Source organism: Pantoea sp. B9002 (assembly GCF_013385945.1).
In the GTDB taxonomy this organism is placed as follows: domain Bacteria; phylum Pseudomonadota; class Gammaproteobacteria; order Enterobacterales; family Enterobacteriaceae; genus Pantoea.
Genome location: NZ_JACAPA010000026.1, coordinates 1 through 48,393 on the forward strand (window position 1 = coordinate 1; position 48,393 = coordinate 48,393).

The 48,393-nt window shown below is 54.8% G+C and carries 49 protein-coding genes; 19 read left to right on the top strand and 30 right to left on the bottom strand.

Going from position 1 to position 48,393, the window contains the following annotated elements; translation table 11 throughout:
• Positions 1–23: 23 nt before the first annotated feature.
• The 3 genes from HX773_RS14020 to glsB all read right to left on the bottom strand — a co-directional run bounded on the left by HX773_RS14020 (position 24) and on the right by glsB (position 3,575).
• Positions 24–1,760 (bottom strand): DUF2534 family protein, encoded by a 1,737-nt coding sequence (locus tag HX773_RS14020; protein WP_176972023.1) that lies wholly within the window; start codon positions 1,758–1,760, stop codon positions 24–26.
• Between the two features lie 72 nt (positions 1,761–1,832).
• Positions 1,833–2,249, bottom strand: coding sequence for a DUF2946 domain-containing protein (locus HX773_RS14025; protein WP_176972024.1), 417 nt, complete (start codon positions 2,247–2,249; stop codon positions 1,833–1,835).
• Between the two features lie 378 nt (positions 2,250–2,627).
• Entirely contained in the window at positions 2,628–3,575 is a 948-nt protein-coding gene (gene glsB / locus HX773_RS14030) for a glutaminase B (protein WP_218168253.1), read from the bottom strand.
• A 210-nt stretch (positions 3,576–3,785) separates the two neighbouring features.
• Here glsB and HX773_RS14035 point away from each other — a divergent pair, with 210 nt between their 5' ends.
• Together HX773_RS14035 and HX773_RS14040 are read left to right on the top strand one after the other, a co-directional pair.
• A complete protein-coding gene (locus HX773_RS14035) occupies positions 3,786–4,136 on the top strand; it encodes a cupin domain-containing protein (protein WP_176972026.1) in 351 nt (116 codons plus the stop codon).
• An 82-nt stretch (positions 4,137–4,218) separates the two neighbouring features.
• On the top strand, positions 4,219–4,683 hold the full coding sequence (locus tag HX773_RS14040; protein ID WP_176972027.1) for a heme-degrading domain-containing protein: 465 nt from the start codon (positions 4,219–4,221) through the stop codon (positions 4,681–4,683).
• A gap of 55 nt (positions 4,684–4,738) precedes the next feature.
• On the opposite strand, the gene HX773_RS14045 is transcribed toward HX773_RS14040, so the two are convergent.
• The 7 genes from HX773_RS14045 to HX773_RS14075 all read right to left on the bottom strand — a co-directional run bounded on the left by HX773_RS14045 (position 4,739) and on the right by HX773_RS14075 (position 11,395).
• Positions 4,739–5,017, bottom strand: coding sequence for a helix-turn-helix transcriptional regulator (locus HX773_RS14045; RefSeq protein ID WP_176972028.1), 279 nt, complete (start codon positions 5,015–5,017; stop codon positions 4,739–4,741).
• A complete protein-coding gene (locus tag HX773_RS14050) occupies positions 5,007–5,327 on the bottom strand; it encodes a type II toxin-antitoxin system RelE/ParE family toxin (protein WP_176972029.1) in 321 nt (106 codons plus the stop codon). Before HX773_RS14050 ends, HX773_RS14045 begins: the two co-directional genes overlap by 11 nt.
• 170 nt (positions 5,328–5,497) lie before the next feature.
• Complete coding sequence (locus HX773_RS14055) at positions 5,498–6,811, bottom strand: cytochrome c (protein WP_176972030.1); 1,314 nt, start codon at positions 6,809–6,811, stop codon at positions 5,498–5,500.
• Positions 6,812–6,813: 2 nt separating this feature from the next.
• On the bottom strand, positions 6,814–8,583 hold the full coding sequence (locus tag HX773_RS14060) for a GMC family oxidoreductase (protein WP_176972031.1): 1,770 nt from the start codon (positions 8,581–8,583) through the stop codon (positions 6,814–6,816).
• Between the two features lie 18 nt (positions 8,584–8,601).
• On the bottom strand, positions 8,602–9,330 hold the full coding sequence (locus HX773_RS14065) for a gluconate 2-dehydrogenase subunit 3 family protein (RefSeq protein ID WP_176972032.1): 729 nt from the start codon (positions 9,328–9,330) through the stop codon (positions 8,602–8,604).
• 209 nt (positions 9,331–9,539) lie between these two features.
• Positions 9,540–10,364, bottom strand: a complete 825-nt coding sequence (locus tag HX773_RS14070; RefSeq protein WP_176972033.1) for a sugar phosphate isomerase/epimerase — start codon at positions 10,362–10,364, stop codon at positions 9,540–9,542.
• A 17-nt stretch (positions 10,365–10,381) separates the two neighbouring features.
• Entirely contained in the window at positions 10,382–11,395 is a 1,014-nt protein-coding gene (locus HX773_RS14075; protein WP_176972034.1) for a LacI family DNA-binding transcriptional regulator, read from the bottom strand.
• Positions 11,396–11,799: 404 nt separating this feature from the next.
• Here HX773_RS14075 and HX773_RS14080 point away from each other — a divergent pair, with 404 nt between their 5' ends.
• The 3 genes from HX773_RS14080 to HX773_RS14090 all read left to right on the top strand — a co-directional run bounded on the left by HX773_RS14080 (position 11,800) and on the right by HX773_RS14090 (position 14,369).
• A complete protein-coding gene (locus tag HX773_RS14080; RefSeq protein WP_176972035.1) occupies positions 11,800–12,978 on the top strand; it encodes a Gfo/Idh/MocA family protein in 1,179 nt (392 codons plus the stop codon).
• Positions 12,979–12,986: 8 nt separating this feature from the next.
• Positions 12,987–13,928, top strand: coding sequence for a sugar phosphate isomerase/epimerase (locus HX773_RS14085; protein ID WP_176972036.1), 942 nt, complete (start codon positions 12,987–12,989; stop codon positions 13,926–13,928).
• 96 nt (positions 13,929–14,024) lie between these two features.
• Positions 14,025–14,369, top strand: a complete 345-nt coding sequence (locus HX773_RS14090) for a helix-turn-helix transcriptional regulator (RefSeq protein WP_176972037.1) — start codon at positions 14,025–14,027, stop codon at positions 14,367–14,369.
• On the opposite strand, the gene HX773_RS14095 is transcribed toward HX773_RS14090, so the two are convergent.
• On the bottom strand, positions 14,362–15,552 hold the full coding sequence (locus HX773_RS14095; protein ID WP_176972038.1) for an MFS transporter: 1,191 nt from the start codon (positions 15,550–15,552) through the stop codon (positions 14,362–14,364). The two genes, HX773_RS14090 and HX773_RS14095, sit on opposite strands and share 8 nt — an antisense overlap.
• Positions 15,553–15,685: 133 nt before the next feature.
• Positions 15,686–15,889, bottom strand: coding sequence for a hypothetical protein (locus HX773_RS14100; RefSeq protein ID WP_176972039.1), 204 nt, complete (start codon positions 15,887–15,889; stop codon positions 15,686–15,688).
• Positions 15,890–16,048: 159 nt separating this feature from the next.
• Here HX773_RS14100 and HX773_RS14105 point away from each other — a divergent pair, with 159 nt between their 5' ends.
• From HX773_RS14105 to HX773_RS14115, 3 genes are all read left to right on the top strand, one after another.
• Positions 16,049–16,288 carry a type II toxin-antitoxin system RelB/DinJ family antitoxin gene (locus tag HX773_RS14105; protein ID WP_176972062.1) on the top strand — a complete coding sequence of 80 codons (240 nt, stop codon included), beginning with the start codon at positions 16,049–16,051 and terminating at the stop codon, positions 16,286–16,288.
• Positions 16,288–16,578 carry a type II toxin-antitoxin system RelE/ParE family toxin gene (locus tag HX773_RS14110; RefSeq protein WP_176972040.1) on the top strand — a complete coding sequence of 97 codons (291 nt, stop codon included), beginning with the start codon at positions 16,288–16,290 and terminating at the stop codon, positions 16,576–16,578. Before HX773_RS14105 ends, HX773_RS14110 begins: the two co-directional genes overlap by 1 nt.
• Before the next feature lie 63 nt (positions 16,579–16,641).
• Entirely contained in the window at positions 16,642–17,175 is a 534-nt protein-coding gene (locus tag HX773_RS14115; protein ID WP_176972041.1) for a sterol desaturase family protein, read from the top strand.
• Here HX773_RS14115 and crtB read toward each other — a convergent pair.
• Genes crtB through HX773_RS14140 form a run of 5 tightly spaced genes read right to left on the bottom strand, consistent with a single transcriptional unit; the run spans position 17,114 to position 22,881 of the window.
• Positions 17,114–18,043 carry a 15-cis-phytoene synthase CrtB gene (crtB, locus tag HX773_RS14120; protein WP_176972042.1) on the bottom strand — a complete coding sequence of 310 codons (930 nt, stop codon included), beginning with the start codon at positions 18,041–18,043 and terminating at the stop codon, positions 17,114–17,116. The two genes, HX773_RS14115 and crtB, sit on opposite strands and share 62 nt — an antisense overlap.
• Positions 18,040–19,521 (bottom strand): phytoene desaturase, encoded by a 1,482-nt coding sequence (locus HX773_RS14125; RefSeq protein ID WP_176972043.1) that lies wholly within the window; start codon positions 19,519–19,521, stop codon positions 18,040–18,042. The genes crtB and HX773_RS14125 overlap by 4 nt, the downstream gene beginning before the upstream one ends.
• On the bottom strand, positions 19,518–20,684 hold the full coding sequence (crtY, locus tag HX773_RS14130) for a lycopene beta-cyclase CrtY (RefSeq protein ID WP_176972044.1): 1,167 nt from the start codon (positions 20,682–20,684) through the stop codon (positions 19,518–19,520). The genes HX773_RS14125 and crtY overlap by 4 nt, the downstream gene beginning before the upstream one ends.
• Positions 20,684–21,961 carry a glycosyltransferase gene (locus HX773_RS14135; RefSeq protein WP_176972045.1) on the bottom strand — a complete coding sequence of 426 codons (1,278 nt, stop codon included), beginning with the start codon at positions 21,959–21,961 and terminating at the stop codon, positions 20,684–20,686. The genes crtY and HX773_RS14135 overlap by 1 nt, the downstream gene beginning before the upstream one ends.
• A gap of 14 nt (positions 21,962–21,975) precedes the next feature.
• Positions 21,976–22,881, bottom strand: a complete 906-nt coding sequence (locus HX773_RS14140; RefSeq protein ID WP_176972046.1) for a polyprenyl synthetase family protein — start codon at positions 22,879–22,881, stop codon at positions 21,976–21,978.
• A 259-nt stretch (positions 22,882–23,140) separates the two neighbouring features.
• Between HX773_RS14140 and HX773_RS14145 the strand changes: the two genes are divergently transcribed.
• From HX773_RS14145 to HX773_RS14160, 4 genes are all read left to right on the top strand, one after another.
• Positions 23,141–23,602: a helix-turn-helix domain-containing protein gene (locus HX773_RS14145; protein WP_176972047.1), complete on the top strand. Its 462-nt coding sequence runs from the start codon at positions 23,141–23,143 to the stop codon at positions 23,600–23,602.
• Positions 23,602–24,177 carry a PIN domain-containing protein gene (locus HX773_RS14150; RefSeq protein ID WP_176972048.1) on the top strand — a complete coding sequence of 192 codons (576 nt, stop codon included), beginning with the start codon at positions 23,602–23,604 and terminating at the stop codon, positions 24,175–24,177. The genes HX773_RS14145 and HX773_RS14150 overlap by 1 nt, the downstream gene beginning before the upstream one ends.
• 141 nt (positions 24,178–24,318) lie before the next feature.
• Entirely contained in the window at positions 24,319–25,260 is a 942-nt protein-coding gene (locus HX773_RS14155) for a 2-hydroxyacid dehydrogenase (protein WP_176972049.1), read from the top strand.
• A gap of 118 nt (positions 25,261–25,378) precedes the next feature.
• Positions 25,379–26,560: an FAD-binding oxidoreductase gene (locus HX773_RS14160; protein WP_176972050.1), complete on the top strand. Its 1,182-nt coding sequence runs from the start codon at positions 25,379–25,381 to the stop codon at positions 26,558–26,560.
• Between the two features lie 18 nt (positions 26,561–26,578).
• On the opposite strand, the gene HX773_RS14165 is transcribed toward HX773_RS14160, so the two are convergent.
• Entirely contained in the window at positions 26,579–27,913 is a 1,335-nt protein-coding gene (locus HX773_RS14165) for a PLP-dependent aminotransferase family protein (RefSeq protein ID WP_176972051.1), read from the bottom strand.
• Positions 27,914–28,032: 119 nt separating this feature from the next.
• On the opposite strand from HX773_RS14165, the gene HX773_RS14170 reads away from it, so the two are divergent.
• Positions 28,033–28,908: a DMT family transporter gene (locus HX773_RS14170; RefSeq protein ID WP_176972063.1), complete on the top strand. Its 876-nt coding sequence runs from the start codon at positions 28,033–28,035 to the stop codon at positions 28,906–28,908.
• A 46-nt stretch (positions 28,909–28,954) separates the two neighbouring features.
• On the opposite strand, the gene HX773_RS14175 is transcribed toward HX773_RS14170, so the two are convergent.
• Positions 28,955–30,382 carry a trehalose-6-phosphate synthase gene (locus HX773_RS14175; RefSeq protein ID WP_255433231.1) on the bottom strand — a complete coding sequence of 476 codons (1,428 nt, stop codon included), beginning with the start codon at positions 30,380–30,382 and terminating at the stop codon, positions 28,955–28,957.
• Between the two features lie 108 nt (positions 30,383–30,490).
• Complete coding sequence (locus HX773_RS14180; protein ID WP_176972052.1) at positions 30,491–31,030, bottom strand: GNAT family N-acetyltransferase; 540 nt, start codon at positions 31,028–31,030, stop codon at positions 30,491–30,493.
• Positions 31,031–31,291: 261 nt separating this feature from the next.
• Between HX773_RS14180 and HX773_RS14185 the strand changes: the two genes are divergently transcribed.
• The gene (locus HX773_RS14185) at positions 31,292–31,783 is read left to right on the top strand and encodes an N-acetyltransferase (RefSeq protein ID WP_176972053.1); all 492 of its coding nucleotides are present in this window, start codon (positions 31,292–31,294) and stop codon (positions 31,781–31,783) included.
• A 102-nt stretch (positions 31,784–31,885) separates the two neighbouring features.
• On the opposite strand, the gene HX773_RS14190 is transcribed toward HX773_RS14185, so the two are convergent.
• The gene (locus tag HX773_RS14190; RefSeq protein WP_176972054.1) at positions 31,886–32,593 is read right to left on the bottom strand and encodes a phage antirepressor KilAC domain-containing protein; all 708 of its coding nucleotides are present in this window, start codon (positions 32,591–32,593) and stop codon (positions 31,886–31,888) included.
• 336 nt (positions 32,594–32,929) lie between these two features.
• On the opposite strand from HX773_RS14190, the gene HX773_RS14195 reads away from it, so the two are divergent.
• A complete protein-coding gene (locus HX773_RS14195) occupies positions 32,930–33,922 on the top strand; it encodes a glycosyltransferase family 32 protein (protein WP_176972055.1) in 993 nt (330 codons plus the stop codon).
• Between the two features lie 4 nt (positions 33,923–33,926).
• Here the strand turns inward: HX773_RS14195 and HX773_RS14200 are convergent, their stop codons facing one another.
• Positions 33,927–34,781: a helix-turn-helix transcriptional regulator gene (locus HX773_RS14200; protein ID WP_176972056.1), complete on the bottom strand. Its 855-nt coding sequence runs from the start codon at positions 34,779–34,781 to the stop codon at positions 33,927–33,929.
• A gap of 115 nt (positions 34,782–34,896) precedes the next feature.
• Between HX773_RS14200 and HX773_RS14205 the strand changes: the two genes are divergently transcribed.
• Positions 34,897–36,306 carry an MFS transporter gene (locus HX773_RS14205; protein ID WP_008108065.1) on the top strand — a complete coding sequence of 470 codons (1,410 nt, stop codon included), beginning with the start codon at positions 34,897–34,899 and terminating at the stop codon, positions 36,304–36,306.
• A 43-nt stretch (positions 36,307–36,349) separates the two neighbouring features.
• Here HX773_RS14205 and HX773_RS14210 read toward each other — a convergent pair whose 3' ends face one another.
• Positions 36,350–37,330, bottom strand: coding sequence for an MBL fold metallo-hydrolase (locus tag HX773_RS14210; protein ID WP_370463609.1), 981 nt, complete (start codon positions 37,328–37,330; stop codon positions 36,350–36,352).
• A gap of 133 nt (positions 37,331–37,463) precedes the next feature.
• On the opposite strand from HX773_RS14210, the gene HX773_RS14215 reads away from it, so the two are divergent.
• Complete coding sequence (locus HX773_RS14215) at positions 37,464–37,997, top strand: helix-turn-helix domain-containing protein (RefSeq protein WP_176972057.1); 534 nt, start codon at positions 37,464–37,466, stop codon at positions 37,995–37,997.
• Positions 37,998–38,240: 243 nt separating this feature from the next.
• Entirely contained in the window at positions 38,241–40,673 is a 2,433-nt protein-coding gene (gene bamA, locus HX773_RS14220) for an outer membrane protein assembly factor BamA (protein WP_176972058.1), read from the top strand.
• A 352-nt stretch (positions 40,674–41,025) separates the two neighbouring features.
• Here the strand turns inward: bamA and HX773_RS14225 are convergent, their stop codons facing one another.
• From HX773_RS14225 to HX773_RS14245, 5 genes are read right to left on the bottom strand one after another with little or no spacing between them, the layout of a single operon-like run.
• Positions 41,026–42,111, bottom strand: coding sequence for an ABC transporter ATP-binding protein (locus tag HX773_RS14225; protein WP_176972059.1), 1,086 nt, complete (start codon positions 42,109–42,111; stop codon positions 41,026–41,028).
• 3 nt (positions 42,112–42,114) lie between these two features.
• On the bottom strand, positions 42,115–43,059 hold the full coding sequence (locus tag HX773_RS14230; RefSeq protein ID WP_176972066.1) for a carbohydrate kinase family protein: 945 nt from the start codon (positions 43,057–43,059) through the stop codon (positions 42,115–42,117).
• Positions 43,059–43,898 (bottom strand): carbohydrate ABC transporter permease, encoded by an 840-nt coding sequence (locus HX773_RS14235; RefSeq protein WP_176972060.1) that lies wholly within the window; start codon positions 43,896–43,898, stop codon positions 43,059–43,061. The genes HX773_RS14230 and HX773_RS14235 overlap by 1 nt, the downstream gene beginning before the upstream one ends.
• Positions 43,888–44,796: a carbohydrate ABC transporter permease gene (locus HX773_RS14240; RefSeq protein ID WP_064739811.1), complete on the bottom strand. Its 909-nt coding sequence runs from the start codon at positions 44,794–44,796 to the stop codon at positions 43,888–43,890. The genes HX773_RS14235 and HX773_RS14240 overlap by 11 nt, the downstream gene beginning before the upstream one ends.
• Before the next feature lie 9 nt (positions 44,797–44,805).
• Positions 44,806–46,053 carry an extracellular solute-binding protein gene (locus HX773_RS14245; RefSeq protein WP_176972061.1) on the bottom strand — a complete coding sequence of 416 codons (1,248 nt, stop codon included), beginning with the start codon at positions 46,051–46,053 and terminating at the stop codon, positions 44,806–44,808.
• A 627-nt stretch (positions 46,054–46,680) separates the two neighbouring features.
• Here HX773_RS14245 and HX773_RS14250 point away from each other — a divergent pair.
• On the top strand, positions 46,681–47,229 hold the full coding sequence (locus HX773_RS14250) for an AAA family ATPase (protein WP_056780964.1): 549 nt from the start codon (positions 46,681–46,683) through the stop codon (positions 47,227–47,229).
• 274 nt (positions 47,230–47,503) lie between these two features.
• Here the strand turns inward: HX773_RS14250 and HX773_RS14255 are convergent, their stop codons facing one another.
• Together HX773_RS14255 and HX773_RS14260 are read right to left on the bottom strand one after the other, a co-directional pair.
• Positions 47,504–47,974: a GNAT family N-acetyltransferase gene (locus HX773_RS14255; RefSeq protein ID WP_045896579.1), complete on the bottom strand. Its 471-nt coding sequence runs from the start codon at positions 47,972–47,974 to the stop codon at positions 47,504–47,506.
• A gap of 174 nt (positions 47,975–48,148) precedes the next feature.
• On the bottom strand, positions 48,149–48,393 hold a 245-nt coding region (locus HX773_RS14260; protein ID WP_218168255.1), incomplete at its 5' end, for a hypothetical protein.

A 48,393-nucleotide genomic window follows, 5' to 3' on the forward strand; every position in this document is an offset into this window, starting at 1 on the left:
CTGGCAAGACGGTATCTACGAAATTAGCCCCGATCATCCTTTTCGCCGAGGAAGAAGTACCACAGCGGAATCGACGTCAGCGCGGTAAATACCGTGGTATACAACGCAATCATAAAGCCCTGCGTGATGTACATGGTCAGCGACCAATGGCTGAACGGAATGCCATATTGATCGATAACGCCGCCGATAATCGCATTGCTCATCACCGTGCCGACAATCAGCGCCAGGATAAACAAACCGCGCAGGAAGTAGCGCATCTCTTTACGCTTCACGGCAAATCGCGCGCGAATGATGCCCAGCGGAGATTGCTGCGAGGCCAGCAGCGCGGCTTCATCCAGCGGTGCGCGTTGCTGTTTGCGCCAGCGCAGGATGTCCAGCAGCAGGAACGCCAGCAAACTCGCACCCATCACCGGCAGCGCATAACCCAGCGCCAGCGCCACCATTAACCAGGCACCTTTGGCGTAATGCGGCAGCGCCATCCAGGTTTCGGTCAGGGTTTGTGCCGGATTCGCTTCGACATCTTTTGGCCGACGAATCCACCACATGCGATAACCGAACACGATCATGCTGCATAAACCGAGGCCAAAGAACGCCAGCAGCAGCTGATTAGCCAAACCAAACAGCACGCCCATATGCGCATCCACGCCCCAGCGCGTCAGCTTCGCCACCAGCGGGAAACTGGCAAAGTAAACGTGATCCACCACGCTAAAGTCCTGCGGATTCACCGACACCGCATCGACTCGCGTTGGCCAGCTGCGATCGATCTCCGTCACCGCCCACGCTTTTTCTGCGCTTTTTGGCTGACGCAGTTCGAGCTTCGCCGCGCTCAATCCATCCTGACGCGCCGCATTCAGCACGCGATCCCAGTCGGCATCAGCGGCGTTATTGCGCGCTGGTTTAGCGGGCGCCGCCGTTGGTTTGGTCATCGACGACATCGGCATACTCATGCCCGACATATCCATATCCGCCTTGTGCTCGGCGTGCGGATCGGCCGGTGCAGCAGGCGCATCGCTGTTGAGCGAGGTATTCACCTGTGGCGTCAGCCAGTTCAGTTCGGTACGCATGCGATCGATATTGCCGCCCGCCCACTGCGACCACGTCAGGCCGGTCACCGAGAAGAACACCAAACCGATTGCCAACGTCAGACCGAGCGTAATGTGCCAGTGGCGGCTGAAGGCGAAACCGCTGCGCGGCTGTTTCAGCTTACGTTTCGGACGCGTTCCCAGCCACAGCACCACGCCGCCGAGAGCGGCCACCCACAGCCAGGACGCCGCCAGTTCACTGTAGTTACGACCGAAATCGCCGAGCAGCAGGCTGCTGTGCAGTAAGTCGATGGTGGTGCGCAGCGGCAACACGCCGCTGGTGCCGTAAACCGGCATATCGCCTTTCACTTTCAGGCTGTAGGGATCGATAAACACCGCACGCGACAGTGACGCACCGAGCGTGGCGTCGCTGAACTGCACGCGCGTGGTATCCGTTGCGCCCGGCGCAGGACGCACCGCGTAGATGTGCTGATTTTGGCCCGCATAGGCGCGTGCCGCGCTGATTTGTGCGGACAGCGGCTGCGCGTTGCCTTGTGGTTCGGCGGTTAGCGCATCGGCATAAATCAGGTTTTCCAGCTGGGGCGTCAACACATAAAGCGTGCCGCTGAGCGCCGCAACAAAGATGAACGGGGCGACAAACAGACCAATATAAAAATGTAAGCGACGTAGCAAATTAAGCACCGCGCCGCGCGGTGCTGCAGAGTGAGCAGCAGACAAAGCCGTCTTCCTTCCAAAAAGAAATTGTCTTAGCACAGCGCTCAAGCTGAGCGTGCGCTGCAATAAATGAGGTCAGCAGGAAAGCGGTGCAGGCGGGGCGCGCGGACGATGAATGCTGCTAATGCGACGCACAATCGGCGCAACCACGTGGGGCAGCGGCGGGGCGCGCGAGATCACCATGATCAGCCAGATGAACGGAATAAACACCCACATCAGGAGCGGGACATGCACCAGCAGATCACAGTAGCCGCAGGCAAACTCGCCGTCGTCCATCATGTGATGGCTCATGCCGGGCATCGGCATATCCGCCATCATCATTTCATGATGGCTCATTGAGCTATCCATCATGCTGTGCTGCGGCATCGCCTGTAGCTGGCTTTGACGCTCCATCAACGTTTTCGACACAATCGGCGCGACGAACAGCAGCAGCACCGCCACAATGGCGACGCAGGCAGTCAAACGCTGGCGGAAGTGATGTGTAAACGTCATGGTTGCTAGTGGATGATTCCGTAATTGAGGCGGAAGTGTAACGCGATTGACGTTGATGGGTTAAAAAAATAGAGGCTATTTTAGAAAAAATTCGCACCTTTTGAAAATAGTCACTTAAAGAGATGCGGCTGTTAACGTTAATGCAACCTGATAAAAACAGAGAGGAAACATAAGGGCAAGGATGGAGAAGTGAATGGCGTTTATTGCGTAATGCAGGTTAATGCGGGGCGGTCGCCATGAATGGCGACCCTATGGGTATTTTGCGGGTTTTTCGTAGGGTGCGCATTCATGCGCACCTGGATACAGCGGCAATCTATTGCGCGTAAATCGCGCCGCTACGGCTTGTGCGGTGATGCAAAACTGTATTTGCAGGGCGCTTTAGAATATCGATCTTCCCAATCGCTCGGTGAGTTTCTCCAGCAGCGCGGTGCCCGCTAAGGAGTTTCCCGAATGATCCAGCGCGGGCGACCAGACGGCGATACTCATGTCGCCGGGGATCACCGCAACAATGCCGCCGCCGACGCCCGACTTCGCTGGCATGCCAACGCGCCAGGCGAATTCGCCGGCACCATCGTACATGCCGCTGGTCATCATCAACGCGTTCACCTGACGTGCCTGGCGCGGTGAGATCACCGCCGATTCATCATCCTGAGTGCGGCCATGATTGGCGAGATAGAGGAAGGTGCGCGCCAGTTCTTCGCAACTCATCGCCAGCGAGCAGTAATGAAAATAGGTTTCCATCACTTTGCTGACATCGTTATGGAAATTGCCGAAGGATTTCATCAACCAGGCGATTGCAGCGTTACGTGCCGAATGTTCGTATTCGGAGCGCGCGACGACGCGGTCGTAATTGATGTCATGTTGCTGCGCCAGACGACGCACAATTTCCAGCATGCGCTGGCGCGGCGCGGTCAGGCGGCTTTCCAGCAGATCGCACATCACCAGCGCACCGGCATTGATAAACGGATTGCGCGGTTTACCCTGTTCGAGCTCCAACTGCACCAGCGAGTTGAATGCCTGACCGGACGGCTCCTTGCCAACGCGCTGCCAGATTTCGTCCTCTTCATACAAAGTGAGCGCCACGCTGAGCGACAGCACTTTGGAGATCGACTGAATAGAGAAGCGCGTCGCGGCATCGCCCGCCTGAAAACAGCGTCCGTCGGGCGTGCAAATGGCGATGCCGAGCTGATCGGCATCCACGTCGGCCAGCGCCGGAATATAATCCGCCACTTTTCCCTGTTGGGTGAGCGGGCGAACTTCGCTGACAATCTCTTCTAGCAATGCATTACTGATTTCCGACACCTTTACGCTCCTGCTGCTGCGCATAAATGCGCACCCTACGAAAATCTCGCCTGACTGTAGGGTCGCCATTCATGGCGACCTGCCCGCACGTCTCTGACAACTCTGGACATTGGTGGCCAGGATGATGGTGATTTGCGTGCAGCGCGTCAATCGGCGACGCGAAATTCTGTGAGCCTTCTGGGTGAAGCCTGCGTTACAGTGCGGGCTGATTTCATTAAATGTCGAGCCCGCGCGATGATAACTAACCTTTTTCGCGATTTCCCCGCCGCCGCACAGATCGGCAACGCAGAGACGTTTGAAGCGCTGCTGACGCAGCCCAATCTGCATATCGAACGCATCGTTTCAACTGGACAAGCCAGTCCACCCGATTTCTGGTACTGCCAGACGCAAGGGGAATGGGTGATCGTTTTACAAGGATCGGCAGGATTTCAGCTGGAAGGGGAAGCACAGGAACGTCACTTGCAGGTCGGTGATTTTGTCGAGATTCCCGCTGGCTGCCGCCATCGCGTCAACTGGACGGACAGCCGCGGCCCAACGGTGTGGCTCGCGGTGCATTACGGCGCGCTTCCGGTTAGCGAAATCTGAAGTGAGAACCTCATCACATGCGAAAAATATATTCCATGATATAAAATATGGAAAATTTATTTCAAATTGAGAGGATTCTATCATGTCATCGTTGCCGTCCCTTGAAACCCTGTTGCAGCAGGAAGCCGAGCATCGTTTACCGCAGTTTGATTTCGATTTAGCGTGGCAAATCGGCCAAAGCATTCAGCAGCGCGCGCGGGAAGACAATGCGCCTGTGGCTATCGAAGTCTATGCGTTTGGGCAGGTGCTGTTTCTGGCGGCGTTGCCAGGATCAGCCCCAGAAAATCTGGAATGGATGCGTCGCAAGCGCAATACCGTGCTGCTGACCGGCCATTCTTCAATGTATGTGGGGCTTTTCAATGAGCAGAAGGGCGAGCGGATGGCGCAGCAGGGTTATACCCGCCAGGAAGATTACACCGATCACGGTGGCTCTTTCCCGCTGCTCACTTCTCAAGGCGCGATCATCGGCGCAGTGACTATCAGCGGTTTACCGTCTGAAGACGATCATGCGTTAGCGCTGTGGGGGATTGCCCAGCTGCTGCGATGAGTTTGTTAGAAGAAAGAATGCCGGAGATTGAAAATGGCCTCCGGCGTTTTAATTCTCAAAATAACAGCGTTGCTGAACCAACGCCGCAGGCTTTGGCGTATCGCGCGATAGTATCCAGGCTGGCAGAGGTAATATTTTTTTCCATACGCGAAACGGTGGGCGGTTTTACTCCCATTCGCTCTGCAACCTGAGCGCTGGTTAAACCCGCATTCTGGCGCCACTCTTTGAGTAGCGATTGCATTCGCGATTTACGCTCCTCAGCTTCCCATGCTGCACGGTATTCGGGGTCTTGCAGCATCTCTTCATGAATTTGATTGTGAGTTTTATATTTCATTCTGCATTTCCTCCAGCCTTCGCAGGGCTTTCTCTATTTCTGATGATGGTATTTTTTGACTCTTCTTAATAAAAATACGCAGCATGTAAATTTTCTGTCCTCGCAGGTACACCCAAAGTCCGCGTGAGATATCGGTACCAGAGGTTCTAATCTCATACAGCCCATTTCCCAGCGGTTTGGTATGAGGCTCACGGAGACTACAAGGATCGGTTTGTAAACGATTGACCAGTTTTACAAATTTCACGCGAATGATAGGTGGTAATGATCTAAGTTCATCCTCAGCGGCGTCATGGTAGATAACCTCGAACACTGGCTGGCCTCCGTGCGATAATTCTAACGATGATTTTGTATTAGCTCAACAGCTAATATTAGCCTGTGGGCTAATGCTCAATACTTAACCGAACGGAAGTTTAAAAGTATTCAAAAAACAAAAACGCCCGATGTGATCAACACACCGGGCGTTTTATTGCACAACAAACGCTATTTCATTGCCGGGACTTTCAGCTTATCCCCTGCGCCGGTGGTTTTGCGCAGATCGGCGACCTGGCTAGCTTTCACCTCGGCAGCCTGATTACCCCACGAATTCCTCACGTAGTTCAGCACATCGGCCATCTGCTGATCGTTAAGCTTCCAGGAGAATGCTGGCATGCCTGCGGACGTTGGGCGGTCTGCGGTGTGCGGCGCGCGAGCACCGTCCAGCAGCGCGTGGATCATGTTGGTGGGATCGTTCTGCATCGCGCCATTGCCGGCAAAGGCGGGCACCATGCCGGTGATACCTTCACCTGACAAACCGTGACACGCCGAGCAATCCACTTCATAGCGCAGTGCAGCCTGATCGTGACGCGTTTTATCCATCACAAATCCGGCGGTTTGCGGCGTGGAAGAGGCCGGTAAGCTGCGCAGATAAGTGGCGATAGCGTGCAGATCGCGATCGTTGAAATACTGCGTCGAATGCTCAACCGCTTCCGCCATTGGACCCGCCGCCACGCTTGCACCGTTCGAGCCGGTTTTCAGATAGTCAGCGATCTGCTCATCGCTCCATTTGCCAATGCCAGCGTGAGGATTCGGCGTGATATCCGGCGCGTACCAGCTTCCCAGATTGCCACCTTGCAGATATTGGCTGCTGATTTCGCCGCCCAGCGCGTTGCGAGCGGTGTGGCAGACGCTACAGTGCGCCGGACCATCAACGATGTACTTACCGCGATTCCACTCATCATTCTGCGCGGTTTGCGGCTTGAATGCGTTGTTATCGAAGAACAACAGGTTCCAGCCAGCCATCGCCAGACGAATGTTGTAGGGGAAATTCATGCCCGCATTTTCATCGATGGCGTTGTGCACCGGTTTTTGCGCCGAGAAGTAGGCCCAAAGATCGTGCATATCACCATCGCTCATCTGGGTGTAAGCGGTGTACGGCATCGCCGGATAGAGGAAGCCGTGTTCACCGCGTCCCTGACGCACCGCGTTGAAGAAATCGCGCTCGGTCATATTGCCGATGCCGGTTTCACGATCCGGCGAAATGTTCGAGGTCTGCAGCGCGCCAAATGGCGTATCAATTTTGTAGCCGCCGGAGAAGTCCGCATTGTGACAGGCGGCGCAGTCGGCGAGGCGCATCACGTATTCACCGCGTTTGATGGCGGCATCGTCGTTGCTGTGGAAATCGGCCAACTGCACTTTATCGTCAGCAACGTTGGAGCGCGCGCTGTCTAACACCACCCACAAACGGCCTGACGCCACGATGCCCGCCATCACCGCCAGTGCGGCGAGCGTGTAGGTAATTTTCTTTGCTTTCGCCATGATTACGCCCCCACCAGCGGTGCCGGATTATTGATGTACTTCTGGTGGATCGCCTGCGCAGCACGCACCGCCAGCGCACCAATGGTAATGGTCGGGTTATAACCGCCGTTGTTGGGGAAGGCGGATGCGCCGACCACAAACAGGTTGTGCGCATCCCAGCTTTGCAGATAGGGATTGAGTGCGGAGGTGCTGGGATCGGCGCCCATCACCGCGCCACCAATGGTGTGCGAGCTGTGCTGCTGGTACGGATTCCAGCTCTTCTCCGCCTGGTTATCCACCACGATGTGCTGGCCGCCGGTCTCTTTCATGATGTTGATGGCGCGATCGGTGACATATTTCGCCATGCGTAAATCGTTCTGGTTCCAGTCGAACGTGGTGCGGATCAGCGGCTGGCCGTGACGATCTTTGTAGTTGGGATCGAGATCGAGATAGGCTTCGCGCATCGGCATCGAGGTGCCCTGGCAGAAGATGGTACCGGCGGTTTGGTAATCACGCTTGTAGCCCGTTTTCCACTCGCTGCCCCAGCGTTTAGTGCCCGGACGCAGGCCGTTCATGTTCTGAATCGGACGACCGTTGGTGGAGAAGCCCATGATGCCCGCACCGCCGATGAAATCGAGATCGCTGTGGTCGAAGTTATCGCCGTTGAAGTCATCAATCTGCACCGCCAATGCGCCGCCGCCGATGAACGGGTTCATGTATTCGTTATCGAAGAAGCCGGTGACGCTGGAGCAGGTTTGAAAGTTGTAGTTACGGCCAATGGTGCCGCGACCAGTCAGCGGATTGTATTGCTCGCCCACGCCGGAGAGCAGCATCAGGCGCACGTTATCCATCTGATAAGCGGTGATACAGACGATATCCGCCGGCTGGAAGCCTTCCACGCCATCCTGGGTGATGAATTTCACGCCTTTCACCGTTTTACCGTCGTCATGCTTCACGGCGTGCAGCACTTCGGTTTCGGTCAGCAGCGTGAAGTTTGGACGGCGCATCAGCACCGGCAGAATGCACGCTTGCGGCGATGACTTGGAGAAGTTGCCGCAGCCGTGGAAGTCGCAGAAGCCGCAATAGGTGCACGGACCCATGCTGACGCCGAGCGGATTGACATAAGCTTGCGACAGGTTACCGGCAGGCACCGTGAACGGGTGATATCCCATGCTTTCGGTGGTTTTGCGGTACTTGCTCATCCAGTGCGTATCTTTCAGCGGCGGGGTGGGATAGTCACGCGATCGCGGGCCTTCAAAGATATTGCCGCCTTTTTGCGGCTGGCCATTGAGATTGCCCGCGATACCGGAAGTGCCCGCAATACGCTCGAAGCGATCGTAGAACGGTGCCATTTCGTCGTAGGTCACGCCCCAATCCTGCAGCTGCAAACCCTGCATCTTCTTCGCGCCGTAGCGTTCACGGGTTTGCTTCGCCACTTCAAAATCCCACGGCGTAAAGCGCCATGACATGCCGGCCCAGTGCGTGCCTGCACCGCCGACGTTCCAGCCAAATTGAAACGCCGACCAGTTACGCACCGGCGCCGCCAGCTGATCGCTGCGGTTGCGGAAGGTGGTGGTTTCCACGCTCATGGGTTGCAGGATTTTGCGACGCGTGTGGAAACGCAGTTCATCGGCATCAATGGCGACCGGGAAATCGGTCGAGGTATCGCGCCAGGCTCCGCGCTCAATGGCGACCACGTTGAGTCCCGCGCGGGTAAGCTCTTCCGCCATCACCGAACCGGCCCAACCTAAGCCGACGATCACCACGTCAGCTTTATTTCTTACTAATGACATTGACTCAGCTCCGGCTATTTAATCGTTAGGAATTAGGCTGACGGGAATAAGCGCCAGATTTTCGTTGCGGCGTTCGATATAAGGGCGATAGTCATAGCGTGCGCCAGGAAAACCGATCATTTTCCAGCCCGCCATATTTTTATTTCCGCCATAAATCGGATCCGCTAAATAGCTTTCGCGCGCGTTTTGCAGCATTAATTCAAACAGCGCCTGGCTATTTACGTCTTTTCCTAAATCGATCTTGCCGTCTTCCATTGCCGTCAGGAATGTATCGATCTGTTCAGCTGATAAGGTATGCAATGAAGCCTGATGCTGTTGCTGCGCCCACTTTTCCAGCGCGGCTAAGCCGGTTAAATAGCGTGCTTTTGGCGGGGTGAGAAATTGCGGGCTGCCCATCAACGCCGCTTCATTTTCCGGATGCAGCGGCGCCTGCAAATAGAGCGCCGCGCCGGAGCCATAATCACCGGCTAACTGGTTATCGAGGAACTCAATCGCGCCCGCTTCACTGGCGGATGGGCCAAGGTCATCGGCGGGGATCAGGCGATCAAAAATGGCGGCAAGGTTCTGGCGATCCAGCGGGTTAGTGAGCACCTGATAACCGCCTTGCCATGCCGGTTGCGGCAGGTGATCGGTGCTGAGTTTCGTTTCCAGCGGGACACTATGCAGCTCTTTCGCCCGCAGCTGCGGCGCGACGGCGAGGGATGCCACAATTCCACTGAGCGAAAAGAGCGCTTCTCTTCGGTTCATACTTTTTATCCCTTAAACTTCAACAGATGAATATTGACAGAGCACGACGTTCAGATATTTCAGACGCAATGACCGCGCGCTGAATAGCGCGCAGGCGCTAGCGACGAATCTGCGTTCGTTATTATTTTTTTCAGAGGTAGGGTAAATATACGGTCGCCATTTATGGTGACCGTATTCGCGGGAAACCCGTTTATCGGGCTCCCTTTATGTTAATGAATATATTTATTCATATCTTCATAGCAGTGACGGGAAATATCCCACAAATCGTCTTCCCAGTTTTGCGGGCTTAAGAGTTCCGGTGACCAAACGCCGTCGTAGCCGGTGGCTTTAACCGCCGCCACCCAGGCGGCAATATCCACGTCGCCTTCGCCTGGTGCATAGTCGCGCTGTACCCACTCATCCCAGGCTTCGCCCGGTTTGGCCGCACGGCCATCGCAGAAATGGACGCCGTAAATCAGCTCTTTATCCATGCGCGCCACTTCATCAGGCGTGGTGCCACCGCCAGCATGCAGGTGCCAGAAATCCACCACCACGCCGAGATTGTCTTTGCCGCTCTGTTTAATCAGATCCAGCGCGTGTTGCAGCGAATTGAACGCGGTGAAGGCGACGACTTCTATCTGGAATTTGATGCCGTGCGGCGCGCCGATATCGGCGATGGCGGAGATATTCTCCAGCAGGATGGCATCGCGCTCGGCGGCGGAAAGGTGATCGAGTTCGGTCAGCGCCATGATTTGCACCACCGGACAACGCAGTTCCACCGCGGCCTGGCAGATTTTTTTCGCTTCGCGCAGCAGCTCAGCCCGCGCTTCCGGCTCATGGCGACCAATGCGTTTCAGCGCATTGATGCAGGTAATATCGACGCTGTATTTCGCCATCAGATCGCGGTAGGCAGCATAGCTGCCACCATTTTCCAGATAGCGATACAGATGTTCTGGCAGGATTTCCAGCCCGCTAAAGCCAGTCTCATGGGCGATGCGTAACTGAGTGACGGCATTGCTGTACCAAACAGACACGCCATGCAACGACAACTTCATCTCTCCTCCTTGTTACCTCAGGGCTTCAGGTGAGAGCGTCGAATACGCAATTCTCCCTGAGACCAAACGCCACCCGGAGTGGCACGTTCATCAATCAACCGGTTCAGGGCTTCAGTGATGATCAAATCAATACGCTGACTGAAAGTGGTGAGCTGCCAGCTGGGCAAGCTGGCTTCATCGATATCATCGAAGCCCACCACCGCCATAAATTTGTTGCCTGCACCTTCGCGCAAGGCCGCTAGCGCGCCGAGCGCCAGCACATCGTTTTCGCAAAACAGCGCTTCAACCCGCTGATCGGGCGCGTGCGCGTTGAGATAATCGGTCAACGCCGCGTAGCTGCGTTCGCGGGCGTATTCACCGGCGGTTAGCAGCACTTCCAGCGCCAGGCCGGCTTGGTTCAGCGCAAGTTGCAGACCTTCTAAACGCAGCGTGTGATGGCTGCTGGTGGCCGGGCCCATCATGTACCCGATGCGCGTATAACCTTGCGCCAGCAGCAGCTCGCCCAGCTGTTTGCCCGCCTGCAAGCCATCGATATTGACCACTTCAATATCTGGCTCGTCGTTGTTACGGCACACTTGCACCAGCGGAATGTGGTGCATTTCACGCGCCACGGCGACCAGCTCATCGCTTAGCACCGTGCCGAGAAACAGCATGCCATCGACCTGCAGCTGATCGGCCAGCGACAGCACCGCGCGGTAGTTTTCACCGCTACCAATATTCAGCAGCAGCGCCATGTAGCCGCGCTGCTGTAGCTGGCGGGTGACGGTGTCGAGCATCAGCATCGAGTGCGGATTTTTTAGCTCGTCGATTACCACGCCAATAATCTGTGTCTTCTTCTGCGACAGGCTGCGTGCCAGCAGGTTAGGGCGGTAACCCAACTCGGTAGCAATCGCTATTACGCGTTCGCGCGCTTTCTCGGAAATAGACGCGCCGGGCGTAAAGGCGCGCGACACCGTCCACTTTGAGACGCCAGCCAGTCTTGCCACATCGCTGGCGGTGGCTTTGTGAGATTTTGCGGTTGGTTTACTCATAGCACCTGCATAGGGGAAAAAGCGGAGACCCCCAGCATTGAACGTGAAACCCAACGGAAAATAAACACCTAAGCGTATGCAATTGGCGTAAAGCGCGACAAATAACCCTGTTTTTATGATGTTGCGATTATGTTTGATCTTTGCACCCGATTGCAACGTTTTTTGCAATCGGGTGCATTTCATTAACTTTTTGTGATCGATTTCGCTGATTTGCACTTTGCCAGATTGACTAAAAAGTCGTCTTAGCTGACATTTTGCTCACCACTACCAAACAAATCTCATTTTTACCTAACGCGTGCAGCTTATTTTGCACCCGGTAGCAAAATGATAAACAGCTAAAAATTAGTCTCTACCTCTTACCTCAAACCATTTTGCACCCGAGTGCAAAATAAACAGGAGTTGTTATGCTCATCGGTGAAAAGAGTATTCCACGCCCACTGCGCTGGGCCATGATCGGTGGCGGCCGTCTCAGCCAGGTTGGTTATAAACACCGTTGCGGTGCGTTGCGGGATAACACGGCGTACCAGATGGTTGCCAGCGCCTTTGATATCGACGCTGAACGTGGCCGCGATTTCGGCGTCAACTTAGGGCTCGATGCGGATCGCTGCTACGCCACTTATCAGCAGCTGCTGGCCGAAGAGGCGAAGCGTGCGGATGGCGTTGAAGTGGTGTCCATCGCCACGCCAAACGGCACCCATTTTGAGATCACCAAAGCGGCATTGAATGCCGGTATTCACGTGATTTGTGAAAAGCCGCTGTTCTTCACCACCGCCGAAGCGCTGGAAATCAAAGCACTGGCGGCGGCAAAAGGGCTGATCGTTGGCGTGACCTACGGTTTCTCCGGCCATCCGCTGCTGATGCAGATGCGCGCGATGATCGCCAATGGCGAAATTGGTGATGTGCGCATGGTGGAGCTGCAATACACCCACGGCTTTAGCGCCAATGACAGCGCCGACAAATTCAGCGAAGCGCAAAAATGGCGCGTCGATCCGAAGATTGCCGGTCCGTCGTTTGTGCTCGGCGACATCTCTACCCACACCTTCTACATCTCCCAGCTGGTGCTGCCAGAACTGAAAGTGAAATCGCTGCTGTGCGATCGCCAGAGCTTCATTCCGTCGCGCGCGCCGCTGGAAGATAACGCCATGGTGCTGATGCATTACGACAACGGCGCGGTAGGGCGCATGTGGGCCTCATCGATCAATGCCGGTTCGATGGACAGCCAAAGTATCCGCGTAATTGGTTCGCGCGCCAGTCTGGAGTGGAGCGACTACAACCCAGGCGAGCTGAAATATGAAGTGCAGGGCCAGCCGAATCAGATTATGCATCACGGCATGCCGTACCTGCATGAAAGCGCCTTGGCCGATGAACGTCTGGGCGCGCTGCACACCGAAGGTCTGGCGGAATCCTGGGCCAACATCTATCTGAAATTTGCCATCGCTATTCACGCCACCCAACAGGGCGACCAAACAACGCTCGATAACCTGATCTATCCCGATATTAACGCCGGGATTGAAGGTGTGCGCTGGATCGAAAACTGCGTGCGTTCTGCGGACAACGGCGCGAGCTGGGTTAACTACGAATAAGGATTGTCATGAAACTTTCGTTTTGTACCGATAGTCTGGGTCATCTGTCGTTTGAACAGATGCTGGATAAATTGCTGGAGCTGGGCGTTTACGGCGTGGAGATGACGACCGGAGGTTGGTCACCGGCACCGCATCTGCGCACCGAAGAGTTGCTCGGCAGCGCCACGCAGCGTCAACAATTGCTGCAGGCGCTGGAGAGTCGCGGCATGTCGATTGCGGCGTTGAATGTGTCGGGTAATCCGCTCGATCCAGGCGAGCTGGGCAACAAGCACAAGCGCGATACGGAAAACGCGCTGGCGCTAGCCGGTGAACTGGGCGTGAAGAAAATCGTCATGATGAGCGGTCTGCCGCCCGCCAGCCCGCACGACACCATTCCAAACTGGATCACTTACACCGTGAGCTGGCCGCCGACGCTGAAAAACTGCCTCGATTATCAGTGGAATGAAGTGGCGATTCCTTACTGGCAAGGGCTGGTGCAGCGCGCCAAAGAGAGCGGCGTGGAGAAATTCGCGCTGGAGAACTTCAGTTCGATGCTGGTGTGGAATCCGGAAACCTTGTTCCGCCTGCGCGACGCGGTTGGCGATATGGTGGGCCTGAATCTCGATCCCAGCCATCTGCTGTGGATGGGCGCGGACCCGATTGCCGCAGCGCGCGCGCTCGGCCCGGCGATTCATCACTGTCACGGCAAAGATGTGCGTCTGGAGCGCGGGCTAGTGGACATCAACGGTCTGCTGGAAACCAAACCGGTGGAAGATGTCGCCAATCGCGCCTGGAACTATGTTGCAGTTGGTTGCGGCCAGGATCTGCAGTGGTGGAAAGAGTTCTTCTCGGTAGTACGCATGATGGGCTACAACGATTGGGTATCGCTGGAGATGGAAGATCTCACCATGTCGGTGGAAGCGGGCGTGACCTCTTCGATCGCGGCGCTCAAGCAAACCATTAGCCAGTAATGTTAAACCCACGGCGGGCAACCGCTCGCCGTGTTCTGTACATCCAGCCTTGCCTGCCTGATAATTCGTGGTTCACTCATTATTAAGAGGCACGGCATGCTGGAAAACCACCCACAGCGCGATGAAATCAGGCTGGAGAATGTGCTGACGGCGTTGGGCAATCCGATGCGTATGACGGTGATCAGCATTCTGGCGGACGGCGGTGAACACACTTGCGGTTCGCTGCTGAAAGGTGTATCCAAATCCACCTTAACCCATCACTGGCGCGTGCTGCGCGAGGGCGGCATTATCTGGCAGAAACCGTCTGGCCGTGAAAATCTGCTGTCACTACGCCGCGACGATCTCGATGCCCGTTTTCCGGGTCTGCTCGATTCGCTGTTAAGCGCCACCCAGCAAGATCCCTTGACCCGCACCACGCTGGATGACTTCCAGGTTAAATAACCCGCGCCCGCCCAGCCAGTGTTGCCACAATCATCTGTAGTCCCGCAATCACCAACAGCAGCATCAGTGGCCACTGCCAGTTGCCGCCGACGTCATGCAGCAGGCCAAAACAGAGCGGGCCCAGCGCCGCTAAACCGTAACCGACGCACTGCGCCATGCCCGACAATTTCGACGCCTGCAAATGATCATGAGTGCGCAGATTAAACAATGACAGACAAATCACCATTGATGCACCGGCGCCTAATCCCGCCAGAATCAGCCACAGCAGCGCGTAATTCGGTGCCATTAACAGTCCGGCGACGGCGATAAAAATCGACAGCGAGGCGAGAAAACCAATCGCCCGCTGATCGCGCATTTTTTTCAGTGCACTCATGCAGGCCAGATTCGAAACGATGGCCACAATCTGATAGACGAACAACATGCCACCCGCTTCCAACTGGCTAATGCCACTGTCTTGTGCAAAAGGCGTGAACCAACCAATCAGGGTGTAAAACACCAGCGATTGGCAGGCCATAAACAACGAAACCTGCCAGCCCAAGGCCGCACGCCACGGTGAGCGCATTGACGTGCTGTTGGCGCTGTTTTTTGTCTGAGGCGCAGGCTTTTTCAGATACGGCAGCCAGGCTAACAGCGCGACGATCGCCGGAACCAGCCACACTGCTAATGAGAGTCGCCAGCCCGCGCGACTCAGCTCTGCCAGCGGCACCACCACGCCCGACGCAATGCTGGCGGTGATCGCCATGGTCATCGCGTACAAGCCAACATATCGCGCGGTGTGTTCAGTGAAGTCACGCTTGATCAGCGGCGGCAGCAGCACGTTGGCCGCCGCAATCCCCGAACTCAGGATGATCGTTCCCGCCCACAACGCAGATTCACTGCCGCTGATACGCAGAATCGATCCCAGCGTGATGAGCAGCAATGCGCCCCATAAACTGCGCTCGAGACCAAAACGGTTGCCGAACCACGCTGCGGGTGGCGCTAAGGTAGCGAACATCAACAGCGGCAAGAAGTTGATCACGCCCGCCGCACTGGCGCTCAAGCCAAACGTCAGACGGATGTTTTCCAGCACCGGGCCGACCGCAGTAATTGGCGTGCGCAAGTTGGCCGCCGTGAGCAGCAGTAAGAACAGGAAAAAACCAGAACGACGCAGGACAGGATTCGCAGATAAAACGGAATGGGTCATATTTTCGCACCATAACAATGAGGCAGACCGAGTCTGCTTATGGTGCGTTGGTTGACGTTAACGCTTACGCAGCGGCGATGGACCGCTGAAAGGAGGGCAATACTAACGAGTGAGTTGGGATATGTAAAGTCGGTTAGAACGTCCTGTACTCATCTGACAAAAGCCCACACAGATCTGAAATTCGGTTAAGTTCCTGCAAACCGCTGAGATCTTCTGCGGACAATCTTCCAGTTTTAATCACATCCTTAAAATCGGGCAGGTTTTTATCTTGTGGACGTTGTAAAACATCATCCTGAACAGGTTGTTCATCAATGGATTTAGAGACGATTTTTAACATTTAAGCGCTTTTCCTCTTCATTTTACTGACCAGGTGAAAGAAGCAGAGTGGGACTTTTTGAAAATCACGTCCATGATCATCAACAGGAATTGCGGCTTGCATAAGGATGAATTAAAGATGAAAATTGTGCGTACAAACGTGATTACAGCGAGTGAGTTTATGGCCAATATTAATCTCAGAATCGATGATGAATTAAAAGCGCGTGCTTTCGCCGCGCTTGAAAAAATGGGCATTACTCCCTCAGAGGCATTGCGGCAGACCCTGGAATACATTGCTGATAATGAAAGACTGCCTTTTAAGAAAACCTTATTGAGTGATGAAGACGCCGAATTAGTGGAGATAGTGCGTGAGCGCTTACGAAATCCGCAGCCTGTAAGAGTGACATTGGATGATCTCTAATGAAGTATCTGTTGGAGTTCGACCAGCGTGCCTTGAAAGAGTGGCGAAAACTGGGTGAACAAGTTCGTGAGCAATTGAAAAAGAAGCTCGCAGAGATTATTCAGGCCCCACGAATCGAGGCTAATAGACTGCGAAGATTACCAAACTGCTACAAGATTAAGCTGCGCGCGAGTGGTTACCGACTCGTATATCAGGTGCAAGATGATCGCCTAATAGTATTTGTTGTTTCAGTCGGTAAGCGAGAGCATGAGGATTCATATGAAAATGCCAAACGGCGGCTACATGAGTAGACTTGCGCCATCGCGCATCCGCGTCCACCTTTAGTGTTTCCCTTTTCCACAAATGGACGAACAATGCTCTGGTTATGGAACGTGCTTATCTTGCTGGCAACCGTGGTGGTGATGGAAATCGTCGCGGCGCTGTCGCATAAATACATCATGCACGGTTGGGGATGGGGCTGGCATCTGTCGCACCACGAACCGCACAGCGGCAAGTTTGAACTCAACGATCTGTATGCGGTGGTGTTTGCGGTGCTGGCGATTGTGCTGATTTATGTCGGCGTACAAGGCATCTGGCCGCTGCAGTGGATTGGTGCCGGGATGACGACTTACGGCGCGCTCTACTTCATGGTGCACGATGGTCTGGTGCATCAACGCTGGCCGTTCCGCTATATCCCGCGCAAAGGCTATCTCAAGCGCTTATACATGGCGCACCGCATGCATCATGCGGTACGCGGGCGCGAAGGCTGCGTGTCGTTTGGTTTCCTCTACGCGCCATCGCTGAATAAGCTGCAAGCCACGCTGCGCCAGCGCCACGGGCGAAAAATCAACGAGGACGCTGCCACAGACCAGCCGGACGCGGCTCAGGACGAGCCACACGCGAAGTGATCGCCAAACCGGCTCCTTTCACCAGCAGCGCCAGTTTTTCACCTTTACTGGTGCGCTGCCGTGAATCCCAGGCGTGAACACCGGCGTGCTGAACTTTCACCCCGATTTCGCGATAAACACCGCGTGCCGTAGCGATGGCCCACGCCGAGCGCAGCGGCAAACCCGGCAAGCCGGATCGCGCCGAGTGATAATAGGGCTCCGCTTCCGCCACTAAACGCGCGGCCAGCGTGGCGAGCGCGGCACGATGTTGCGGTGCCGTCAGCGTATCGGCGCGTAATCCCGCTTGATCGAGCCAGGATTGCGGCAGATAGCAGCGACCATTTTCAGCATCTTCGACGATATCGCGCGCAATGTTAGTGAGCTGGAACGCCAGGCCTAAATCGCAGGCGTGATCGAGCACCGCTTCGTCGCGCACGCCCATTACGCGCGCCATCATCAAACCGACCACGCCCGCGACGTGATAGCAGTAACGCAGCGTGTCGTCGAAGTTGGCATAGTGTTCGTCGCGCGCATCCATGGCGAAGCCTTCCAGATGATCAAACGCCAATTGCTGCGGCAGTTGGTGAATGATCGCCACTTCCTGAAACGCTTTAAATGCCGGCTCATCCATGTGCGCGCCGCTGTAAGCGCGGCGGGTTTCAATCTGCAGATGCTGCATGCGTGCTTGCGCATCTTCGATGGCATGCTGCGTGCCGCCTTCGCCCAGCGTCTGCCCATCAATCACATCGTCGCAGTGACGACACCACGCATACAGCATCAGCGTGCTGCGGCGTGTCGGTGCATCAAACAGCTTGGCGGCGGTGGCGAAACTCTTCGAGCCCACCGCCATGGTTTGCGTCACTTGCTCAAGTAAAGGCTGTCGATTCATTCGGCGCGATCCTCCAGCATCAGGCGAGCGGTGGCCTTGGCCGAACCGATCACGCCGGGCACGCCTGCGCCTGGATGCGTACCCGCACCCACCAGATAAAGATTGCTGATATCGGCATCGCGGTTATGCGGTCGGAACCAGGCGCTTTGCGTCAAAATCGGCTCCAGCGAAAACGCCGAGCCGTGATGGGCATGCAGCGTGTCGCGAAAATCAAACGGCGTAAACATTCTGTGTGTCACTAATTGCTGACGTAATCCCGGCATGTAGTGCTGCTCCAGATAAGCAAAAATTCGATCGCGCAAGCGCGGTCCTTCCTGTTGCCAGTCGATGTCAGCGGTGCCGAGATGCGGCACCGGCGCTAACACATAAAAGCTGCCGCAGCCGGGCGGTGCCAGCGACGGATCGCTGCTGCAGGGCGCGTGCAGGTAGAGTGAAAAATCCTCTGCCAGCTGGCTGCTGTTAAAAATTTCATCAATCAATTCACGGTAGCGCGGACCAAAACAGACGGTGTGATGCGCGAGCTGTTCATGCGGCTGATTAAGGCCAAAGTAGAGTACAAACAGCGAGTTGCTCATGCGCTTACGCTTCAGCGATGTCGCACGCTTAACCGCCAGCGGATGATGGCGCAGCAGTTTGTCGTAGGTATGCACCACGTCGGCATTGGAAGCTACGGCGGCGGCATCGAAGCGTCGTCCATCCGTCAACTGGATGCCGCTAATCTGATTGCCACTGGTTTCCAACTGGCTCACTTCGGCATTCAATAACAGTTCGCCGCCCAAATCCTCAAACAGCCGCGCCATGCCATTTACCAGCGCGCCGGTGCCGCCGCGCGGAAACCACACGCCCCATTCACGTTCCAGCGCATGAATTAAGGTATAGATCGATGACGTTGCAAAAGGATTACCGCCCACCAGCAATGAGTGGAAGGAGAACGCCTGACGCAGGTGATCGTCCTGAATAAATTTCGCCACCATGCTGTAGACGCTGCGCCACGCCTGCAAACGTCCCAGCTGCGGCGCCACGCGCAGCATGTCACGCACCTGCAGAAACGGCACGGTACCGAGTTTCAGATATCCCTCTTTGAACACCTCGCGCGAATAGGTGAGGAACTGACGATAGCCTGCAACATCCTGCGGATTGAAGGTGGCGATCTGCTGCTCCAGCAGCGGCTGATTGTTGTCGTAGTCGAGCTGTTTACCATCTTCCCAACACAGGCGATAGAAGGGCGTGACCGGCATCAGCTCGACGTAATCGCTCAGCGATTTTCCCGCCAGCGTGAACAACTCTTCGATGGCGCTGGGATCGGTGATCACCGTGGGCCCGGCATCGAAGGTAAAACCGCTATCTTCAAATACATAGGCGCGTCCGCCCGGTTTGTCGCGCTGCTCAAGTAAGGTGGTTGGTATGCCCGCCGCTTGCAGGCGAATCGCCAGCGCCAGGCCGCCAAAGCCTGCGCCAATCACATAAGTGCGTTTCATTTTTTCTTCCCTGGTTCGACAGAATTCAACAGCGCGCGCAGCGCTTCACCGATGGGCACCGGCGGCTTGCCGCACAGAATCCGCGTTTTATCGCGCAGGCGCAGTTGCCCGGCGTAAAAGCGGCTAATTAACCCGGCATCGAGCCGGTAAAAACGTTGCATCACGCGCCAGCGCTGCTGTGGCTTACCGGCCAAAAACAGCATGCGGTTCAGCAGGCGGAAAAATCGCTGCTCGCGCCACTGCTGACGGGCAAAGCGTTCGATATGTTGACTGAGCGTGCTAGCCTCGGTGGGCAACAGCCTAGCGACCAACTCCGCCAGCGCCACGGCGGATGGCAAAGAGTAACCGGTTGTCGCATGAAACAGTCCGGCGCGCAGGCCGCTGCACGGCTGGCCGCGCTGCTGTTGCCAGAATCGATCAATATCGCCGCTCAGGGTAATCGGTAATATGCCGTGCTCTTCACGCAGCAGCGTGCCAAGCCGCCAGCCTTGCTGTTTGGCATAGTCGGCGATGTGCAGACGAGCGGTGTTCTCCGCCAGCGTAGGTTGATTAACGTAATGGGTATCTTCAATCAGTAACCGATCGGCGCTGAGCGGCAGCGTGTAGACAAACCGATAGCCTGCTTGCTGATCGACGGTGGCATCCATCAGGATCGGCTGCTGCAGGCCGTGCGGCTGCGCCAGCTGCCACTCTTGTCCAAGAAACACCTGATAACCCAGTTGCAAATGTGGCGTTGGCTGCAGGCCGCGACCATCCATCACCACCTGCGCATCAAGTTCACGTCCATCCGCCAGCGTCACCTGCGTGGGTTTTACCTGTTCAACGGCCGCGTTAGTCCACAGATCGTCACCCATTGCCGCGTAAAGATGCCGGGCAAAATCGTCTGACGCGATCGAACAATAATCCCCGTCCAGATTGCGGCGCAGCGCGGGAAAACGCACCTGATAGCCAGGCCAGCGCGCCGTAATCAGCGGTTGCAGCCAGCGCAGCTGTTCGGCGCTGAGATCGCTCTGATGAAACGACCAGGTATGATTGCCTGCCGGATGCGCATCGCTCTCCAGCAACAGGCATTTGAGATGCGGCTGCAGTTGACGCAGGCGCAGCGCGATCAAACCGTTCGCCAGTCCGGCACCGACCAGAATCACATCGTAGTGCACGCGCATCAGGTGGCCTCCGCCAGCACAACTTGCTGCTGGCACAGCGCCTGCTCGACGATGTCGGCGGCTCGTTGGCAACCGCCGGCACGCTGCAATTGCGCCTGTATCGCTGACATTCGTACCGCATAGCGATCGTCGGTCAGCAACTGTTGCAAATGCTGCTCCAGTTGATGAACGCGGGTAAAGCGCGAAGCGCGACGTCCAACGCCATGCCACTCAATGCGCGCCGCCACGCCGGGCTGATCAAAGGCAATCGGCAGCGCCAGCATCGGTGTACCGCATTCCAGCGCTTCCAGCGCGCTATTTAATCCGGCATGGGTGATAAACAGCTGCGCGTGCTGCAGCGCGGCGCGTTGATCGACGAAATCCGTCACCCACGCCGCGCCAGCGAGCTCAAGTTGATGCGCCTGATCGGCATTCAATCCCCCGCAATGGGCGATCACCAGTGACAGCCGCTGCTGGCGGCACGCCTGCGCCAGATGCAGGAACAGGCGGAAGCGATGGCCTTGCAGCGTACCCAGCGAGGCATAAACCACCGGCTGGCGCAGCGCCGGCCAGGGCGCGTTGAGCGGTGCAGGCGCAACCGGCGCGCGCAGTGGCCCGACGGCGTGATAGCAGGCGGGCAGTTGCTGACGCGGAAAATCAAAGGCGGGCACCATCTGGCTGATTTGTGCCAGCGGCGACAGGCACTGATGCAATCCGCGGCGCTCCGCTAAATTAAACGCCCGCGCGTGTTTGAGGATCACGTCGCCGTGACGACGCATGATGCGGTCATAAATATCGCTGCTGGCCTGAAAACGTTTCAGCGCTTTCTCATCCTGAGCAAAACGGAAGGGCATCACTGCCAGCGGAATGCCGGCTTCACGATTGACCAGCAAGGCGCAGGCCACCGAAACAAACGGCAGATGCAGCGCTTCAGCGACCAATCCGCCGGCCGCTTCCATTTCGTCGGCGATCACGCCATCAATGTTTAAGGCTTTCAGTACCGTAGGCAGTTCGCGGCACAGCATATCGGTGCAGGATGCGAGATCGTTGATCACGCGAAACAGCGACAGGCCGCCCGGCGAGGCCAATCGATGCAACACGGGCGCCAGCGAACCGGCCGGATGTGTCTGCTGGCCCACGGCAACAAAATCGATGCGTTCGTCGCTGAGCAAGGTGCGGGCGTCGGCTTGCTGGATGAAGGTGATGCGATGGCCACGCGCCAGCAGCGTTTGTGCTAACGCCTGCAACGCGTGAAAGTGGCTGTAAAGCGGCGGCGCGATCACCGCAAAGTGGCCCACCGGCTGAGCCGCGCTCAGTTGAACATCGCTAGCTGTTGATTAAACAGCGCGTGCATATATTGGCGAGTGGCGATGCCGCGATGGCAGGCGCAGGCAAGGTGGGCATCAGCGCTGCGCAGGTGATCGCGCAGGCGACGTTCTGCGCCGTCAGCCCCGAGCATCTGTACCAGCGTGGATTTACCCTGATCCTGATGCACATCTTTGCCGGTGTGTTTGCAGCCGTCGGCGAGGTCGTCGAGCAGCTGAAACGCCTGGCCGAGATCCTGAGCGAAGAAGCTAAGACGTTGCCGCACCTGCGGTGAAGCGTCAGCGGCAATCGCCGCCATTTGCAGCGTGGCGCGAAACAGCACGCTGGTTTTCAGTTCGTTGGTCAGGGCGATCGCTTCCGGGCTGCGGCTCTGGGTGCCGTCATGCAGATCCTGAAACTGCCCTTGCACTAAACCTTGCAGGCCCACGGCGGCGGAGAGTTCGGCAATCGCTTCAGATTTGTGCATGGCAGGCAAACCGGGTGCAATGGCAATCACTTCAAACGCGCGGCTCAGCAGCGCGACGGCGGCGAGAATCGCCACGTTTTCACCAAACTCGCGATGCACGGTAGGGCGACCACGACGCATCTGCGCGTTATCCATCGAGGGGATGTCATCCAGAATCAGCGATGCCGCGTGCACCATCTCCACGGCACAGGCGAGATCGAGAATGCCATTCTGCGTCAGCTCGCAACCCATATCGCGCGCCGCCAGCATCAGTAATAAAGGACGGATGCGCTTGCCCTGCGCCAGCGTACCGGCACGCATCGCGGCACGCACGCGATCGCTTTGCTGTCCCGCAGGCAGTAAATGTTCGAGATGCGCCTGTAAAATTTGCTGCAGCTGAAGGAGTTCGCTTGTCTGATGTGCTGTGGTGTCGACATGGGTGGTCATAATGGCTATCCATGGTTGGTGAAATTTTTATGCTTTTTGATTAACCGTAGACTGCGTAAGGTGAGTTCGCCAGCGGGTGCCGCGTGGTTAAACCATTCCACTTCCTATAATGGATGAGATTCGCGTAGAGCTGTGATGATTGAGTGCCCGCCCGAGAGAGGTTGATGTTTCGTTTATTGCGAATATTGATTGTTTCATTTATTGCGATTATCATTCGGTGACTGCAATTTGAAACCACAAACTATCAATTGGAAAACGCATGAAAAACTCAATTCTGGATAGCTTGAGCCTTCCGGCTCCGAAGGAGATTGAGGCCGCTTTGCGTGGGCAGAGGGAGCTCGCAACTTATCTATCCACCAAGCAGGAAACGCAAAAAATATCGATTCAGGATGCGCACAACGAAACGCATCAGATTGAGCTGCCAACGTCTGCCCTGACATTACTAATGGCTGTTTTAGGCGAGTTGGCGGTGGGAAATGCGGTTCAGGTTGTGCCTGTACACGCTGAATTGACTACGCAGGAAGCGGCAAATATTTTAAACGTTTCACGCCCGCATCTGGTGAAACTGTTAGAGCAAGGTCAGCTTCCCTACCATAAAACAGGTCGCCATCGTCGCGTGCTTTTTGCTGATCTTATGCAGTTCAAAGATAAACGTGCGCAAGAGAGCAATGATGCAATGCAGGAATTGGCGGACCAGGGACAGGATCTCAATTTCTACTGATGAACCATTCACCCTATGCCGTTGTACTGGATGCATGTGTGTTGTATCCATCCACACTGCGCGATGTACTGCTTCGCCTCGGTCTGACGGGGCTCTACCAGCCAAAATGGACGGCCACCATTCAGGATGAATGGCAGCGTAATTTACGCATGAACAGACCAGAGATCACTGGCGATCAGTTGGCGCGCACGCAAACCTTGATGAATAAAGCGCTTCCAGACGCAATGGTATCTGGATTTGAACCGCTTATTACTGGCATTACACTGCCCGATTCCAATGACCGCCATGTTGTCGCTGCCGCTATACGGTGTAAAGCTGAAGTCATTGTCACAATGAACCTGAAGGATTTTCCGAGAAACCTGATGGCTGAATTCGAAATTGAAGCTCTTCATCCTGACGAATTCATCATGGATCTCTTCGACTTAAATCAGGCACTGGTTTTGAAGGCAGTGAATGCGCAACGCGCCAGTTTTAGACACCCAGCAATGGGCGTTACGGTTTATCTGGATTCGCTATTACGCCAGGGTTTGCCGATGACAGTAAGCGCATTAGATAAGTTTCGTTTTCTCATTTAGCAACGATTAAATCACTACGCTGCTTCAGGGCATGCCATTTATTTCCGCGTGATCTTATTAGCGAAAAAAGTAACAGCAACGCCGTAACATAAATAACTCCGTTAGGCTGGTGGTAAATAAATACCGCTAATGGAAAATAAAATGACGAATACCAAACCTGCCGTGCTGATTATTCAGCCGCTGATGCTGCAGTTAGATGAAAAGCTCACGCAACATTTCCACTGCCATCGCTTATATGAGCAGCAAGACGCAACGCTATTTATCCAGCAGCATGGCAAAGCGATTAACGCCATCGTTACGCGCGGCGATGTCGGGGTGGAAACGGCACTGCTGGAGCAACTGCCGGAGTGTAAAGCCATTGCGGTATTCGGCGTCGGCACCGATCGTATTGACCTCAAATACACTGCCGCAAAGGATATTCAGGTCAGCATTACTCGTGACATTCTGACTGACGATGTCGCCGATTTGGCAATGACGTTAACGCTGGCGTTCTCGCGTAATTTGGTGGCTTACCATCAGTTTGCGAAATCCGGGGCATGGGAAAATAACGGCGTTGAACTCTCCAGCCGCGTCAGCGGAAAAAGAATCGGTATCGCTGGGTTGGGCGCGATTGGCTTAGCGATTGCGCGCCGTGCCGAAGCCTTTGGTATGGAAGTGGCGTATACCGCGCGTTCGGCGAAAGACGTCAGCTATAAGCGCTGCGGCACCATCGAGCAACTCGCCGCCTTTAGCGATTTTCTGGTGCTGGCACTGCCGGGCAGCAAAGAGAATTTGCAGCTGGTCAACGCGAAGGTGCTAGCGGCGCTCGGCAAAGAGGGCGTAGTCATCAACATCGCGCGTGGCACAGTAATCAATGAACCCGATCTGATCGCTGCCTTGCAGCAGGGAATCATTAAAGGGGCGGCGCTGGACGTTTATCCGGACGAGCCGAAAATTAATCCCGCGCTGCGTGAACTGGATAATGTGCTGTTAACGCCGCATATTGCCAGCGCAACCCACGAAACGCGTGCGCAAATGACCAATAATGTGCTGGAGAATTTACTGGCCTATTTTGCCGATGGGAAGATTCTGACATCGGTATAATTTAAGCATCCGGATTAAGATGAAATTCTTATATCCTGCGTAATAATCCCTATTTAGCCATAGCAATTTTCGCTCGGCCAGGCTGTTATGATATCGGCACTTAATTCAGGAGCCCATTATGACAGCACAGAAAATTGCAATTATTGGCGGCGGCGTTATCGGATTAGCGGTGGCGCGCGCCTTGGCGTTGCAGGGCGTTGAAGTCACCGTTTTCGAACAGCAGCACATTGGTGCGGGCACCAGCAGCACGACGTTTGCCTGGGTGAACTCCAATGGCAAACAGCCGCACAGTTATCACCTGCTTAATGCGCTCTCGATGGAAGAGCACCTCAAACTGCAGCAAGCGCAGCCGAACGGTTTGCGCTGGCTGGAAACCGGCGGCACATGGGAATGGGCCGCCGAGGGCGATGCGCAGCAACGTTTGCTGCAGCGCGCCACGTCGCTGCAATCGGCGGGTTACGCGGCGCGTGAAGCGTCGCCCGCAGATGTGCTGCGTGATATCCCAGAGCTACGGGCGCAGGCCATCAGCGGCAGCGTGTGGCATTTCCCGACAGAATCGGTGTTGCATCCGGCGATCTATCTGGCGCGCTTATGGTCAGAAGCCAAAGCGCGCGGCGCGCTGCTGCATCAGCATCAGCGCATCAATAGCATCAGTGAAAGTGCCGAGCGGGTAACGCTGCAGCTGGAAAACGGCGAGCAGTGGCAGGGCGATCGTATCGTGTTAGCCACCGGACGCTGGGCCAATCAGCTGCTGAATTCACTCGGACTCAATCTGGCATTGCTGGATACCAGCAAACCGAACGCCGTGGCCTGCAGTTTTCTGGTGCGCACCGCGCCGCAGCCGCTGTCGCTCACTGCCAATCTCATCTCTCCACAACTCAACGTACGCCCGGACGGCGGCGGACGTTTGCTGCTGCAAGCCTTAGAGCTGGATCACCTGGCCGATTCTGCTGCGCCACCCTCAATCACCAGCGACATCGCCGCACAGTTCCGCGAGCGTTATCACGCGCTGTTTGCGGATGCGGGCGAGTTGCAGATCGAACAGATTGTGGTGGGGCAACGTGCACGACCTGCTGATGGTTTACCGGCGCTGGGTTATGTCACAGCGCATCAGCGCGTGTATGTGGCGGTGACGCACAGCGGCATCACGCTTTCGCCATTGATTGGCAAGCTGGTGGCTGAAGAGTTGATCGGCGATGTGGCAAGTGAGCTGCTGAGCGATTTCCGTCCGCAGCGTCTGCTGGGTAAAAACGTGGAAGAGTTTGCGCCTATTAAGCGTAATTTCCCGGCGGCGCAATAACGCAGCGAGACACTGTTTTTACCGGTCTCTTTCATAATCGATAGTCTCTTTCACCGCCGCCACGGCAAGCCGCAGTTTATCCTTGCTAACCGATCCCAATGCAAGACGAATGGCATGCGGCACATTGATTGAGGTGCTGAAGGGCTCCGCTGAAGATACCGAGATCTGCTGCTGCATTAAACGCTGTACCACGCGTTCAGCCCTGACTTCGCACGGCAACGGTAGCCAGAGAAAATAAGAGTTGGGATGGCTGATAAAATCCTCGGGCGCAAGAATCTGCCGGGCGATCGACTGGCGCTCACGGGCATCCCGTCTTTTCAGGGTTTCCAGGCGTTTTATCGTCCCATCCTTAATCCAGCCACACACTAACGAGACCATCAGAGAAGGGGTATTCCATGTGGTGGCACGAATAGCGCGCTCTAGTGCTGCACGCATGCCAGCGGGGCAAACGACGGCGCCGACGCGCAATCCGGTGGCAATATTTTTCGCAAAGCCGGTCACATAAAGGGTTCTTTCAGGTGCATAAAGAGCCATTGGCGGCGGCGGACGAGGCACCAGATAAGCATAGGCGGCATCCTCAATCACCAGAAGATCAAATGTTCGAGCAATCAGGGCGAGCTGTCTGCGTTGCGCAGCACTTAGAACCCAGCCAAGCGGGTTATGCAACGTAGGCATGGTATAAATCGCACGGACGCGCCTGCGCTGACAGACTTGTCTTAACGCGTTGAGATCAGGACCGTCTGGTCCAGCCGGTATGGCGGCAAGTTCAAGATGATAAAGCGCAGCCAATGCCTTAAAGCCGGGATAAATCAACGCGTCTACCGCCACAACATCGCCGGGTTTTAGCAATCCCATCACCGCAATGGTAAGGCCGTGCTGTGCGCCATTGACAATCAGAACGTCATCAGCCGAAGGCGTGATCCCGGTTGAGCTAAGCCATGATGCAATGGTATGCCGGTCGCTCTCTTTCCCGGCATGCGGCTGATAACGCAGCAGCGATTCAATATCCCCCGCATTGGAGAGATTGCGCAGGGCATCGCGCAGGCGATCGGCCTGATCGGGCAATGCGGGATAATTGAAATTGAGGTCCACCACATCGGTTGCGACCACATGCTGATCGACACCGAGACCCAGAGGCAAAGAAATTTCCCGGACGAAAGTCCCGCGTCCGGTTTCACCGCTGACCAGCCCGATTGCTTCAAGTTCAGCGTAGACGCGTGTAGCGGTTGCTAGTGAGATCCGTCTTTCCGCCGCCAGCGCGCGATGGGTTGGCAGGCGCGTGCCTGCCGACAATTCTCCGCTGCGTATAGCCGCTGCATATTCGTCAACCACATCCTTATAACGTGCTTTCACCGAATGTATCCATGACAATATTTTGATTGTTCTGGATCATGGCGTTTATCCTCCGTAGCGTCAATTCATGAAGGTAATAGTCGCCTTCACTCAGCTACTGAAAGAGGTTTAACGTGGTGATACAAAAGACGCGTCCTGAGTCGATTTCAGGCTGGCTCAACGGCCTGGCGGGCGTGATTATTTTCAGCGGATCGCTGCCGGCAACGCGTATTGCCGTTCAGGACATCGACCCGTTTTTCCTGACTTTCATCCGCGCATCGATAGCGGGTGTGCTGGCGCTCATGTTGATCTGCTTGTTTAAGGTTAAGCGACCTAATTCCAGCCAACTATTCTCACTTTTCATCGTCGCTATGGGCGTGGTGATCGGTTTTCCGTTGCTGACCGCCATGGCTTTGCAGCACGTAACTTCGTCACATTCGATCGTTTTCCTCGGGTTGCTTCCGCTAGCAACCGCCGTCTTTGGCGTCATTCGTGGTGGTGAACGACCGCGACGCGCTTTCTGGCTCTTTTCCCTCTGCGGCAGTTTGCTGGTTGTGGGCTTTGCGCTTTCTCATCTCGCTGCCGTATCACTCAAAGGCGATCTGCTGATGCTCGCGGCAGTAATCGTCTGCGCCCTGGGCTATGCCGAAGGGGCAAAACTTTCGCGTGAGCTGGGAGGCTGGCAAGTTATTAGTTGGGCGCTGATTATTTCACTGCCTTTTGTGTTGATCGCGTCATATTTGACCTTGCCTGAATCCCTGAGCCACATCAGCACTTCAGCCTGGCTTGCGCTGGGCTATGTCTCGCTTTTCAGTATGCTGATTGGTTTTATCTTCTGGTACAAAGGGCTCGCTATCGGTGGAATTGCCGCTGTCGGGCAACTGCAGTTGCTCCAGCCATTTTTTGGACTGGGTCTGTCGGCTTCGTTGCTGCACGAGAGCGTCAGCCCGCTGATGATAGCTGTCACGCTTGGCGTCATTCTCTGCGTCATCGGTTCGCGAAAATTTGCGCGTTAAAGTTCATGCATGTTGGCCGCCCGCAGGCGGCCTCATGCATATTGGATTAATAACGCAGTCGCCCACTAAAACCATTGGAAATCAGCGCACCCGACTTTAGCGTTAAATCGAAATCCTGTTCTCGCGGCTGCAGCGCGTTAATGAAGCTTTCGGCCCATTTGTGGCAATCATGCAGATGCAGATTTTTTAGCAGGCTAGCATGTCGTTCGCGACGCACCGAAAGCGGCATGATAAGCGCGGTATGAATGGCATCGGCGATGGCGTAGGGATCATAGGGATTCACCAACAGCGCGCCCTGCATCTGTTCGGCGGCGCCGGCAAACTGCGACAGAATCAGCACGCCGGGATTGGCATGATCCTGCACCGCCACATAGGTTTTCGCCATCAAACTCATCCCGGCTATCAGCGGTGTGACCAGCGCCACGCGCGCCGCACGGTAAAATCCGCACAGTTCTTCATGCGAATAATGGTTGCTCAAATAACTCACCGGATACCAGTTCAGCTCGCCATGCACGCCGTTCATTTCGCCGCAGCGGGTTTCTAAATCGCGCGACAATTCCTTGATGCGATGGCTGTAACCTGACGCCGCAGAAGCCAGCTGCACCATGGAAAACTTGTGGTGATACTCCTCGTGTTGACGCAGTAAAACTTCTATCGCGCTGATGCGGTAGGGCGTGCCGGTGCTGTCGTCAAAATGGCCGCCGCTGAGGATCAGATTCTCCGGTAAGGTTTCGCGACATTGCTGCTCCATATACTGGCAGCTGTTGCTTTCGGCAAGCGCACTGGTTTCCGCAGTATCAATCCCTACCGGGAATACGCCTACGCGAATCTGGCGACCATGAATACGCAGCGTGTAAGGCGTTTGACGTTCGCAACGGAAGCGGGATTCAACCCAGGCGGTGAAATTGTTCATGTCGTGGGTGGTCTGGAATCCAATCAGATCGGCGCACAGTAATGAATCGGCCAGATAGCGCCAGTTCGGCACCGATTCAAAGGATTGTCCCGCCGGGAAAGGCTGATGGAAAAAGAAGCCGATACGATTTATCAGGCCGGCATCGCGCAGCATTTTAATGCTCGGAATCAGGTGATAATCCTGCAGCCAAATATCATCATCGGGCATGGCATATTCACTGATGGCACGCGTATAGGTTTCATTCAGTTTCATATAACCGATTTGGCTGCTGGTGGAAAAATGCGCCATGTCGGGGCGCTGATGAAATACCGGCCACAATCCCTGATGAATATATTGATGATAACCTTCTTCATATTCTGCTTTGGTTAAGCGGAATGTCAGCGTGTCGAATGCTTTGCCGCTAGTAAAATTCAGCTCACGATGAGGTTCAGTGGTAAAAGATTCAAACTCGCCACTCCATTTCACCCACATGCCACCGCGACGCGTCAATATGCTTTCATAAATGTTAGAAAGCGTTGAGTGATTATTTTGATTGTGTGATACCAAAATCAAGCCTGACATAGTTTTGACCCGTTGCTTATTCTGCTCATGAATAGTTGGCAGAGAATTTAAAAGAGGTTGGCGCAGTAAAAATTGCAGCATGCCGCTCATGATTTACGCTCACAGGCGTTAATGGATCGGTGCGTGTTGACCGCTAACGTTATGCGGATGAACCTGCACAACGTGCATTTCCGGCATATTTTCAACCGGTTTGAAGCCATTCTTCATCAGGAACAGTGAGGCGTCGCTGCCCCAGCCAATGACGGTTTGGCTCTTCAGCATCGCCGGATGTGTCAGGCAGCAGCTCAGCAACCATGAGCCCAATCCGATAAAACGGTATTCCGGGGAAATATAGATATCCCGGATAATTGCGGTACCGGCTAAATCGGTGACGATACGCGCGAAGCCAATCTGACGATCATTACGGTAAACGCCAAAACACAGGCTGCCGCGCAACGCTAAGGCAATATGTCGCTTATCGCTATCGTGATGGCTCAATGCCGAAAATAAGAAGTGAGTATTCAGTAACGTTTTATCTGTGCTGATAGAAAACGCACCTTTAAACCATTTGCGGGGTGACAACATTTTAATGCGTTGTTGTTCTGCCAGGTCAGCAACCGCCGATACGCTATTAATTGAACCGCTGTTAGTGAGTTCGATACTTTTCATCTCGCGCTACCTCTCCGAATCCTTCAGGGCTGTCGATGAAATTAATCTAGCCGACCAACCCGTAAAAATGTCGTAAAAAAGGCGCTGGAAATTATAAAAATTTAATAGATTTAATTTAGATTTCGGGAAAAGGCTGGAGTAAATATTCTAACGGTCGCCATGAATGGCGACCCTACGGTTTGAGAGGTGTATTTATGCGCAATGGAACATTCGCCCTGTTAGAATGACCGCCGTTCAGAGGTGAATCGAAGAGGTTGAGTTGTGTCGACGTTAGTGTTTAGAGAAGCCAGGCTGGCCGATGTGGATCGGTGTTACGCGATTGAAATTGAGGCTTACGAAGGTGATGAAGCCGCCACGCGTGAAAAAATTGCCACCCGCATTGCGCAGTATCCGCAGGGATTTTTATGTCTGGAAACCGACGGCAAGGTGATTGGTTTTATCAACGCCGGATGCGCGTGGGATGTGGTGATGTCAGATGAAGCGTTCAAAGAGTTAATCGGCCACGATCCTGCGGCACCCAACGCCGTGATTATGTCGGTGGTGCTTGATCCCGCTTATCAGGGCAAAGGTTATGCGTCGCTGCTGATGCGCCAGTTTATCGACCTGATGAAGAACATGGATAAGCGCACCATTCATCTGATGTGCAAAACCAAGCACGTTGAGCTTTATAAAAAATGGGGCTATCACTACGTCAAACCGTCCGATTCAGACCACGGCGGCATGGCCTGGCATGAGATGCTGATGACGCTGTAATTCACCAGGTAAATATACCGGTAAGCATTCATTAATCGCACATTCCGTAGCGGCGCGATTTATCGCGCAATAAATTGCGCCGCTACGGTACCTGAGCACACTTCATGCAGCCACACCTTTCGGCTGCGCCGACAGATGTCCCGCCCATAAACTGGCCACCCATTTCACGCCTTTGGCGGTGAAACGCGCTTGTGAGAAAGCATGCTGATTCTCGCCACGTCCGGAGCGCAGGGTAAAATAACCTGCCTGCATATGGTGTTGCTGCGGTGCCAGCGTGCCTTTTTCGCGATACATAATGTTGCGTTCTAACAGAAACTCACGAAACTCAGTTTCCTTCACCTTCAACATCTTGCACAGCTGACGAAAGCCGAGCGAATCTTCGATCTCGACAAAGCGATCAAAAAATTCAGCCTTAGGTGCCGACAACGCAAGTTGCTGCTCAGCCGCCCGGCGCTGCTCAAATTGCTCCGCCCAGGCGCGGGCCGCTTCCGCCGGATTGGTGAAATCAGGCAGATGGGTAAATTGTTCGCGCTGCTGCCAAAGATCGAGTAATTCCGCAGTGAAGCCAGGCGAAAGCCGGGCAACGGCAAGTAATGAATCGCGCTTGTTAAGATGAAACTCCTGACGCACTTCACCCTGATGCTCATAAAGATTCACCGTCAAAGGCTGGGAAAGACGCTGTGCGGTTTCCAGGCTTTTCACCAGGCGCTTCACTTCGCCGTGCGTAATGCCCGTGACATGGGCAATTTCGCGGCTGCTCATCATCATTGATGCATTCAAAGCAGACAGACTTTCCGTGGAGATCATCATCATTATCACCTCTTGCAGACTTACTCAGCCTTGTAGCTGTTGAATAAGTATACGTAACACTGTTTATATATCCAGTATTATTTTTAACCGTTGCTCTAAGATGTTCGGCTTTGCGTAACGTTTCACAAAGTCAGATCCCGCAAACCCAGCGATCTACGTATTCTCTTAAAGTGAGGTTTTAGCGGTTTATTAAATTGTCGCGCTGAGTGCTGTTTGATAATTTTGAGCCAATTTTCCGGGCTTTTATCGGCTTTCTGCAGCATTAGGTGCAGGGCTGATGTGTGCCTTTTTAACAGCAATAAGTAGTTAACTGGCGGCTGTGCTGCTGGAGAAACGATGAAAAAGAATAAATTCAAAACCCATCTGGTCTCATTAGGTTTACTGGCGGAAAAAAAACTGACCAAACGCAGAACGCTGCCCGATTACAATCCCGCCGCAGAGCAGGATATCAATTTAGTTGCACGCCAGACCGCGCCCGCTGCCATTCCGCGTCAGATTTGGATGTACTGGGAAAGTGAAACGCTGCCGGAAGAAGTGCAGATTTTTGTCGATAAAATCGTGCGCGAAAACCCCGCCTATCAAGTAACCGTCATCAATAACCTGAATATCCAGCACTATCTGCCCGATCTGCACTTCGTGCATCAGGATATGCGTCCTTCACATAAAAGTGACGTGATTCGGCTGGAACTGCTGCATCGCTATGGCGGAATCTGGATGGATGCCACCATCATTCTCAATCGCACGATGGACGAATTGCTGGCGGTGAATATTGACGATCGTTATGACCTAATCGCCTTTTATCGTGACAGTTCGACGCTGGATAGAGCCTATCCGGTGATTGAATCCTGGTTCCTGGCCGCGCCGAAAAATAACGCTTTTATTGCGCGCTGGCTGCACTTTTTCCGTCCGATTGTCGAAGTGGGTGCCGACGAATTTTTCCGTCGTCTGCTCGCGCTGCCCAATTACGAAACCATTGTTCAGGGCATCACGCCACCGGATTATCTGGTGGTGTATATCGCGCAGCAACAGGCGCTGCGTGAGAACAATCAGTACAACTTCTATCTGCGCAAATGCGAGGCCAGCGCGTTGCTGTATCAAAGCCTGGTGGAGTGGCGTCCGGTGAAGCTGAGCCGCATGCTGATGGTGGATCGTCTGCCGGCAGTGTTGCCGCCGCTGACCAAACTGACGGGATTTGATCGCAAATATCTCGACACCAACCTGAAATATGGCGTGGTGAACAAAGACAGCTTGTTGGGTCACATTCTGTTAACCAGCCAGAAGGGCGCTCGCCCGCAGACACCGGTTCCGGCGCTGACGAGCAAGGCCTAGCACATCACGGATTGATCAACTGCTGCAGTGCCGCGGCGCTGGTTTCATCGTCCGGCACATACACCAGCAGGCGATCGCCGTTGCGTGACGCCGACCACCAGTTATTTTGCCGCAGCGTCATTTCACCCACTTCGTCGCGATAAAAGCGTTTCACGCGATTCTCCACCTGGCCCAATTCATAGCGCTGCCAGGTGTGAGCAAACTCATCCGAACTGTTCAGCAAGCGGGCAAGAAAGCTTTCCCAGTGTGGATCGCCAAGGTGCTCGCCCATCTGCCCGCGAAACATCGCCACCATCTGCGGCATCACTTCATCCCAGTCATTCAGCGCTTTGCGCCAAGTGGGATGATTGAAGGCCAGCCAGATACAGTTGCGATCTTCAGGCGCGATTTCGGCTAAATCCACACCCATCAAGGCACACCACGCGGCGTTGTAACCGAGAATATCAAAGCGCGGCGTCTCAATAATTGCCGGTAACTGGATCGCGTCGAGCATCTGCTGATTGTGCGCGGCAATTTTGCAGCAGGCGGCCACCACGCGCACCGAAGGTAACGCATGTCCGGCGAGCGAAAACAGGTGCTGCGTTTCCACATCGTTGCACTGCAACGCGCTAGCAATCGCCGTCAGGGTTTTCGGCGAGGCTTTGATATCGCGTCCCTGTTCCAGCCACGTATACCAGGTCACGCCAACATCCGCTAACTGCGCGACTTCTTCGCGGCGTAAACCTGGCGTGCGGCGATGGCGCATGCGGGGTAAACCGAGCCGATTGGGATCGAGATTTTCCCGGCGCGTGCGCAGAAAGGTGCCGAGTAATTTGCGGTTGTTTTGTTCGGTGGTAACAGGCGCGGATGCCAGGCTCATAAGCAGATCCTTCGACAAGACGGGTAGTATTTATACCATGATAATCAAGAACTGGTACCCGTTTAACGGTTGGGTGATGCTATGCCGTACTGACAGCAAAAACAAGGTAAAACCGATGCAGACATCGCAACTTCAACGCACAGGATTGATGGTCCTGCTTGCCGGGCAACTGCTGCCCATGATTGATTTTTCTATCGTTAACGTAGCGTTAGACGCGATGGCCCACACGCTGCAGGCCACGGCGATTGAGCTGGCGCTGATCGTCGCGGTCTACGGCATCGCCTTTGCCATCTGCCTGGCGATGGGCGGTCGTCTCGGCGATAACTACGGCCGCCGCCGCGTGTTCCTTGCCGGAGTATGGATCTTCGGTATTGCATCTTTATTATGCGGCATCGCCAACAGCGTCGGCCTGTTGATGTTTGCCCGCGCGCTGCAAGGCGTGGGCGCGGCCTTTATCGTGCCGCAAATCCTTGCCACGCTGCACATCACGCTGAAGGGCAGAGCGCATGCGCGCGCCATCGGTTTGTACGGCGGCATTGGCGGACTGGCCTTTATCATCGGTCAGGTGCTGGGCGGCTTTCTCATCAAAGCGGATATCGGCGGCTACGGCTGGCGCAGCGTGTTCCTGATTAACCTGCCAATTTGCCTGTTTGTGCTGATCACCGCGCGCCGCTTTGTGCCGGAAACGCAGAACACGCAGCGCGTGCCGGTGGATGTCAGCGGGACGTTGCTGCTGGCGGGCGCGATTGGTTGCCTGATGCTGGCACTGGCGCTTGGCCCGCTGCTGCATTGGTCGTGGCCGTGCATCCTGCTGCTGGTGCTGTTCCCGCTGTTTCTGCATCGTCTGCGCCAGAGTTCGCTGCGTCTGGAAGCGGCCAACGGCGCGCCGCTGCTGCCGCCTTCACTGCTGCGTCTGCCGAGCGTGCGTTTTGGTCTGACGCTGGCGGTGCTGTTCTTCTCCTGCTGGAGCGGCTTTATGTTCTCGGTGGCGCTGACGCTGCAGGCCGGTTTAGGGCTGACCGCGTTTCAGTCCGGAAATGCGTTTATTGCGCTGGGCGTGGCCTATTTTATCGGGGCGATGCAATCCACGCGCATCGTCGAGCGTTTAGGTAAGCGCGGTGCCTTGTTGATGGGCTGCGGCATTCAGATGGTTGGGTTGCTGGCCCTGATCGCCACGCTGCAACTCGCCTGGCCGCAGGTCGGTATTTTCACCCTGATCCCTGCGACGGTGCTGATTGGCTTTGGTCAGTCGTTTATCGTCAGCACCTTCTACCGCATTGGCATGAGCGGCGTGCCGCATCATCAGGCGGGCGCGGGCAGCGCGGTGTTGTCGACGGTGCAGCAATCGGCGTTGGGTTTAGGCCCGATGCTGCTGGGCGGTGTGTTCACGCAGATCTATACGCACGGCAATCATCTGGCGGCGATCACCGGCACGCTCGGCGTTGAGCTGGTAATGATGGCATTGCTGGTGATCTTCACCAGCCTCAATCGCCGTACGTTTCAGCCGGTAACGGCAGAAGGGTAATGGGCAACGCAATCGCCTTCTTTGAAAGCGATTGCGTCAAGAATCAGGGCTTTAAGCCAGCCAAACTATAATTGGCTGGGATCCACTGATAGGCCGGATGATTATCTTTGTTTGCAACACGCATCACATGACCAATGCCAGGGAAGGCATGATGCGCACCGGCGATCCATTCATGGTTGAGTGCAGCATCACGTAATATTTTTTCCCGCGATTTTTCGGCCTCAGCACCTTTCCAATCAAAGGATATGGTCACTTCAGGCTGCGTCATTTGTACCGCCGTTGAATGCACCAAATCGCCCCACGCCAGCAACTTTTGACCGCTATCCTCAAACTGATACAGCGTATGCCCCGGCGTGTGACCGGCTGCGGGGATAGCGGTTATACCAGGAAAAAGCTGCGTTTCGCCGTTGAAGGTTTTGAGTTTTCCCGCACTCACAATCGGCTGGAGTGCGTCAATGGCCTGCTGAAAGCCGCTGTGCGCTTCGCCTTTTGACTGCGCCAGATTGGCCGGATCCAGCCAATGATCGGCATCTTTCTTGTTCACATACACCGTGGCATTTACAAACGTTGGTTTGCCGTTGCTGCTCAAACCGCCGATATGATCGGAGTGAATGTGTGTCAGCAACACGGTATCAATTTGCTCGGGCGAATAACCGCTGGCGCGCAAGTTAGCCAGCAGATGTCCACCGGCATCACCAAACAAGGATCCCGCGCCGGTATCGACCAGAATCAGATGCGTACCGGTGTTCACCAAATAGGTATTAATCGGCGTCTCAACCTGGGTTGAAAGTGATTGCGCTGCCAGCAGGCGTTTGATGGTTTCCACCGACGCGCCTTGCAGCAAAGAATCCATCGACAGCGTTGCCGTGCCGTCCAACAGCGCAGTGATTTCAAAATTGCCCAGCATCATGCGGTAGTAGCCTGGCGCCTGAGTTTTGATTTGGGCAACGGGTAGGGCGAGTAAGCTGGTCGGCAAGGTTAATGCGGCAACAAGCAGCATTTTTTTAAAACGAGAAGTTTTCACAAAAATTCCTTTTTAGTGGTACGTTGAGATGACTTTCAGTAGTCACTTCAAATTATGAAGTGACTAGGCAGTTAACGTCAAGCTACAATCTGCGCAGGTTAAAAGTGATGGGAAAATCAGAGAGGATAGGGTTATGAGCTGGGACACTCTGTGTGAAAGCGTTTGCCCGATAGCACGTTCGCTTTCAATTGTTGGTGATCGCTGGACATTGTTGATCATGAGAGAAATTTCCTTAGGCGTGCGCCGCTTTGATGACATACAAGCGCAAACTGAAATGTCTTCATTTTTGCTATCAACGCGCCTGAAGGCACTTGAAAAAGAAGGTGTGCTGGAACGACGTCTTTATTGCGAACGCCCAAAACGCTTCGAATACTTTGCGACCGGGAAAGGCAAAGAGCTGGATGCCGTTTTATTGGCATTGCGCAGTTGGGGAATGAGATGGGGTGGTTTTGATCCGCTGGACGACCCGGCGGTCAAATTAATCAGTAAACGCACTGGAGAAGAAATTACGGCTGAATGGAGTCCGGCGCCTCAGGATATGCCATTTACCTTTAATGCGGTCGAAAGCACGTTAAGTGAGAAATTTATCGCCGAGCGTGAAGCCAGAAACTCACAATTTCGGGCGGATAAACGGTCGGCTAAAACTGCCAATCCTGTAAAGGAGTGAACTCTCATCTGATGACGGCAGAAGGGTAATTCTTGTGAGCAGATTTCAGCAGGAGCTTTCCACCTTATTGTAAAACAACCGAAAATCCGCGAGTCGCGCTGAATTTACCTTTGGCTCAGCGGTCTTTTTTCCGGAACATATCGCTGCAGTTAACGGGCTGAACCGCGTGTTCAGCCCGTTTTTATGTGGTGCGGAAGCAAGGCGCTTGAATCAGGCACAGGAAAAACGGCAGGCTCACAACAGATGAAGAAGATGTTAACCGGGTTACTTTTTATGGTAACCACCACTGCCTTTGGTGCAGATGATTTCACCCTAAAGGATATTCACTTTGCTGGGCTCCAGCGCGTCGCACCCGGCGCGGCGCTACTGCATATGCCGCTGCGTGTTGGTGATCGCGTCAATGATGATGATATTCGCAACACCATCCGCGCGCTGTTCGCCACCGGCAATTTTGACGATGTGCAGGTGCTGCGTGACGGCGATGCGCTGCTGATCAAAGTCAAAGAGCGCCCGGCGATTGCCAGCATCTCGTTCTCTGGCAATAAAGCGATTAAAGAGGATCAGCTCAAGCAGAACCTTGATGCCTCCGGCGTGCGCGTGGGTGAAGCGCTGGACCGCACCACGCTATCGGATATGGAAAAAGGGCTGGAAGATTTCTACTACAGCGCCGGGAAATATACCGCCAGCGTCAAAGCGGTGGTCACGCCGTTGCCGCGCAACCGTGTCGATCTGAAGTTTATCTTCACCGAAGGCGTGTCGGCGAAAATTCAGCAGATCAACATTGTCGGCAACCACACTTTTTCCACTGACGAACTGATTTCGCATTTCCAGCTACGTGACGATGTGCCGTGGTGGAATTTGATCGCCGATCAGAAATACCAGAAGCAGAAACTCTCAGGCGATTTAGAGACGCTGCGCAGTTATTATCTCGATCGCGGTTACGCGCGATTTAATCTCGATTCCACACAAGTCAGTTTAACGCCGGATAAGAAGCATATTTACGTCACGATAAATATTCATGAAGGCGATGTTTATCATGTTAGCGGCGTAACGCTGAGCGGAAATATGGCCGGATATTCCGCCGAAATTGAAAAGCTGGCGCAACTGCCGGCGGGCAGCTTATACAGCGGGGCAAAAATCACGCAAAACGAAGAGGCGATTAAAAGCCTGCTCGGTCGTTACGGCTATGCGTTCCCGCAGGTGAATACGCAATCGGAAATTAACGACAGCGATAAAACCGTGCAGCTGCACGTGAATGTCGATGCCGGACGGCGCTTCTCGGTGCGACAGGTGCGTTTCTCGGGCAACGACACCTCGAAAGATGCGGTGCTGCGTCGTGAAATGCGCCAGATGGAAGGCGCGTGGCTGGCGAGCAATCAGGTGGAGCAGGGCAAGGCGCGACTCAACCGTACCGGTTATTTTGAGAGCGTAGATGTCGATACGCAGCGCGTGCCGGGCAGCCCGGATCAGGTGGATGTGGTGTACAAAGTGAAGGAGCGCAATACCGGCACCTTTAACGTTGGGCTGGGTTACGGCACCGACAGCGGCATCAGCTATCAGCTTGGTGTCAGCCAGGATAACTGGATGGGCACCGGCAATACCGTGAGTTTTAGCGGCACGAAAAACAGCTATCAAACTTATGTCGAAATCGCCGCCACCGATCCCTATTTCACCGTGGATGGGGTGAGTCTGGGCGGCAAACTGTTCTACAACGATTACAGCGCGGAGGATAACGATCTTTCCGAATACACGCTGAAGAGCTTCGGCGCGAGTAGCACGTTAAGCTTCCCGATCGGCGAAAACAGCAGCGTGAACAGCGGGCTGGATTACGTCTATAACCGCGTCAGCAATATGGCACCGCAGGTAGCAATGTGGCGCTATCTGGGTTCGCAGGGCATTCATCCAAAAGTCATCACCAGCGATGACGACGATGACGATGCCACCGTGGCGGACAAATTTACTGCCAACGATTTCTTCTGGAATATTGGCTGGAGCTACAACTCGCTGGATCGCGGCTTCTTCCCCACCTCGGGCGTGAGCGCCGGTTTCAACACCAAAGTGACGTTTCCAGGTTCCACCAACAGTTATTACAAAAGCACGCTGACCGCCAACGGCTACTTGCCGCTAAGCAGCGATCATCGCTGGGTGCTGATGGGCCGCAGTAAAGCCGGTTACGCCGACGGCTTAGGCGGCAAAGAAGTGCCGTTCTACGATAACTTCTATGCGGGCGGATCCAGTTCGGTACGCGGATTTTCTTCCAACACCATCGGGCCAAAAGCCGCCTATTACCGCTGCAGCGGCAGCGAAAGCAGTTACGGTGCATGCCCAGTAGAGAAATCGGATGATGCGGTGGGTGGCAATGCGATGGCGGTGGTGAGCGCGGAGCTGATTGTTCCAACGCCGTTTATCAGCGAGCGCTATGCCGATTCGCTGCGCACCTCATTGTTTGTCGATGCTGGCACCGTATGGGATACCGGCTGGCAGAACACCGCTGCCACCAAAGCGGCGGGGATTCCCGATTATGGCGATCCCAGCCAGATTCGCGTGTCGAGCGGCGTGGCTTTGCAATGGCAGTCACCGCTGGGGCCGCTGGTATTTTCATATGCGTTGCCTATTAAGAAATATGAAGGCGATAAGTCGGAGCAGTTCCAGTTTAATATCGGCAAAACCTGGTAGATGTATTTAATCCGTTAAAGGTTGAGAGGAGTTTTACATTATCTTTAAACGGTGAAGACAGAATAAAATAGCCAGCAGAGTATAATAGCCGTCGTGAAATGCTTAAGGAATGAGTGTTCGCCAATATCGTTGTTATGCATGTGATGAATTGTATTTCGCCACCCAAGGTTGGGTGGCATTTTTATTTGGAAGAGCGGTCGCCATAAATGGCGTAATGCTCGTCAGTTAAGCGCCTTATCAAATCACCGCACTTTCCGTAGCGGCGCGATTTATCGCGCAATGAATTGCGCCGCTACAATGTGTGCTCTCGGTAATTAGGGGTTTTCATGTCTTTTCTGGCCTGAGCACCGACTTAAAGCGACTCAACCAACCTTAATCCCGTCTCCGCATCAAACAGATGAATTTTCTCGGCGTTGAATCCCAGCGTAATGCTGTCGCCGCTCACCGCTGCGTGGCGACCGGCGATCTGCATATGCAATGGCTGACCGTGCCATTCGAGATGCAACAAGGTGGATTCGCCGGTGATCTCCACCACTTTCACCAAGGCCGCGGCGTTGCTGCTGGCTTCCAGCAGATCGTGCGGGCGCACGCCGAGCGTCACGGCTGCGCCGGCACGTTCGCGCGCCGCCGCTTGCCAACGCGCGGGTAGCGGCTGCCACAGATCCTGACACTGCACGCCCGGCACGCCATCGCGGGCGATCAATTGTGCAGGTAACAGGTTCATCGGCGGTGATCCGATAAAGCGCGCGACAAAGGTATCCGCCGGACGATCGTAAATCGCCAGCGGCGCGCCTTGCTGCACGATGCGACCATCCTTCATCACCACAATCTGATCGGCCAGCGTCATCGCCTCAACCTGATCGTGCGTCACATAAACCATGGTGGTTTTGAAACGCTGATGCAGTGATTTGATCTCGGCGCGCAGCTCCATACGCAGCTGCGCATCGAGGTTCGACAGCGGCTCATCGAACAGGAACACTTTGGGATTTCGCACCATCGCGCGGCCCATCGCCACGCGCTGACGCTGTCCGCCCGACAGCGCACGCGGATAGCGCTGCAACAGCTTATCGATGCCGAGAATTCCGGCGATGCGCGCAATTTTAGTTTGCTGCTCCTCGCGCTTCACCTTCTTCACCTGCATGTGAAACGCCAGATTCTCCGCCACGGTTAAGTGCGGATAAAGCGCGTAGCTCTGAAACACCATGGCGATATCGCGGTCGGCCGGATCGCGATCGTTGATCTGCACTTTATCCATCAGGATCGCGCCATCCGACAAGCTCTCCAGCCCGGCCAGCAGGCGCAGCAGCGTCGATTTCCCGCAGCCGGATGGGCCGACCAGCACGGTAAAACTGCCGTCAGGAATGGTGAGATCGAGCGGATGCAGTACCGACTGTTTTGCGTAGCGTTTGGCCACTTTTACGAGTTCAACACTGGCCATAATTTAAAACTCCTGGGAAAGTTGCAGTTGATGCCAGTCGGGATAACGACGCGGCAAGGTGCTGATAGCCAGCGACGCCACCGAAATCCCCCATTGCAAAGCCGTGGTGAGATCTTGCTGATGCAGCAGGGCGGTGAGAAATCCGGCGTTAAAACTGTCGCCCGCGCCGATGGTATCCACCACCGTGACCGGACGTGCAGGCTGACTCGCTGAGTGATCTGCCTGCCAGCAGCGCGCGCCCTGCGGGCCGCATTTCACCACGCAGCCGCCGCGTCCGCTGAGCTGGTGCGCCAGCATTTGCGCGCTGGCTGGCAGATCGTCTGTTACGGCCAATCCCAGCGTTTCCACTTCATTGAGCAGCAGCCAGTCGCACAGCGGCAGCCATTGCGTGACCTGCTGACGCACTTCGTCTGTCCAGCCCTGCGGCGGCCAGCCGGTATCGACGGCGGTGATAAAGCCGCGCTGCTGTAGCTCGGCGAGCAGCGCCGGATATTCGTCATACAGATGCAGACACAAAAAGGTGCCACACAGCAGCACGATATCGCCGTCAGACGCGGTAGCCGGCAGCTGATCCAGCACATCCTGCGCGGTGAGTTTCACGATATGACCGAGATTACTCAGGAAAGAGCGCTCGTGATCCGAATGCGTCACGCCAACGGTAAGCGAGGTTTCGCAGCTGTAGCGCGTCCAGTGCGCGGCGCTGTGCGGAAAATGACTCGCCAGCCAGGCGCTCAGGCCATCGTTGCCCTGATTGGCGACCGCGCGATGGCGCACCTGCATCGCTTCCAGCGCCAGCGCGCAGTTGCCCGCCGATCCGCCAGGACGCAACTCGCTGTGATTCAGCATCACTTCGGTGCCGCGCTGTGGCCAGTTATCCAGCGTGCCCATAATTAAATCGACATTAATATTGCCCACCACATACAGCGTGGCGGTGAGTTTCTGCTCCATCATCCTTTACTCCCGCCACTGGCAAGGCCGCTGACCAGCGTCTTTTGCAGCCAGATGGCAATAAACAGCGGTGGCACCGACGCCAGAATGCCGACGGCAGCGATCAAGCCATCATCAGTGGCGCGCCCGGCGGTGAATCCGGCAATGGTGACCGGCAAGGTTTGTGCGGCGATATTGCTGGTAAACAGCAGCGCATAGAAAAATTCGTCCCACGCCAGCAGCCAGCCAAACAGCGCAGCGGCCCCCAACACCGGCTTCGCCAGCGGCAGCGTAATGCGTAATAGCACCTGCCAGACGCGCAGGCCATCGAGCCGCGCCGCCTGTTCAATATCTTGCGGCAGCGTATCGAACTGGTTTTTCAGCATCCAGGTGAGGAACGGCAGAATCAGCGAGCAGTAGACGATGATCAATCCGGGCCGCGTGTTAAGCAGGTCGAACTGCTGCAACAGGAAGTAGAGCGGCAACACGAACGCCACCGGCGGCACCATATAGATGGCAAGTGAGGCGAACAGCCAGCCGTCGCGCCCGCGATAGCGCGAGAAGCTGAACGCCGCCGGAATCGCCAGCAGTAAGCAGATGATTGTCGCGCCGGTGGCGACTAAAAGGCTGTTGCCGAGCGCATGCAGAAACAGCACGCCCGGCTGGCCCGGCTCCAGCGACAGCAGCTTGCTGTAGCGGGTAAAATCCCACTGGCGCGGCAGCCACTCCAGCGGCACGCGAGTGAGATCGCTGGCGGCGCTGACGCTCATCAAAAACAGCCAGCCCATCGGCGCTAACACCGAAAACGCTACCAGCAGCGCGGCGGCGTATTTACCGACATGACGCAATTTAACCTTCATGAGCGCTTCCTTTGCGGCGCTGGCGCCACAGTAACAACATGTAAAGCGTGATCAGCACCGCGCACAGCAAGGTCATCAACATCGCGTAGGCCGCGCCGCTGCCAGCACGCAGGTAGCTAAACGACTCCTGATACACGTAAAAACTCAGGGTTTTGGTGCTATCGACCGGACCGCCGCGCGTCATCACATAGATAATGTCGAAGATTTTGAAGGCGTCGATGGTGCGCAGAACCAGCGCCACGCTGAGTGGGCCAACAATCGCCGGGAAGGTGATGGCACGAAAACGCCGCCACGCCGATGCGCCATCCAGCCGTGCGGCTTCAAACAGATCGTCGGGGATCGATTGCAGTGCCGCCAGCACCAGTAAGGTCACCAGCGGATAGTTTTTCCAGATATCGGCGAACATTACCGCGTTGAGCGCCGAATCCGGCGAACCCAGCCAGCTGCGATAGCCATCAATGATCCCTAACTGCGTCAGCAGGGCGTTGATGCTGCCGTAATCCGGGTTGAAATTCAGACGCCACATCATGGCGTTAACGATGGTCGGCAGCGCCCACGGCAGAATCACCAGCACGCGCAGCACGTTACGACCGGCGAATTTCTGGTTCAGCAACAGCGCCACCAGCACGCCGATCACGCCTTCAATCGCCACCGACACCACGGTGAAATAGAGCGTGCGCCACAGCGAGCTGCGAAAATCCGCATCGGTGATGGCGAACAGGTAATTTTCAAAGCCAATCCAGCCCGGCGCTTCACCGCTGCCAATCAGGGCGGCATCGGTGAAACTCAGCCAGATTGTGCGTAACAGCGGCCATGCGGTGAGCAACAGCATCACCAACAACATGGGTGCCAGCAGCACCCATGCCTGCCGTTGTTCGCGTTGACGCAAACTCAGCATTGTTGCCCCTTAGCGCAGACGCGCCGCACTCTTATCAACCGCTTGCAGCGCGGCATCTGGCGTTGCACTGCCCACCAGCACCTGCTGCAACTGCTGCTGCAGCGTGTTGGAGAGACGTGAATAGTCGGCGGTTTCCGGACGCGACAGCATCACGTTGAGCGACTTATCCGCCGCCGCGATCAGGCTTTCCTGATTTTTCAGCACCGCCGGATCCTGATACGAGCTTTTCCAAATCGGCAGACTCAGCGTGGCGTATTTGTTCTGCACCGGCTGTGAAGTCATGTAGCTGATGTATTGCCATGCCTGATCCGCATGCGTGCTGCCTTTGGTGATGCCAAGGCCCATTGAACCGTTTACGGCACCGAATTTGCCCGGCGCATCGCCTGGCGCGGGAACGATGCCCACCTGACCGGCGACCTTACTTTGCTTCGGATCGTTGGCCATGTTGTACATGTAGGTCCAGTTGAGCGCGAAAGCCGCATCGCCATTGGAGAAGGCTTTACGCACATCCTCTTCCAGATATTCGCGTGACGCCGGATTACTCAAGCCTTCATCCAGCGAGCTTTTCATCAGCTTCACCGCTTGCAGCGAGGCCGGGGAGGAGAAATCGAGTTTATCGTTGTTATAGAACTTGCCGCCGAAACCCGACACCAGCGTGGTGTAATCACACACCAGCGCTTCCGCCTGCGACCAGCTCCACACCAGCGGATATTTCACGATGTTCTTCTGCTTGATGATGCGCGCGTCATCCATCACCTGCTGCCAGGTTTGCGGCGGCGTGGTGATACCGGCTTTTTCCAGCATCGCTTTGTTGTAGTAGAGATATTTGGTATCGAGGATCCACGGCATGCCGAGGGTTTTGCCTTTGAACTCAACGGTGTTCATCGCGCCGGGGAAAATCTGCCCTTTTTCGTCGGCGCTGATGCGGCTGCTGACGTCCTGCAACAGATCGAACTTGGTAAATTCTGCCGGCCAGATGGCATCGAACAGCACCACATCGTAGCCATTGCCGCCCGCGCCACGCGCCGCGACAATTTTGTCGTGCAGCGCTTCGTACGGCACAAACTCAAGATTAACCTGCACGTCCGGGTGCGTTTTCTGAAACTCCTGCGTCATGGCGCGGATATCATTTTCGCTATACGCCGCCTGCGTCATAAACAGCGCATTCAACGTGGTCGCCGCTGCCGCGCTGCCTACGCTGGCTAACAGAACCGCTGCAAAACATCCTTTTATGACTGGGTTGAATCGGATTTTCATGGTGTTTTCCGCCTTGATGCAAAAAGAGGGTGTTTTATTAAATCAATTTGATGGATTTAATAACGCGCACAGGTTGTCAGGTTGCTGCGGCTGACATCGGTTAGCTAAAGCAATTGACGTGCCAGGGCATAAATCTCGTTTGCCGCTGGACACTACTTTGCACAGATTTTGGCCGCTGTCAGGTAAACAGATTGTAAAATGTGTGGGTGATCATAGATATTCGTGTGGGTTTGAAGCGTTGCGATTTTGAAAAGGTGGCGATAAGCCGTTTACAGGATGCATTGTTTAGGTGCAGATGCGTTGGGGCTTGCTGCATGAAGGCGCATTTCATAACAGCGAATTGCCGTTATTAGGTGCTGGTTAGGATGAGGTTTTTTGCTGATAGCACAGCCGCGCGTGATAACGAGCATTAGCAGCGCTTGGGGCGGGTAATGACCTGGCTGGATGAACAACGTGCAATATCCAGCTAAACAAAATAACTTTTAGTCCGCTATGAGCGTGAAGAGGACATGCGAGTCAGGATAAAACGTAGTTAGTCATGCCATCAACAGGTAATATGGCGACGCGCGGAAAGTACGCCATCAATATTGCTGCTTTATCGCGTCTATAAATGTTTGGGAGGGTTCAATGTCTTCAGCTTTACAACATCGTTTCATTCTGACGGGTGGCCCGGGGTCAGGCAAAAGCACGATAATTGATACGATCATAAAACGAGGGTATTGGTGTTCAAAAGAAGCTGGAAGAGGTGTTATACAGGACCAGATTAACATAGAGGGTGATGCATTGCCGTGGGCCAATCGAACAGCTTTTGCAGAGCTCATGCTATCTTGGGAAATGCGTTCGTGGCACGAAGCGGAAGGGCAAACACGACCATGCTTCTTCGATCGTGGAGTTCCTGATGTTGCGGGTTATTTAAGCCTTGAAGAGCTTACCATACCGAGGCATCTGGATAACGCCATTGCGAAATTTCGTTATAACCGTACCGTATTTATTGCACCACCCTGGCGTGACATATATGTACAGGATACAGAGCGCAAGCAATCTTTCGATGTCGCCGTCGCGACATATCACGCGATGGTGAAAGCATACCGTATATATGACTATCAGTTGATTGAATTACCATGCGTTTCTGTAGAGGAACGTGTGGATTTCATCCTTTCCAGGATATTACGCTGATAGAACGGTAACTGCGCTTAATGATGAATCACCATGCCTGAACCTGCCATATTCTAGTGAATATAGAACTTCCGCTCCTGGCACAGACCTGCCTGTGAAAAAATCCAGGGACTGCGTTGAACGGGATGCCGACGTTATTCTCCCGTTGACTTAATTGACTGCGCCAATTCAGGACTCCGTTTGGGAAACGGAAAATATTGTACGTTATGATGGTTTTCTGTACTGACTGATTTCAATCAGGCGAAAAGGTCAATACTTTCCTTCAACCAGCTTTCTATTGTTTCGCCAAATATTTCCGCATCAATGCATTTTGTAGTGTCACGCCACGACGGACAGGAAAACCCCGTTCCACTACATGAAAGCCGTGCCGTAGAAAGAACTCTTCCGCAGCCTTACTCACATTTGAAGTAAGTTCAGCAATTCCAAGTTGTCTAGCTTCTTCATGAATGCAATTCATCAGTAGCGTCCCTACTCCCTGTCTCGGGTAGGTTCCTGAGACAAAGAAATGGTCAATGTACCCATTCGGCTGAACATCTGCATATCCAGCTATTTCCCCATCCACTTCAACAACAAAGGGGCGCAGCTCCTTCATGTAATTGGCCCATTGTTCCGGGTCGATATCTGGTGGAGCCCAGGCCTCTATTTGTTCATGTGTGTAGTAGTGTGATGCGATGGTATGTACAGAAGATAAAAAGACCCTGAATAACGCAATTTCATCCCCATTAGTGAACCTTCTGATTTTCATAAAACCTCGTTAGTCGTAACGCGTTCTGCCTGCCGGTAAAGGGTCTGGATGCTACATACTTGAGAGCAACTATAGCCTGTGGCATCTGCTGTTTCCCGGATATTCAGTTTTTTAACCTGTCGGTAGTACAGCACTTTCTGGTGCCTAATGGTTTTAACAGCAAGCGATCTGTTTTTAGTCTGAGTATCTGCATACGTTCATCTCCTTACTCAGAAGGAGTACGGTTTTATCGTAGTTACTCAGGCACCACTCATGCTTTTTGATAACCGCCGGTGGGATTTTCTCTATATCTTTGACGGTACCAAATCCCATTGACCCGTAAAAACCTTCAAGCTCAGCAAAAGGTAAACAGTAAAGAACTGACAGACCTGAGTTCTTAATTAGGAAATCTACCACCTTACGGGCTGAGGGATCCCCAG

Excerpts from the sequence above, each read along its gene's own strand:
- HX773_RS14255 (WP_045896579.1), bottom strand. The coding sequence starts at position 47,974 with ATGAAAATCAGAAGGTTCACTAATGGGGATGAAATTGCGTTATTCAGG.
- HX773_RS14045 (WP_176972028.1), bottom strand. The coding sequence starts at position 5,017 with ATGAAATATAAAACTCACAATCAAATTCATGAAGAGATGCTGCAAGAC.
- HX773_RS14180 (WP_176972052.1), bottom strand. The coding sequence starts at position 31,030 with ATGAAAAGTATCGAACTCACTAACAGCGGTTCAATTAATAGCGTATCG.
- crtB (WP_176972042.1), bottom strand. The coding sequence starts at position 18,043 with ATGAATCGACAGCCTTTACTTGAGCAAGTGACGCAAACCATGGCGGTG.
- HX773_RS14160 (WP_176972050.1), top strand. The coding sequence starts at position 25,379 with ATGACAGCACAGAAAATTGCAATTATTGGCGGCGGCGTTATCGGATTA.
- HX773_RS14155 (WP_176972049.1), top strand. The coding sequence starts at position 24,319 with ATGACGAATACCAAACCTGCCGTGCTGATTATTCAGCCGCTGATGCTG.
- HX773_RS14100 (WP_176972039.1), bottom strand. The coding sequence starts at position 15,889 with ATGTTAAAAATCGTCTCTAAATCCATTGATGAACAACCTGTTCAGGAT.
- HX773_RS14060 (WP_176972031.1), bottom strand. The coding sequence starts at position 8,583 with ATGTCATTAGTAAGAAATAAAGCTGACGTGGTGATCGTCGGCTTAGGT.
- HX773_RS14195 (WP_176972055.1), top strand. The coding sequence starts at position 32,930 with ATGAAAAAGAATAAATTCAAAACCCATCTGGTCTCATTAGGTTTACTG.
- HX773_RS14200 (WP_176972056.1), bottom strand. The coding sequence starts at position 34,781 with ATGAGCCTGGCATCCGCGCCTGTTACCACCGAACAAAACAACCGCAAA.
- HX773_RS14235 (WP_176972060.1), bottom strand. The coding sequence starts at position 43,898 with ATGAAGGTTAAATTGCGTCATGTCGGTAAATACGCCGCCGCGCTGCTG.
- HX773_RS14070 (WP_176972033.1), bottom strand. The coding sequence starts at position 10,364 with ATGAAGTTGTCGTTGCATGGCGTGTCTGTTTGGTACAGCAATGCCGTC.
- crtY (WP_176972044.1), bottom strand. The coding sequence starts at position 20,684 with ATGCGCGTGCACTACGATGTGATTCTGGTCGGTGCCGGACTGGCGAAC.
- HX773_RS14125 (WP_176972043.1), bottom strand. The coding sequence starts at position 19,521 with ATGAAACGCACTTATGTGATTGGCGCAGGCTTTGGCGGCCTGGCGCTG.
- HX773_RS14085 (WP_176972036.1), top strand. The coding sequence starts at position 12,987 with ATGAAACTTTCGTTTTGTACCGATAGTCTGGGTCATCTGTCGTTTGAA.
- HX773_RS14055 (WP_176972030.1), bottom strand. The coding sequence starts at position 6,811 with ATGGCGAAAGCAAAGAAAATTACCTACACGCTCGCCGCACTGGCGGTG.
- HX773_RS14075 (WP_176972034.1), bottom strand. The coding sequence starts at position 11,395 with ATGAGTAAACCAACCGCAAAATCTCACAAAGCCACCGCCAGCGATGTG.
- HX773_RS14250 (WP_056780964.1), top strand. The coding sequence starts at position 46,681 with ATGTCTTCAGCTTTACAACATCGTTTCATTCTGACGGGTGGCCCGGGG.
- HX773_RS14245 (WP_176972061.1), bottom strand. The coding sequence starts at position 46,053 with ATGAAAATCCGATTCAACCCAGTCATAAAAGGATGTTTTGCAGCGGTT.
- HX773_RS14150 (WP_176972048.1), top strand. The coding sequence starts at position 23,602 with ATGAACCATTCACCCTATGCCGTTGTACTGGATGCATGTGTGTTGTAT.
- HX773_RS14025 (WP_176972024.1), bottom strand. The coding sequence starts at position 2,249 with ATGACGTTTACACATCACTTCCGCCAGCGTTTGACTGCCTGCGTCGCC.
- HX773_RS14225 (WP_176972059.1), bottom strand. The coding sequence starts at position 42,111 with ATGGCCAGTGTTGAACTCGTAAAAGTGGCCAAACGCTACGCAAAACAG.
- glsB (WP_218168253.1), bottom strand. The coding sequence starts at position 3,575 with ATGCGCAGCAGCAGGAGCGTAAAGGTGTCGGAAATCAGTAATGCATTG.
- HX773_RS14040 (WP_176972027.1), top strand. The coding sequence starts at position 4,219 with ATGTCATCGTTGCCGTCCCTTGAAACCCTGTTGCAGCAGGAAGCCGAG.
- HX773_RS14190 (WP_176972054.1), bottom strand. The coding sequence starts at position 32,593 with ATGATGATCTCCACGGAAAGTCTGTCTGCTTTGAATGCATCAATGATG.
- HX773_RS14175 (WP_255433231.1), bottom strand. The coding sequence starts at position 30,382 with ATGTCAGGCTTGATTTTGGTATCACACAATCAAAATAATCACTCAACG.
- HX773_RS14110 (WP_176972040.1), top strand. The coding sequence starts at position 16,288 with ATGAAGTATCTGTTGGAGTTCGACCAGCGTGCCTTGAAAGAGTGGCGA.
- HX773_RS14115 (WP_176972041.1), top strand. The coding sequence starts at position 16,642 with ATGCTCTGGTTATGGAACGTGCTTATCTTGCTGGCAACCGTGGTGGTG.
- HX773_RS14090 (WP_176972037.1), top strand. The coding sequence starts at position 14,025 with ATGCTGGAAAACCACCCACAGCGCGATGAAATCAGGCTGGAGAATGTG.
- HX773_RS14145 (WP_176972047.1), top strand. The coding sequence starts at position 23,141 with ATGAAAAACTCAATTCTGGATAGCTTGAGCCTTCCGGCTCCGAAGGAG.
- HX773_RS14230 (WP_176972066.1), bottom strand. The coding sequence starts at position 43,059 with ATGGAGCAGAAACTCACCGCCACGCTGTATGTGGTGGGCAATATTAAT.
- bamA (WP_176972058.1), top strand. The coding sequence starts at position 38,241 with ATGAAGAAGATGTTAACCGGGTTACTTTTTATGGTAACCACCACTGCC.
- HX773_RS14140 (WP_176972046.1), bottom strand. The coding sequence starts at position 22,881 with ATGACCACCCATGTCGACACCACAGCACATCAGACAAGCGAACTCCTT.
- HX773_RS14105 (WP_176972062.1), top strand. The coding sequence starts at position 16,049 with ATGGCCAATATTAATCTCAGAATCGATGATGAATTAAAAGCGCGTGCT.
- HX773_RS14215 (WP_176972057.1), top strand. The coding sequence starts at position 37,464 with ATGAGCTGGGACACTCTGTGTGAAAGCGTTTGCCCGATAGCACGTTCG.
- HX773_RS14095 (WP_176972038.1), bottom strand. The coding sequence starts at position 15,552 with ATGACCCATTCCGTTTTATCTGCGAATCCTGTCCTGCGTCGTTCTGGT.
- HX773_RS14205 (WP_008108065.1), top strand. The coding sequence starts at position 34,897 with ATGCAGACATCGCAACTTCAACGCACAGGATTGATGGTCCTGCTTGCC.
- HX773_RS14080 (WP_176972035.1), top strand. The coding sequence starts at position 11,800 with ATGCTCATCGGTGAAAAGAGTATTCCACGCCCACTGCGCTGGGCCATG.
- HX773_RS14240 (WP_064739811.1), bottom strand. The coding sequence starts at position 44,796 with ATGCTGAGTTTGCGTCAACGCGAACAACGGCAGGCATGGGTGCTGCTG.
- HX773_RS14035 (WP_176972026.1), top strand. The coding sequence starts at position 3,786 with ATGATAACTAACCTTTTTCGCGATTTCCCCGCCGCCGCACAGATCGGC.
- HX773_RS14065 (WP_176972032.1), bottom strand. The coding sequence starts at position 9,330 with ATGAACCGAAGAGAAGCGCTCTTTTCGCTCAGTGGAATTGTGGCATCC.